Genomic DNA, 44,039 nt, shown 5'->3' with positions numbered 1-44,039 from the left:
ATCGGGCTTTTACAGGCAGTAATACTCCCAACTAACTTCTTTGCACCCGTCGAATTTTGAGGTGGGAGTATTACTGCCCGTTAATGCGGGATAAACTGTCCATATACTCAAGCATATTTTCATATGTCATTGGTCCTACGTGTTTAAAATGAATGACGCCTTTTTCATCAAGAATGAAGGAGGTAGGAATGCTCATGATTTGATATGTTGCGTTTGCTTGTCCTTGTATATCTAATAGAACGGGAAAAGTATAGTTATTTTCTTGAAGAAAGTGTTTTACATGATCTGGATTTTGTTCGCTGGCAGTTGCATTTATAGCAACAACCTCAATTCCTTTTTCTTTCATATCTTTGCGGAATCTTTCCATATCTGGCATTTCTATTTTGCATGGTCCGCACCAGCTAGCCCAAAAATTTAATAATACTTTTTTTCCTTTATAATCTGTGAGATGTACTTCTTTTCCATCGACTGTTTGTAAGAGGAAGTTAGGAGCAACATTACCAACTTCTGTTCCAATTGCGATAGATTCTGTTTGGGATTTGTGTACTCCTGTATCTTTTAATAGGAAGTTTTGGATAACTGTATAACAAAGTGCAATACTAATGACTCCTATTATTAACCACTTTTTAATGTTAATTCCCCCTTTACCAAAATTTAACTCTTTCCATCGTAACAAAGGGGGTTTTATAGGTCAAATAATTAAAGAAGGTTACAGCTAGATATCATGTAAGAACAATGTTTTACAATATGATTACGAGAGGATTATAAGAGGAGAAAATATAACAAAAAGGCTGAGAAAACAGTATTTAGAAGCAAAGTATTCCTATTTGTATGTTTTGCTTTTTCGTTAAGTCGTGTAGTATAATATTCAAAATCAGCAGGGGTTTTCCCTTAAGGGTATGTTGATAAAAGGGGGAAAAATTTTAAATTTTAGGTTGATAAAGTTGTGTCGTAACAGGAAATATAAAAACAAACATATAAAGATAAATAAAGAGAAAATAAAAATAAAAATGAGGGGAACTTTATGAACCAAAATCAATTTAATTGTCGTATTTCAGAAGAGGATGTACAAATGCTACGAGCGTTAGCTCACCCGCTTCGCCTTCGTTTAGTAATGGAGCTAATGGAGCGTGGAACTTGTAACGTAACACAATTGCAGGAAGTATTGGAAATTCCGCAATCAACTGTTTCGCAGCATTTAACAAAATTAAAGCAAAATAAAGTTGTTCGTTTTGAAAGACGTGGCTTAGAAGTATATTATCAAGTGCATAATGAGAAAGTAAGTGAAGTTGTAAAGACATTATTTTCATAAAATTTGGATATTATGGAAAAAGACATGCGGAGATGCATGTCTTTTTTATATAAAGATAGATGGGAGACTCCACCTCAATACCTGCAGGAGGGAAGTGGCGGAAGTTTTCATGGAATATATTTCAAAGAGAAATGACAAGATAAATAAGAGTTGTAATAAGTAAAAGGAGGAATGAAGGATGGATGTAAAGCGTGTAAAACAAATTTTGTCATCTTCTAGTAGAATTGATGTAACGTATCAAGGTGTACCAGTATGGATTGAAAGCTGTGATGAGGGAAGTGGAGTAGCGAATGTACATGATGTGAAAACACCACATGAAACCGTACAAGTAGATGTTACAGCGTTAGAAGAGCAATAAAAAGAGTCTCTCGCGTGCGAGAGACTCTTTTTATTTTGTTTATTCCATCATACGTGCAATTTTTTTAGAGAACATAAGAAGTACTAAACCAAGAACGATTACGATAATACCGATGCTTGCGAATACTTCTAAGTATCCTAGTGATTGAGTGAAAGCAGCTAATGCACCAGCTAGGTAGTTTGCCATACCAGAGCCTGCTAACCATACACCCATTAATAAAGATGCTAATTTTACAGGTGCAATTGCACTTACCATTGATAGACCAATTGGTGATAAGAATAATTCACCGATTGTATGGAACATGTATGTGAAGACGATGAATAGTAAGTTTGCTTTCGTAGCGATGTTTGCTTCGTCGCTACCAGTTTTTAAAACAGCTAATGTTAAAACAAGGTAACCAATACCTAGTAAAATCATACCAAACGCCATTTTTGTTGGAACTTTTAAATCGCCACGTTTTGATTTTGCTAATTTCAACCATAACATAGAGACAAATGGTGCGAATAGTACGATAAATGCTGGGTTAACAGATTGGAACCAAGATGTTGGAACTTCCCATCCGAAAATTGTACGATCCACGAATGTGTTTGTGTAAAGTGTTAAAGAACTACCAGCTTGTTCGAATCCTGCCCAGAAGAAGACAACAAAGCAAGTTAAAATAACAATTGCCCAAGTACGATTTTTTTCTTGTTTTGTTAAAGGTTTCTTTTCAACTACTGCAGCATTTTTATCTTTTGATTTTTTACCTACAATTGTTGTTCCTGCTTTACCAAGGTAACGAGGAGCTAGTAGGTTAAAGAAAATCTGACCGATAATCATACCGATACAAGCAGCTAAGAATCCATATTTATAACCCATAACCATAACGCCGTCAGTGCTTGTTTTAAAGAAATCTTCTGCTAGGAAACCACAAACAAGTGGTGCGAAGAAAGCACCTACGTTAATACCCATGTAGAAAATTGTAAAAGCACTATCGCGACGTGAATCATTTTTTTCGTATAGTTCACCTAATAATGTAGAGATATTTGGTTTAAAGAATCCATTACCAATAACTAATAATCCTAATCCTAAAAATAGTCCTGTTTTTGTATTCATTGCAAATAATACAAAGTTACCAAGTGCCATAATAAGACCGCCAATTGTAATAGCGTGACGTCTTGTAATAAAGTGGTCAGTTAACCAACCACCAGCGATTGGCATGAAATATACTAAAGCTGTGAAAATTCCGTATAATTGCACTGCAAAAGCCTTATCGAATCCAAGACCTCCACTTACAACAGTTGTTGTTAGGTAAAGAACTAAAAGACCGCGCATTCCATAATAACTAAATCTTTCCCACATTTCTGTTAAGAACAACAAGTATAATCCTGGTGGATGTTTTTTTGGTGATTGTTGCCCTCCAGCTTTGTTTGCTTTTAAAGCTGCATCCATATTGTTTCCCCCTAATCCTGTATAACGGATATTTATGTAATCATTTTAATTTACAAAATATTTAGAAGTCAATAGAATTATATGGAAATAGCAAGAAAATTTCTTAAATAATCCATCGAACTTTCATCCGTCACTGTATTTTCCCCTGAAAAATCAATAATAAGCGTTTTCAAATGTAGTATTTGAATTGCGAAAGAAACTAAAATAATGATTAATCAGAAAATTTAGATTTTAAAAACTTTTCTAATATATAGAAAATATATTTTATTTACTTTTATAATATAACATATTGGGAATAAAAATACAAAATGAAATAATGTGACATTTCCATGAAAGAAAATAAAAGCAGCTCCCACGAGGGGAGCTGCTTGAATAAAGTATTATTTTGTAAATCGTTTTTCAATATCATCTAGCATTAAGTTTGCAGCCATTACACCGCCAGCTGTATTCCAAATGATATCATCAACTTGGTATACTTTTCCGTTTTTAGAAGCATTTAAGTTTTTGAATAGTGGATCATTGATATATTCTTTTTCTAAGTCAGATCCTTTTTTCTCATTACCTTGATTGTAAGTGAAGTAGAAGATGATATCGCCATCCATTGCAGGGATGCGCTCTTTAGATACGTTACGTTCTGCAAAATCATTTTTGTTTTGATCACCAGGACGTTTGAAACCAAGTTCTTTCAAAATAACACCAGAGAATGTATCTCCGTGATAAATACGAACATCACCAGGCATAAAGCGTACCATAGAAATTTCTTGATTTACTTGATCCCCAAGTTTACCTTTTAAGTCTTTTATACGTTTGTCGTAATCAGCTAATACTTTTTGACCTTCTTTTTCTTTATTTAATGCTTTTGCATAAAATTTAAAGTTATCTTTCCATTCACCACGTAATGTTTCTGCAAATACAGTAGGAGCGATGCCATTTAGCTGCTCGTACACTTTTTCTTGACGCATTTTGTTACCGATAATTAAATCAGGTTTTAAAGCAGCAATTGCTTCTAAATTGACTTGGCTTTCGTTACCAACAGATTTTACATTTTTCATTTTGTCTTTCATATGTGGATACCAATCATTATTCGTTGGTGGTTGTACGGCACCAACAGGTGTTACGCCAAGGCTAAGTAAAGCTTCTGCCCCTTCATTTGTTAAAATAACAACTCGTTTTGGATTTGCAGGAACTTCCGTTTTACCCATCGCGTGTTCTACAGTAATCATTTCTTTCTTTTCTTCTTTTTTTGGTTCAGCTTTGTTATCAGATTTACCACATGCCCCTAAAAGAAGTGAGAATGATAACATGAATACAAATAATACAAATGATTTTTTCTTAATAAAATTCATTATGTATCCCCCTAAATATTGAGAATAATTTTCAATGTCGAAATTGATATTACGGTGTTAAAAATAGAATGTCAATAGAAATAATTGATATTAATAATTATTATCATTGACAACGTAAATTAAGTTGCAATACACTAACAACGTATCATTATACATTGAAGGAGAAACGCTGCATGTTATTAAAAACAAATCGAGCAAAATGGGTTGGATTATTTGTTGGAATCATTGCAGTTATGACTTGTATTTGGGGAAGTATTATTTTGGGATATACAAATACAAGTGGGAAATTAGCACTTGATGCTTTTTTTCATTTTAATGGTTCGAATGAACATATTATTATTCAAAACGTACGTCTTCCTCGTGCGTTAATTGCGGCTTGTGTTGGTGCTAGTTTAGCCATCGCTGGTTGTTTGATGCAAACTTTAACAAAGAATCCACTTGCTGCCCCAGATTTTATTGGATTAAACTCAGGTGCTGCCTTTTTTATTGTAGTAGCGATTGTTGTTTTTTCGGTTTCATCTTTGTCAGCGTTTACGTGGATTGCTTTTTTAGGTGCAGCAGTTGCTGCGGCACTTGTATTTGCTTCTAGCTCTTTAGGGAAAGAAGGGACAACTCCTCTCAAATTAACCTTGGCAGGGGTAGCAATTAGTGCGTTATTCTCATCTTTAACACAAGGTTTGCTCGTATTAAACGAGCAAGCATTAGAAGAAGTACTATTTTGGTTAGCAGGTTCTGTTCAAGGAAGAAAGTTAGAAATACTGGAATCTGTATTCCCCTATCTATTAATAGGATGGATTGCTGCTCTTTTAATGGCAGGAAAAGTAAATACATTAATGATGGGAGAAGACGTGGCAAAAGGATTAGGGCAAAGAACCGTTTTGATGAAATCACTAGTGTTACTCATTGTTGTATTACTGTCAGGCGGCTCGGTTGCGGTTGCTGGTCCAATTGGATTTGTGGGGATTATTATACCTCATTTTGCAAGAGCACTTGTCGGTATAGATCATCGCTGGAGGGTACCATATAGCGGGTTGTTAGGTGCTATACTATTACTTCTTGCAGATATTGGAGCGAGATATGTGATTATGCCACAAGAAGTACCAGTAGGGGTTATGACAGCGTTTATTGGTGCACCATTCTTTATTTATATTGCACGTAAGAGAGGGCTTAGCAAATGAAGAAGTATATTCCGTTTCGTGTAGGAAAAGACGGCCTCTCGTTTTTAATGTATAAACGAGCTTTTTTCGTCTTGTTAGGTTTATTCGTTGTTTTAATAGGATTATTCTTTGCAAGTGCGGGTATGGGGGAGATGAAGATCGCCCCATATGATGTGTGGCAAGCAATTACCGGAAACGGTGATGCTATGTCTAATATGGTTGTAAATAAGTTCCGTATGCCGCGTATTTTAATTGCAATTCTTGTCGGAATAGCACTTGCTGTTGCTGGCTGTATTTTGCAAGGCCTTGTTCGAAATCCACTGGCTTCTCCTGATATTATCGGGATTACAGGTGGTGCAAGTGTAGCGGTTGTGTTATTTCTAGCTATTTTTAGTGATAAAAACAATGCATTAACAGTAAGCATTCATTATATGCCGCTAGCGGCCTTTGTTGGGGCAACCATTGTTGCATTTTTTGTATATTTATTCGCATGGAGAAATGATGGATTATCGGCAACTAGTCTTATTTTGATTGGTGTTGGGTTTTGGGCACTAACGAAGGCTGCCACAACATTATTCATGCTGCTCGCGCCAATCTATCAAGCGAGTCAAGCGAATGTGTGGATTACGGGTACTGTTTACGGATCCTCTTGGCAAAACGTAGGGGTGTTGGCACCGTGGGTTCTTATTTTAACAGTGATTGCATTTATAGCAGCGAGACATTTAAATGCACAAGAACTTGGTGATGATATTGCTACCGGACTTGGTATTCGCTTAACGAAATCACGATTTTTCTTGTTGCTCCTTAGTACAGCGTTAATTGGAGGAGCGGTTGCTTTTGCTGGTGGAATCGGATTCGTTGGCTTAATGGCACCACATATCTCAAGAAGATTAGTTGGTTCTTTATATGGGGCGTTACTTCCAGTAGCTGCTATTGTCGGTGCGATTTTAGTACTTGCTGCCGATTTAATTGGGCGCACAGTCTTTGCGCCACTTGAAGTTCCAGCAGGTGTGTTTACATCAGCAATTGGTGCTCCGTATTTTATTTATTTACTTTATAAAAGTCGAAATTCATAAAAGTACATAGATACTTAGCTGTCTATTTAAAAATGGAGTAAAGGGAGATGAATATGCAAAAAGCATTGGAGACTAAATCGTTAACATTGTCTTATGGTGAAACAATTATTATTAATGAGTTAAACTTAGAGATTCCAAAAGGGAAAATTACGATCTTTATCGGCTCTAACGGTTGTGGAAAATCAACTTTATTACGTTCTCTTGCTCGTTTATTAAAACCGACAGCAGGTGATATTTTATTAGATGATAAAGCAATTCAAAATATGCAAACGAAGCAAATTGCCCGCCAAATGGCAATTTTACCGCAAGGACCTCAAGCTCCAGAAGGTTTAACTGTATTGCAACTTGTGAAACAAGGACGTTATCCATATCAAACATGGTTAAAGCAATGGTCAGAAAAAGATGAAGAAATGGTCCAAAAAGCACTTGCAGCAACAGGCATGACTGAATTTGCTGAGCGTGATGTTCATGCTCTTTCCGGTGGACAACGTCAACGTGCTTGGATTGCGATGACGCTTGCGCAAGATACGGATATCATTTTGTTAGATGAGCCAACTACATACTTAGATATGACTCATCAAATCGAAGTGCTTGATTTATTATTTGAATTAAATGAAACGGAACAAAGAACAATCGTTATGGTACTACATGATTTAAACTTAGCATGCCGTTATGCGGATAATATTGTAGCGATTCAAGATAAACAAATTTATGCACAAGGTAAGCCAGAAGAAATTATAGACTGTAAGTTAGTTCGTGATGTATTCCGTATGGAGTGCCAAATTACAACAGATCCTTTATTTGGAACACCACTTTGTATTCCGCAGGGAAGAGGAAGATGTTTACTTCCGCAGGCAGCGCAGGCAGTGAAATAAAAAAGCGATGAGTCTTCATCGCTTTTTTATTTTTTGCACGAAAATAAAAGAAAGAGGGGGATACGCAATCTTCGCGTATATTCTTCTTCGCTTTGAAAATGTTTTTGCTGTGGTGTTGCTTCTCGTAAGTCTGTAATTATAAATCCAGCTTGTTGTAAGAGGGTGAAGTATTGTTCGATAGTACGATGGTATTTGATTACCTCTTGGTCAATCCACGGCTCTATACGTTTCCCGCTTTTAAAATAATCATCAACAAGCCAACTTTTTCGTTTTCCACTATTTTGTAAGCTCTCAAAAGAAGAAGTAATAACGGGATGTTGTACACTAAAAGTGAAGACACCATCTGTTTTTAAGGTTTGATAGATGTTGTGAAAAATAATATCGAGATGTTCAATGTAGTGTAGGGCAAGTCTAGATGTAACGAGATCAAAAGTAGAAGGAGGGTACGCATAGTCTTTGAGGTTCATGAAATGGACAGTTCCATTTACGTTTTCTAGTTGTTTTTTCGCTTCTGTATACATAAGTTGAGAACCTTCAATACCGGTGTAAGAAAGACATCCTTTTTGCGATAATTCCACACCAAATTTAGCATCCCCGCATCCTAAGTCAAGAATGTTCTTCCCTTCCATATCTCCGATGAGCTGCAATAAGGCAGGTTTTTCAATTGCTTCATTTGGATTATCATTTCGATATCTGCGCTTCATGTACTGCTCAAAAAAAGAGTCATTATTGTATACTTCAGATTCTGTAAATGCCATTTTCTCAGCTCCAAAAAATATTTTCCTTATTCTATCAAACTTTAAAAGCAAAGGATAGATTTCTGTCGTTTTATCATATATAATTTAAAGTTGTAAGCGGTTTCTTTAAACTATTTTTCTATAATAAATTTCAGAAACGTGTTAAGCTAGTAGAGGGATTATTAGCATTATTAAGACAATAATCCGCTTACATGAACGATAGGGAGGCTTCACGATGTCTAGTAAAACACTTGCAAACTTTTTAGAAGAAAATTTAGAGGATTTAAAAGCAAAGGGGCTTTATAACGTAATCGATCCGCTAGAAAGTCCAAATGGACCAATCATTACAATTGGCGGAAAAGAATATATTAACTTATCTTCAAATAACTATCTTGGTTTAGCAACAGACAATCGTCTGCAAGAAGCTGCAATTGGTGCGATTCATAAGTATGGCGTTGGTGCAGGAGCGGTTCGTACAATTAATGGTACTCTTGACTTGCATATCAAACTAGAAGAGACGATTGCAAAGTTTAAACATACAGAAGCAGCGATTGCATATCAATCAGGATTTAACTGTAATATGGCAGCGATTTCAGCTGTTATGGACAAAAATGATGCAATTCTTTCCGATGAATTAAACCATGCGTCTATTATTGATGGTAGTCGCTTATCAAAAGCAAAAATTATCGTTTATAAACATTCTGATATGGAAGACCTACGAAAAAAAGCAATTGAGGCAAAAGAATCAGGTCTTTACAATAAATTGATGGTTATTACAGATGGCGTCTTCTCAATGGATGGTGATGTTGCGAAATTACCAGAAATTGTTGAGATTGCAGAAGAGCTAGATTTAATGACATATGTAGATGATGCACATGGTTCAGGGGTGCTTGGAAAAGGTGCAGGTACTGTAAAACATTTCGGTCTTTCTGATAAAGTAGATTTCCAAATTGGTACATTATCAAAAGCGATTGGTGTAATTGGTGGATATGTAGCAGGAAAGCAAAACTTAATTGACTGGCTAAAAGTTCGTTCACGTCCGTTCCTATTCTCAACAGCTTTAACACCAGCAGATGCTGCAGCTTGTATGAGATCGATTGAAATTTTAATGGAAAGCACAGAGTTGCATGATCGTTTATGGGAAAATGGTCGCTATTTAAAACAAGGTTTAAAAGAACTTGGATTTAACATTGGAGAAAGTGAAACACCAATTACACCTTGTATTATTGGCGATGAAGTATTAACACAAGAATTTAGTAAACGTCTAAATGAAGAGGGCGTATACGCAAAATCAATTGTGTTCCCAACTGTAGCAAAAGGAACAGGTCGTGTTCGTAATATGCCAACAGCGGCTCATACGAAAGAAATGCTCGATGAAGCGATTCGTACGTATGAAAAAGTGGGTAAAGAAATGGGAATTATTTAATTTACATCTTTTGAAAGCTTGCAAATGAGGAGTGGGGAAAATGAAAAAAATTCTAGTAACCGGTTCGTTAGGGCAAATTGGTTCTGAACTTGTAATGAAACTTCGTGATGTATATGGGGCATCAAACGTTATCGCAACAGACATTCGCGAAACAGATAGTGATGTTGTAAAATCGGGTCCATTTGAGACATTAGATGTAACAGATGGACAGAAACTACACGATATTGCGAAGCGTAATGAAGTAGATACAATCATTCATTTAGCAGCTTTACTTTCAGCGACTGCAGAAAAAAATCCGCTATTTGCTTGGAATTTAAATATGGGTGGACTGGTAAATGCATTAGAAGCAGCACGTGAACTTGACTGTAAATTTTTCACACCAAGTTCTATTGGTGCATTCGGTCCAACAACACCAAAAGATAATACACCACAAGATACAATCCAGCGTCCTACTACAATGTATGGGGTAAACAAAGTAGCAGGAGAATTATTATGTGATTATTATCATCAAAAATTTGGCGTTGATACGCGCGGCGTACGTTTCCCAGGCTTAATTTCTTACGTAGCTCCTCCAGGAGGCGGCACAACTGATTACGCAGTTGAAATTTATTATGAAGCAATTAAAAAAGGTACTTACACCTCTTACATTGCAGAAGGCACATACATGGATATGATGTATATGCCAGATGCACTGCAAGCAATTGTTTCTTTAATGGAAGCAGATCCAAGTAAGTTAATACATCGTAACGCTTTTAATATTACAGCGATGAGTTTCGAACCAGAACAAATTGCAGCAGCAATTCGCAAGCATATTCCTACGTTTACGATGGATTACGCAGTAGACTCAGCTCGTCAAACAATTGCTGATAGCTGGCCAAACTCAATCGATGCAACAGCAGCGAAAGAAGAATGGGGCTTTAAAGCAGAATATGATTTAGATAAAATGACAGCTGATATGCTAGCAAAGTTAAAAAAAAAGTTAACAGCTGAGTTAGTACTTAGTTAATGAAGAGAGCCGATTCGAGTGGATCGGCTCTTTTTGTCGGCATAGCTAGAATTATTCTAGGGAAGAAATGAATTTTCTCGTTATATAGATTTTACATGGTTTGCATTCGTACTTTCTGATTTGGCGCTAGCTTCAGGATATTGTTGCTCCGTTTCTTCATATTGTTTTTCATATTCGTAACTAAATGCTTTATGTGTTTTTTGATCGCTCTCCCAAGGAGTCGACTTTCCTAACTCTCTGTTAGTGGAAGAACCGTAAGGACCTTCAGGAAACTCCTCGGGAATGATATATTTATGTCTAGCTTCAGCGGCTGTAACATCCGTATATTGTTCATCTTTTTTTGAAGACAAATGAAACATCCTTTCAAATATATTTGATAGTGGAATTCTTCCTTAATATACCCAAAAAGATTTCTATGAATTTTTCATTATTTAGAGAGAAAAAAGGAAGATGTGTGAGGGACAGGCGGATAATTAGTGTGGGATGAAGAAAACCCCCACTGATTAAAGTTTCACTTTATCGAAAATTGAACCAGGATTAGATATGTACAAAATACGATAGGAGGAAATACATATGAAAAGAGTCGACGTTGTATATGCATTAATTTATAACAAAGAACGAGATCAAATATTAATGGTACATAATGTAGAACAAAATGTTTGGTCATTGCCAGGTGGCGCAGTGGAAAAAGGAGAAACATTAGAAGCTGCAGCTGTAAGAGAGGTGAAAGAGGAAACAGGATTAATAGTAGAGATACAGGGGATTGCTGCAATAAATGAAAAGTTTTTTACCGAGGTAGGTAACCATGCATTGTTGATTACTTTTCACGCAGATGTGATAGATGGGAATATTGCTGTGCAAGATGCAGATGAGATTTCGGTAATAGAATGGGTGGATATGAAAATGGCAAACATACGCTTTCCATATTATAATGGAGGGCTTGAATCGTTATTACAAGCATCCATTCCATATAAATTTCAAAAAGAAACAAAATAATAAATGGAATTTTCTCGACATAAATTCAAAGATATCGACTGTTTGAGAAATAACGACTAAAAAAACAGGGGCCAAACAAGCCCCTGTTTACTATTCAATCGTCTTCAATAATAACTTCTTCAATAACGGCTTAATCTTTAAGCGTAAATCTTCAGCATGGTTTGCAACTAAGAAATGATGATTATAAATATTTTTCATCAATTGATAGGTTGCTTCTTTTGCTTCGCCTTCTTCGATAAAGATACCGATTACTTCCATACCACTTTTACGAGCGAGCTTAACAGCTTCGTGTGTATCTAAAATACCATCTTGTTGATAGTCTAATGCAGATGGTTCACCGTCTGTAAAGACAAGTAAAAATTTGTGCTTCTCTGGTCGTTTTGCAAGCTTTTCAGAAACGATACGAATAATGTAACCGTCGCGATTATCTTCTTCTTCGCGAAGTTGCATAATTTCTGGTCCGATATTTGGAAGTGTTGAGTTTTTGTATGTGACCACTTCATGAATGACGTTTGGTTTATCTTCTGGTTTCGCACTAGAAGCATCTTCCCAGAATCCACTAATTGCATGTGGAATTTTTAATGATTTTAATGCTTCATGGAACAGAACAACACTCTTTTTTGTTTCTTCCATTTTGTTATACATAGAACCAGAGCAGTCCACTAATAACTGAAAGGCAACATCAAGCTCTTGTGATTCTTGTCCTTTTTTATAAAACATGCGTGGCTGTTTTTCTGTATAAATACGAAGGAATTTCTTGCGAAGTCTTCCGTAATATTTATCACTATTTGCGTTTGTTTTATTTTCAATCGTCTTCTCAATGATTTTCTTTAATTCTTTTACGTCTTTATTAATGACGGACTTGATGGCTTGATAATCTTTTTTATCATCAGGATTGGGCTTGCGTGCTTCTTTAAATGTATGAGAGGCACCAACGTTATATTTACCGTATATGCCTTCATTTTGACTAGAAGCATGGGAAGCTCTTGCTTCTTCTGCATCAGCCCCGTCAAAGTTAGATTGCGTGCTTTTTTGCGAAGTCCCTTGAACGGAACCAAGTGCTTGATCACCATCTTCTGATTCACGAGCGGTATCACCCATCATATTTGTTTTTGTTCCGCTTTCTAATTCAAAGCGTAAGAAGTTTTCATTTTCATTATTTTTATTTTCACGATGCCATGTCGAGAAGCTTTCGTTAATTTTATTTTTATTTTCATCATCTACAATTTGAGTATCATCATTTGCTAATTCTTCGACGCGACAGTTTTTCTCATCTGCAATGACAGATAAGTAGAGTGGGGCGTGTCCGAAATAGTTGTTAATCATATCATTTTCAAGAAGTCCTTCTAAGCGATAACGAATTTTTTCAACAATATACATTGTATCTTCTGTATTACGAGCTTGGAATGTCTCATGTAAAATGGACTCAATTTGCTCGAAATATTCGTTATTAAACATTTCGTATTTATCGCTTGTTAAGGACAGGTAACATAGACAAAATAGACGATCACCGTGATAATTACGAACGCGGTTTATTTCATTTTGTGAGCCGAAGTAATTACGATACATTTCTTTACGTCTTTTAAAAATGTGCTTCGTACCAGGGCGTAAATTTTTTACAATTTCCTCTACGCGTAAATCTTCTAACAGAACAAATAATTGCGTTAAAAACTTTTTAAGAGGAGATTCTTGTAATTCAATTGCATAAGAGCGAATTAAAGTCATGTCCGAGTAATGTTTATTACCAAGTGCTTTTAAAAACACTTCGCTTTTTAATCCGGTTACAGTATCGTCTTCTTTTCGATCATCCCAAAAGTGACTAATGACAACCTTTTTTTCAATTTCGTCGTAGTATGCTTTATAGCCATACTCAAGGTAGGCATCGTCTTCTTTTAGAAGGGCATACATTAAATTTTCCATTTGAAGAAACAGCGACGCATCAATTTTTTTGTCACTAAAAATTTGTCTCATGAATTATCCCTCAAAAAAGTAGCTTTCTGCTAATTCACGGACAGTCATTTGTTCTGTTTCATCATTTAATTTTGCAATAATGCTGCGCTCAATTGCACGCATAACAGGGATATATACACCTAAATCACAAGCATCAATAATACCACGAATACTTGCCGCTTCTTCACTTACACGTCCATCACGGGCAAGTGGCATAAGGTCACTTGCAAATGCTACAAACTTTTCAATTGTTGCAACGTCTTTTAATTTTGATTCAGATAGTAATAACTCTTTTAATGTATCACCTTGAATATAAGGAACTTCAATGATAACGAATCGGTTTTTTAATGCTTCGTTTAGTTCGCTCGTTCCAACGTAACCTTCGTTAATTGCTGCAATAACACGGTATTCTTCATCACCATATACAACTTGTTGTGTAAAAGGGTTTGTGATCATTTTACGATAATCTAACGCACCGTGAAGAAGAGGAAGTGTTTCAGGTTTTGCCATATTGATTTCATCTATATAGAGGAAATGTCCATTTTTCATTGCTTTCATAAGAGGACCGTCAACGAAGGAAACTTCAGATGCTCCATCTTTTGTTTTTAAAGTATTGTATCCTAAAATACCTTCGACATCTAAATCAACAGAACAGTTAATACTGTGCATTGGTTTTTGGAATAAAGAAGATAGTGTTTCTGCAAGAACTGTCTTTCCGCTTCCTGTTGGTCCTTTTAGTAAGATGTTCTTTCCGAGCAGTAGAGCTGTAATCGCATCTTCAATGATGCTACGATCTGATGCCTTGTACATTTTTGTTCCAATTAAATGTGCATTTTCACCAGCTGCTTGCTTATTTTTGTCGTGAATTGTTGCTAATTGCTGTTTTAAATCAGCATGTATATGAAATTGATCTAACATGTATTTCCCACCTAACATTATTTTCATAAAGTAAACAATACATCTTATGATAACGTGTTTTTATATGGTATGCAAAGAAAAGGAGAGGAAGGGGAATGCATCATTATAAAGGAAAAAAGTAATCAAATGTATTTTGATTACTTTTTAAAGCAAGGGTGAAATCAATCGCATAAGCGATTCGAGTATGCGCTTTCGAATACTACGCTTTTGAAATGACTTCCATTTAATTTCTATAGAATTGTTAAAGTCCTCTTCAAAATCTTGTTTAATATCGAGAACTGTTTTGGATTCGTATAACATTGCAATGATCTCATAGTTAAGTTCAAAACTACGAATATCCATATTTGCAGTACCAATCGATGCAATCTCATCATCAATAAGTACAATTTTTGCATGCATAAACGCATCTTTATAGCGATAAATAGAGACTCCGGCTTTTAAGAGTGGTGTAAAGTAGGATTGGGACGCTTGATCACTAATGATACTATCGTTTTTGCCTGGATATAGAATGCGGACGTCAATTCCAGCAGTGGCACTTAAACGCAATAATGTTAATGTTTCTTGATCTGGAATAAAGTAGGGCGTTGCAATCCAAATGGATTTTTTCGCCGAACCCATAGCTGCTAACAAAGCATTGCGAATGCTCTTATCATCGGAACTCGGACCACTTGCGATAATTTGAACGGCACCTTCTGCTTGAGGAATACCTTGTCCAGGAAAATATTCTCTATTCATAAATGACTCCCAAGAGTAGGTATTTAAATCGCTAGAAGCGTATAGCCAATCCTCTAGAAAAACAGCTTGTAGTTTATACAATGCTTTTCCCTCTATTTTTAGATGGCTATCGCGCCAAATTGGAAACTTTTTCGAACGGCCAAGGTATTCATCACCAACGTTAAGCCCGCCAGTAAAACCAATGACTCCATCTACAATAACAATTTTACGATGGTTCCGATAATTGACTGTTTCCAGTAGCCATGGTGAAAGAATGGGATCAAATTCAACAATTTCAATTCCAGCTTCTTTCATCGGTCGTAAGAAGCGATTTCGCAGTGTATTACTTCCGAGTCCATCATAAAGAAAACGTACGATGACACCCGATTTTGCTTTTTCTATTAATGCATCTCGAATTTTTGTACCAATTTCATCCGAACGATAAATATAGTATTGAATATGAATGTGATGCTGTGCATTTTCGATAGCCTGTATGATTTCAGTAAATGTTTCTTCTCCATTTGTTAATAGCTTTGTTGTTGTTTCATCTGCGACAGGACCACCACCAAATTTTTGGACAACTGTGGTTAAATGGTTAGACCGTTTATTTAATGAGGAAGGAAGTGCTACACCTAAACGCTTGCCTTCTAAAATCTGACGGAATACATTTCGCTGTTCTTCGGCACGATGCAAATGTTTTGTTCTTCTCCAGCGACTTCGCCCAAAAAGTGCATACAATAGTACACCAACAACTGGAAGAAGCGCTAATACTAAAAACCATGCAAGTGTACTTTGTGGAGAGCGATTTTCGATAAAAATAATGAAGGAAATTCCTATAATCGTAATCGACCATAGTACACCAATAAATTTATATAAAGATATGACCTCTTTATTTAGGAGCATAAGTACAATTGCTACAAGTGTAAATACAAATAGTAATTGAACGACACGATTTTTCATATGTATATATTTCACCCATTCTTTCTTACGTATTACTTTATCGAAATTTAGTATAACACGCTTATTATAAAACGTTTTGTTTTATCTGTACAAATCTAGATAAATTGCCCACGCTTTCCGCATTTGTCCTGCATATGGTAATAAAAAATAGGGATAAAGGAGAGGGGAAAATGTACGATATGCGAAATCAAGGCGGACATCACCAAGGCGGACATCACCAAGGCGGACATCACCAAGGCGGGCATCACCAAGGTGGGCATCATCATGGTGGACATCACAATCATCATGGCGGAGGTAGCTGGGGATGGGGAGGAGGAGGTTCATTTTTTCCAGGCAGTTTTGCCGGCGGAGTATTAGGAGGGATGACAGTAGGAGCATTAACAGGGGGCGGAGGCTATTATCCAGCACCGTATCCAGTTGCATATCCTATGACGTATCCTGCGCCATACCCAACAACATATCCAATGCCATATCCAACGCAATACCCATATGGGACTTATTAATAAAGGAATATAAAAAAACAGGCTACTGTAGTCTGTTTTTTTTTATGTAATGAGTTGCATACGATGCGGGAAAAAATAACAATGAGATTTTATTTGGAATCGCAAACAATAGAAAAGAATCATTTTAATAAGAAATGGAGTTAGAGTCGTATATATGCAAAAATGTGTGCCATTGTATAAACTATTTTTTGTTGTCACAGTACTATTGGGAAGTTGTTCTCCAGCGAGTAAGAAACCTTTTCACCTAGTAAAAGTGGATCAGAAAGCAAGTCAATATAAGATTCAACAAGTGAAACAAGAAACAGTAAACCCCTTGCCAGAGAAAATTGTTTTATCACACGTTCCGTTTATTAGACAGCTTCCTGAATTAAAAAGGGGTTGTGAAGTAACGAGTTTGACGATGTTACTTCAGTCAGCGAATATCCAAGTAGATAAGATGAGGCTAGCAAAGGAAATACATAAAGTCCCATTTTGGATTGGAAATAAACATGGGCATCCAAACGAGGGGTTTGTTGGGAATATTTACACGTATTCTTATCCTGGATATGGGGCATATCATAAGCCGATTTATAAATTGGCCCAGCAATATTTAGGGGAACGAGCAATTGATTTAACGGGAAAAGATATAGAGAGCATTTATACACAAATTCGTTCGGGGATACCAGTTTTAGTCATTACAAATTCTACTTTTCGGCGTCTTTCCGATGGTCATTTTCGTAATTGGGAAACGCCGCAAGGAATGGTTCGTATTACGTACTATGAGCATAGTGTGCTCGTAACCGGATATGATAAAGAAAAAGTATATTTTCATAATCCTCTTGGAACGGAACCACATACTGCCGTTTCAAAAAATGAATTTCAAACAGCTTGGGAGCAAATGGGAAAACAAGCGATTAGCTATCAAAAGGAGCTTAAGTAATTGCATTTACTATATAGATTCAAGTTTCGCTCTATTAGCATAGAAAGAGTTTCATGTGAAACAATATAAAGGGAAACTTGAGTCAGTAAGGGGTTCTGCAGCCTCCACCTAGCCTCCTTATTTGCCTCTAGATCCTGAGGTGGAGGGCTTACTACCAGTTAACGAGGGATAAAAACATTAGTTGAAAGTTTCTTAAGAATACAAAAAGCTGTGGGAAACACTCCAGTATATTTGGAATGTAGCTCACAGCTTTTTATTGTATTAACTAGCTTTATTATTAGGTTGTTCGGAAGTAGATGTAGATGAATTTTTCATCAGAATCGGATAGAGGACGAGTCCTAATACAAATAGTCCAATCCCTAAGAAAAATGTTTTTAAGTCTGTTGTACCAGTTTTTATTACCCAAATGGAGTATAGAAGTGCAAGTACGGTAATAATTCCATCTTTTACTCGAGAGCCTGGTGTTATATCATATGTTTCCCCTGTTACAACAAGCTTTAATTGGTATAGGGTAGAAACAAGATATGGGATTAAATACGCTAACGTCGCAACAACAATGGCAAAGTTATATGCTTCTGAAACAGTCCCAGATATTGTTGAGAACAAGAAAATTTGTGTCATAATATTTGTAATGAGCAGTGACTTTGAAGGGCTTCCTTTTTTATTTGTTTTTCCAAAGAATTTCGGGAAAAGCCCATTCTTTGCTGCTTGATAAGGTACCTCTGAACTTACAACAATCCAGCCAACAGTAGATCCGAATAGTGATACAAGTGCAAGTAGTGCCATAATGTAAGCACCTTTATTACCGATAGCTAGGTTTAAAGCGTCTACTAAAGGTTTTTGTGACTCTTTTAAAGCGTCTTGTGGAAGAGCACCCATTGTTAGTAGTGTAATTGCCATATAAATAAGAAGAGCAATAATTAATCCGAAAATTGTTGCCTTTTTTACATCGCGCTGTGATTTTGCTCGATTAGACAGCATAACTGCTGATTCAATTCCTATAAATGCCCAAAGCGTTGCGATGGCAGCAGAATTAATTTGTCCACTTAATGGAATCGATTTCCCGGCTTCATTCATAAATGTTTGCCCATCACCAAAATTAGAAGCGTTAAAAATAAATAATGTGATGACAATGAACATTGTAAATCCGATAATCTTTGCGATTGTTGCAAGTAGGTTCATATTACCTGCACGATCAATATTTTGAGAAAGAATATATTGAATGCCCCATAACATGATGCTACATACAGCAAATGTTAATGCTTTTCCAAGTTCTAATGAGAATCCGTTTAGTGAAAAAAGAACTTGCTTACTTTGTAAAACTGGGAAGAACGTAGATAGGTATCCTGCAAATGAAATAATAACAGAAGCAGTTGCTGCCCAGTTCGCCGCCCAATATCCCCATGCCATACTATATCCAGCAACTTTACCTGCTTTTGGCGAGGTGAACATTGCTTGTGCATAACTTTGTGGCCCGGCTTTTAAATTTGGCTTACGTACGGCAAGGTTTCCGAATACAAGTGCAATCATAAATACGCCAAGACCTGTAATACTCCATGCAAGTGTAGACCCCATCGGTCCTGATACTTGTGCTAAATTTGCTGGAAGCATAAATACGCCGCCGCCAACCATATTTCCAACAACAAATGCTGTTAAAATCCATAAACCCCATTTTTTCGTTTCCATGTTTGTATATCTCCTTTGTAGTAGTTTTGCTTATTCATCATCTTTTTACTAGCTTTTTTGAGAACAAAAAAGAGCCATGTAGATAAAAAATACCTACATGGCTCTTTGCCTAACGTAGGTACAACGGGAATAACCCTTGTACCTACGCGTAATTTTTTCCGCTAGGTTTCAAGGGTTAAGTATGATGATGATGTTTTTGTGCAAATGTAACTACAGTTGTATTATTCGTAAGCATAGTTCTTTGCTCCCTTTCTCCTCTGATTTTGAAGTTAGTATACTACATGTTTTTTAGAATGAAAAGAGAAATATGAAAAAATTTATAAAAATGCGTATTGGTGACTAAATATTTACATAGATATTTCTTGTGATGGAAAATATATGAACGCAAATTAAAAATAATATAGACTCTTTCTTTTTAGGCGAACGAGAGTAGCTGACTATGCATAGAAATGCTTCTGCTTTCTACTAAGTAAAAAAGGAAAGAGAAAGTTATCTTTTTTACTCATATGTTGAAAAAATAAAATAGATTTATCCCGTTATTTATGGGATAAATCTATTTGGGGTTGTTCGCCATGTACAGATTTTTGAAAAGGCAAATCATTGGCATGCTCTAAGTAGTTTTGAATACTCGGTTTATATTTTCTAAAGAACACATATGTGACAACATAAAGAAGTAGTATACCGCCAATCCACAAAGGAGATTTTGATAAAAATGCTAAAAAGATAAGTCCTGTTACAGGTGATGTAAGAATTCCGAAACTTGTAATGAGAAGGACACCTGCTGGAATGGTTACTCCAACTTGCTGTGCAACTTCTGTAAAGATAGGTGCGGTGTATGTTGCCATATAAAGACCTAAGCTAAACCAAATTGCACCAATTAGAATTGATTTAAAAATATTTCCATTTGTGATTGCTACTATTCCTTGAACCATGTAAGGGAGCGCAATTAAATCCACAATAGGAAGCACTTCATTTCCAGGTAAAATTAATGCTAATACAACCATAATTGGAATGAGTAAAATACCAGTTGTTAACGTTGCAGTTTCACCATATCCCATTGCATCATTTACACCTAAATACCAATCTCGTGAATTATTTTTATCTTTGTTAATATTTTTTTTCGCTGATTCTGTAAGGGGTAAAAAGGCTTGAGCAAAAATCCCTGAAACCTTTGGGAAAATAGTCATAATAGCAGCAGTTGAGATCCCTACAGTAGTAATTTGCCCCCATGCTTTCAACGTATGAAGAGAATGGAAATTTCCTAATATACTAATGCTAGCACCGAGAAAAAGTCCTAGGAAAATGGGTTCTCCAAATAATCCTAATTTTTTCTTTAACACTTCTGGATTAGCATTTACTTTTCCAACACCGAGCTTTGTTAGCAGACTATTTAGTCCAATTGCAAAAGGAATGCTCCCAACATGGTGTAGTTGTACAATAGCACAACGTGGGTATTGAAAATATGTAGACCATCTTTTTGATAATAGTTCTGCGAAAAGAAGACTGTAAAGATTAAGTGTAATCATGCAAGCTAAAGCTAGCCATAAATTACTTGTAACTAAATAAATCATGGAACCCCACACCATATAGGAATAATTGTTCCATAAATCTCCTGGCTGGAAAATGTTCGTCCATTTAAGCAGGAATAATCCTACTTGAAGCAATAGTGCGAGACCTACGAAAATCATACCGACTTCTGTAGAATAGGCCACAATAGAGCTAGCTTGCCATCCAATATCAAAAACAGGAAGACTAACTCCTGTACTTTTCACCATATTTTGAACAACAGGCATAATAATAGGGATGTAAGCATTGAGTAAAAGCGTGAACCCTTGTAAGCCGATACCTGCATATAAGGCAGAATAAAAAGCTTTTTTACGATTTACCTTTAAAGCAATCGCGATTATAAAAATAACAATTGGTACAAAAACGGATGCGCCAAATGTATCAAAAATCTTCTTAAGAAATTCTAGCTCCATTTGTGTTAACCTACCTGTCTTATGAATTTATATTATTTTCTTGGTTTACAATGTTATGAATAACTTGTTTTACTTCTTCTAAAAAACTTTCCTCGTCAAAACCAGTTAAAAATCCAACAGCATTAATTGCTGGAATTGAGAGACCTTGAGGGATAGGTGTAGTATAAGCAATAAAATCATATTGTCTTTCTTCTAAAAATTGTTCGACTTGTGTAGGTTTTACCTCAGTTGTTGTAATAGTAATATGATCCTCACTTAAAGCCTCTTTTAGCTTTTCTGAAACCATAGTTGAGCTCACTGTACCTGAACCGCAAACTGTTAAAATATGAAATGTTCTCATGTTTTTTCCTCCTTAAATAGTAAGAGTAGAAATGGATTCTATAATCTCTGATTTTGTAGACGCAGTAGCTAGTTGTTGTAGCCGCTGTGGATGCTGAATAAGCTTCATAATTTCTTTAAGTATTTGAATGTGTTGTCTACCATCTTGTAGCGCAAGTAAGAAAAGAACTTGCACATTTGTTATCTCGTTTTCAAAACTTCCCATAATAGTAAAAGGAATCGGTGTTTCTAATGTAATTACACTGATCACAGATTGTGTAACATGTGAAGAATCTGTATGAGGAATTGCTACTCCAATTTTTTCAGTAGGAAGACCTGTTGGATGATGCATTTCTCGTTCTAGCACAGCTTGTGAGAAGCTTTCTTTTACAAATCCCTGTATAAGTAAGTCAGTGGAAACTTTATCCAAAATTTCTTTCAATGTTGTACCTGAAAGTTTTGGATAAATAAACTGTTCATGGAAAATATCCAAATTAACTCGTCTCCTTTCTAGTTGTAATTTAGTATGTAGTAATAAAAAAATCACCCCTTTCTATGCGAAGAAAGGGATGATTACTTTGATTAGAAAATCATCACCTTATCTGTCGCCTTTAAACGCAGGAATTAGCACCTTCCTAATAAAATAGGGGTTGCCGAGGTTTCGTAGGGCCGGTCCCTCTACCTCTCTTGATAAGGATTAAAATTATGAAAATAATAAAAAAGCCTACTTTATAAGAAGAAGGCTTTTGAAATATACAATATCGCTTCTTCTTATCTTTTAGAATTTAAATTCTAAAGGAATTGGCACCTTCCTAAATAAAATAGGGGTTGCCGAGGTTTCATAGGGCCGATCCCTCCACCTCTCTTGATAAGAGTTTATTAATTTTGATTTTTGTGAAATATGTAAACATTATAGGATTAATGTGAAAAATAATCAAGAGGAAAAACTAATTTTCTGTCATGCTATAATACAAGTAGAATTAGAAGGTGACAAGGGGATATTCAAAATGATGAGTAAGTATGAACAGATTTATACGGAGATAAGTAATTCAATTGATAGTCGTACATTACAAGAAGGGTGTAAAATTCCTTCTGAAACAGAGTTAATGAAGCAATATGAAGCGAGTCGTGGAACCGTAAGAAAAGCGGTGGACTTATTACAGGAACGTGGGTATGTACAGAAAATACATGGTAAAGGTGTTTTTGTTTTAAAACGAAAAAATATTGAATTCAACTTTGGTGGGATTGTGAGTTTTCAAGAAGAAAACAAAAGGCTGGGCCGCCATTGTATAACAAATGTTGTAGAGATGAAAGAGATTGAAGCAGCAAAAGATATAGCAAAATTATTAAACGTAAAGGAAAAAGCGAAGATAAATCATATAAAACGTGTTCGAAATATTGATGGAGAGAATGTGATTTTAGATGTGAACTATTTTGTTTCTGATCATATTCCGGGATTAACAAAAGCAATTGCTGAGAAATCGATTTATAAATATATTGAAAAAGAATTAGGGTTACATATTAGCTATTCGCAACGTGTTATCGAAGTGCAACCTTGTACAGAAGATGATCGTAAGTATTTAGATTTGAATGGAACAGATTATGTAGTCGTAGTAAAGAACTTTACGCACCTTTATGATGGAAGTCAGTTTGAATATACGGAGTCACGTCACCGACTTGATATTTTTCATTTTTCGGATGTGGCGCGGAGAAAATAAAGAGATGAAACGATAAATGTTTCATCTCTTTTTTTGTATTTTAATAAAAAACAATACAAACTCGTGTATACGAGTGTTGACTAACTTATATATACGAGTTAATATGTAATTGTAAACGGTATCAGAAAAAGGAAAGAGGGACGGAATATGGGGAAAAATTATCGTCAAACAGCCGAAGAAGTGCTGCAATATATTGGTGGTAAAGAAAATATTGAACAAGCGGCTCATTGTGTAACAAGGCTTCGTATTGCATTAAAGGATGAAAGTAAAATAGATAATGATAAGCTACAAGCGGTCTCATTAGTGAAAGGGGCATTTCATAACGCGGGTGTATTTCAAATTGTAATTGGACCAGGAGATGTAGATCGCGTATATGCTGAATTGATAACGCTTGCAGGTATGCAAGAATCGACGGTAGCTGATGTGAAAGATTCGGGAAATCAAAAATTAAATCCGATGCAAAAATTTGTAAAGATATTTTCTGATGTATTTATGCCGATTTTACCAGCAATTGTTACAGCTGGTTTACTTATGGGGATCAATAATTTATTAGGAGCGAAAGATTTATTTTTTGAAGGAAAAAATTTATTAGAAGTATATCCAAACCTAGGCGGTCTATGGGATTTAATTAATATGATGGCCAATACTGCATTTATATTTTTACCAGCACTTGTTGGATGGTCTGCAACGAAGCGTTTTGGCGGCAGCCCGATACTCGGAATTGTAATGGGGTTAATGCTTGTGCATCCTGATTTATTAAATGCATGGAATTACGGAAAAGCAGCGGCAGGGCTAGATGGTCAAAAAATTGAGTACTTTAATATTTTAGGATTATTCCAAATTGAAAAAGTAGGGTATCAAGGACAAATTTTACCGGTTTTAGTAGCGGCATTTGTATTAAGTAAAATTGAGATTTTTCTAAAAAAACATGTACCGAATGCAATTCAATTATTAGTCGTACCGATTACAACAATTGTTGTGACTGGCGTATTAGCGTTAGGTATTATCGGGCCAGTTACACGTCACATTGGTGATTTATTAACAGCTGGTTTAGTCGGAGTATACGAAACAGTTCCAGCAATCGGTGCGATTCTATTTGGAGCACTATATGCACCATTAGTTATTACAGGTATGCATCATATGTTTATCGCAATTGATTTACAGCTAATTTCGCAAAATGGCGGTACATTTATTTGGCCAATGATTGCCCTTTCTAATATTGCGCAAGGTAGTGCGGCACTTGCAATGTTTTGGATTTCAAAAAATCAAAATGATAAAAGTATGGCATCAACATCAGCGATTTCAGCGTACTTCGGTATTACGGAGCCAGCGATGTTTGGTGTGAATTTACGAAATAAATTTCCGTTTTATGCAGCGATTACAGGATCGGCGATTGCCGCAGTATTTATTACGCTAAATGGAGTATTAGCACCAGCTATTGGAATTGGTGGGTTACCAGCATTTATTTCTATCATTCCGAAATCGATTCCAATGTTTGTTGTAGGTATGGGAATTGCGGTAGTCGTTCCATTTGTTTTAACATGGTTATTCGCAAAACGAGTAAAACAGAAGTAGGAGGAAGGTTGGCATGAAAGATTGGCATAAAAGTGTTGTTTATCAAATTTATCCGAAAAGCTTTAATAGTTATTACAATAGAGAGACTGGTGACATTAAAGGTGTTACAGAGAAACTAGATTATTTACAAGAACTTGGAGTGGATTATATTTGGTTAACACCAGTATATCAATCACCGCAAAACGATAATGGTTATGATGTGAGTGATTATTATGCGATAGATTCATCGTATGGAACGATGGAAGAATTTGAAGAACTTTTAGCAGAGGCAAAAAAACGTGAGATTGAAATTATGCTTGATATCGTTGTAAATCATAGTTCAACGGAGCATAAATGGTTTAAAGAGGCATGCGAAAATAAAAATAGCCCGTACCGTGATTTTTATATATGGCGCGATGAAAAAAATAATTGGCAGTCTAAATTTGGTGGTTCTGCATGGGAATATGAGGAAAAGACAAAACAATATTATTTACACTTATTTGATAAAACACAAGCGGATCTAAATTGGGAAAACGAGCAACTTCGAGAAGAAGTATACGAAATGATGCGTTTTTGGCTTGAGAAGGGTGTAAGAGGATTCAGACTAGATGTCATTAATTTAATTTCAAAAGATCAGCGTTTTTTAGATGATGAAGGAACAACTGCTACTAGCGATGGACGGAAATACTATACAGATGGACCACGTGTTCATGAATATTTACAAGAAATGAATCATGAAGTATTTGCAGGAAAAGACGTAATTACAGTAGGAGAAATGTCATCTACAACAATTGATAATTGTATTAAGTATTCAAATCCAGAGCGGAAGGAATTAAGTATGACTTTCAGCTTTCACCATTTAAAAGTAGACTATCCAAACGGTAATAAGTGGACAAAAGCAGATTTTGATTTTGTTAAATTAAAAGAGATTATGTCTAATTGGCAAATTGAGATGCAAAAAGGCGGAGGATGGAATGCTTTGTTTTGGTGCAATCATGATCAACCACGTATTGTATCTCGCTTTGGTAATGATAAACGGTACCGAAATGAATCAGCAAAAATGTTAGCAACTGCGCTGCATATGTTACAAGGAACGCCTTATATTTATCAAGGTGAAGAAATTGGAATGACAAACCCAAACTTTGCAGAGATTGACCTGTATCGTGATGTAGAATCTTTAAATATGTATAAAGCGAAACAAGAGGAAGGCATGTCTACAAAAGAAATCATCGGAATCTTAAAACAAAAATCTCGCGATAATTCACGTACACCTATGCAGTGGAATGAAGAAGAAAATGCTGGTTTTTCAACAAATACGCCTTGGATTTCAGCTGCAGAGAATTACAAAGAGATTAATGTAGAAAGGGCTTTGCGAGATAAAGAGTCTGTGTTTTATCATTATAAAAAGTTAATTGAACTCAGAAAAAAATATGATGTAATTACAGAAGGTAAATATGAAATTATAGATATGAATCATCCAAATGTTTGGGCGTATACTCGCGAGTTACAGGATGAAATGCTACTTGTGATCAATAATTTTTATGGAGAAACAATCACATATGTTGTGCCGAATGAGGTTCAGATAGGTGGAATGAAGCAGGAAGTATTGCTATCGAATTATGAGGATGCTAGTGAAGACATTAGCAACCTTGTTCTTAGACCGTATGAATCAATCGTGTATCGTTATACAAAATAAAAAGGAGCGGTTACCCCGCTCCTTTTTATACTGAATAAACTAGGGACTAGGGAATGAAATATAGGAGGTAAAGCTTTATGTGAGGCTATAAAGAAACCGCGTACTTGTATATTTTTTGATATTATTGTTCCAAATATCGAACATCATCATAGCGGTATTTCCGATGTTCATGGCGAATTAAATAAAGGGTACATAAAGGAGGGGCTAAATATGGAAATAACTGTGGAGAGAGTTTTCACCAATGAAATTTTGGAAGAAGCTGCAAACTTATTTAGTGTTACAGTGGAGAAAAATCCGCTTGGAGATTTTGAAAACTATATTTTTCATGCAAAGGATGAAAAAGGCGTATCTTATGTATTAAGATTAACGCACTCTTCTCATCGATCTGAAAAACAAGTAGAGGCAGAATTAGATTTTTTACAGTACCTTGGGGAGCAGGGAGCTAAGATTGCAGAGCCTTACTATTCAACATCTAGAAAGCTTGTAGAAGGGATACAAGCAGTAGATGGCACTTTCTTTTATGCTTCTCTTTTTTTATATGCAAAAGGAGAGAGAGTAAAAAATTCAACATCTATTCATTGGGGAGAGGAGTTATTTGAAGCGTGGGGAAAAGCGATTGGCCAACTTCATCGTCTTACAATGAGTTATCCTAAAACAGAATATCGTGATACATGGGAGATAGAAGAGAAAGCGATTATTGATGAGTTAGAGGATAAGCAAGTACAAAAGATTGCATATGCATTAATTGATAAAATAAAGATGCTTCCAATGGAAAAAAGAACTTTTGGTCTTATGCATGGTGATATTCACCAAGGGAATTTTCATTATGATGGGAAAGAATTGACGATTTTTGATTTTGATGATGCTACTTATAACTACTTTATTCACGATTTGGCGATGGTTATCTATTATTCTGTTCTTTCAAACACATGGACTGAACAAGAGAAAATATTGTTTACACGTAGACAACTACAAGTATTACGAAAAGGATACGAATCAGAACATCAATTAGAGGAAATGTGGTATGAATCACTACCATTATTTTTACGCCTACGTGATATTGGTTTATATAGTACGATTCAGAAAAATTTCAAAGGTAAAGAAATGCCAGTATATTTTCAAAAACTAGCAGATGAATTGTATGCAAGAATTATAAAACAGGAAGCCATTGTGAATATATAATACACATGTAACGTAACAAAGTATATATCTTGAATATATACTTTGTTTTTTTATACAAAAATATGTTTGTTTTATTAAAATAATATTGTCATAGACTATAGATACATTTATAATTTTTATATATTCTGAATATTCTTTATAAAAGAAGGAGGCGAAATATGTTGGAAGCTTTCGTTACTTGGCTAAATAATATTGTATGGAGTCCCGCACTTGTTTATTTATGTTTAGGCGTAGGTTTATATTTTTCAATTCGAACGAGATTTTTACAAGTTAGGCATGTAGGTGAAATGGTAAAGCTTACATTTCAAGGAGAAAAATCAGAAGCAGGTGTTTCTTCATTCCAAGCGCTAGCTCTTTCATTATCTGGACGCGTAGGAACAGGAAATATTGCTGGGGTTGCAACAGCAATCGCATTTGGTGGACCAGGAGCTGTGTTTTGGATGTGGGCGGTAGCCTTTTTAGGAGCAGGATCCGCGTATATCGAATCAACTCTAGCGCAAATATATAAAACAAAGCATCAAGGTCAGTTTCGTGGTGGACCAGCGTATTACATTGAAAAAGGTTTAGGCGTTAAATGGTACGCTCTTGTGTTTGTTGCAGCGACAATTCTTGCAACAGGGATGTTACTTCCAGGGGTTCAAGCGAATAGTATTGCAATTAGCCTGGAAACAGCTTTTGGTATTAATACATCCGTTTCAGGTGCAGTGTTAGTCGTAGTGTTAGCACTTATTATTTTCGGTGGAGTTAAGCGGATCGTTAATGTAGCGCAAGTAGTTGTACCGTTTATGGCGGTTGGCTATATTCTTGTTGCTTGTGTGATTGTAGCTATGAATATCGAAAAGTTGCCTGAAGCATTTATGTTAATTTTAAAAAGTGCGTTTGCATTGGAAGCGGCTTTTGGAGGAATTATTGGTCTAGCAATCTCTTGGGGAGTAAAACGTGGTATTTATTCAAATGAAGCAGGTCAAGGGACTGGCCCGCATGCTGCGGCTGCGGCTGAAGTATCTCATCCAGCTAAACAAGGATTAGTGCAAGCATTTTCCGTTTACATTGATACATTATTTGTGTGTTCAGCAACAGCGTTTATGATGATTATTACAGGCATGTATAACGTATTTGATGCAAGCGGAAAAAACTTTATCGTAAATAAGTTAAATGGTGCAGAACCAGGGCCTGGTTATACACAGGCAGCGGTAGAATCTGTATTCCCTGGATTTGGAAACGGTTTCGTGGCAATTTCTTTATTATTCTTCGCATTCACAACAATTATGGCATATTACTACATTGCAGAAACGAATATTGCGTATTTAAATCGTGATAAGGATCGTCCGTGGATGTCACTTGTTTTAAAAATTGTTTTCTTAGGTGTTGTATTCTACGGTTGTGTAAAAACAGCAGCAACAGCTTGGGCTCTTGGGGATATCGGTGTAGGTATCATGGCATGGGTTAATATCATTGCGATTTTACTCTTACAGAAGCCGGCACTTTTAGCATTAAAGGATTATGAAAAACAGAAAAAAGAAGGGAAAGATCCTGTATTTGATCCGACAGAGTTAGGAATTAAAAATGCTGATTTCTGGGAGCACGAATATAGAAAGGATAAGAAAGAAGAGGTATCTTAATAAGGTAGTAAAGGTAAAGAGCAAAGGGGCATTCCCTTTGCTCTTTTTATGTGCAAAAAAGTACGTTAAGTTATTTTTTCAGGGGCTTTCGAATATACAAAGAATGTACAGGCTTTTTTGGGGAAGGGGGGAGTGAAGTGATTGTTTTTAAAAATGTAAATAAATATTATGGTAATTTCCAAGTCTTGAAAAATATTAATCTTCAAGTTCAAAAGGGTGAGGTAGTTGTAATTGTCGGCCCGTCAGGATCGGGAAAAAGTACGCTACTGCGTTGTATTAATCAATTAGAAACAATAACAGATGGAGAGTTATTTGTTCAAGATATGGAAGTACATAATGCAAAAACGGATATGAATCGTTTGCGCCGGAATATTGGAATGGTATTTCAGCACTTTTATTTATATCCACACAAAACAGTACTTCAAAACATTACACTTGCACCGATAAAAGTAAGGAATACCTCAAAAGAAGAAGCGGAAAAAACAGCAAAGTACTATTTAGAGAAAGTCGGAATTCCAGAGAAAGCAGATGCGTATCCACAGCAATTATCCGGGGGGCAGCAACAACGGGTAGCCATTGCAAGAGGATTAGCGATGAAGCCAGAAATCATGCTATTTGATGAACCCACTTCAGCACTTGATCCGGAGATGATAGGAGAAGTGCTCGATGTAATGAAAACGTTAGCGAAAGAAGGCATGACGATGGTCGTCGTGACCCATGAGATGGGATTTGCACGTGAAGTAGCAGACCGTATTTTGTTTATGGACGAAGGGCGGATTATTGAAGACACTGTGCCGATAGATTTCTTTGCCAATCCGCAGCAAGAAAGAGCTCGCTTATTTTTAAGTCGTGTTCTAAATCATTAAGGGAGGAATTTCATGATTAGAATGAAAAAGTTATTCACTTTTATTGTATTTGCCTGCTTATTTACGCTCGTTGTTGCAGGGTGTGGAAATAAAAAAGAAGAGGCAAAGGAAACGAATACAAAGCAAGGTGGAGTTGTTGAGCAAATAAAAAAACGTGGTAAGTTAGTTGTTGGAGTTAAGCATGACACAAACTTATTTGGTTTGAAAAATCCTTCAACAGGGAAGGTAGAAGGATTTGATGTTGATATAGCTAAAGCACTTGCAAAAAAAATTCTAGGTGATGAGAGTAAATTAGAATTGAAAGAAGTGACTTCTAAAACGCGTATTCCAATGTTGAAAAATGGCGATATTGATACGATTATCGCAACGATGACAATTACGGAAGAGCGTAAAAAAGAGGTTGATTTTTCAGATGTATATTTTAAAGCAGGTCAATCTTTACTTGTGAAAAAGGGGAGCAATATTAAGAGTATCGATGATGTGAAAAAAGATGTAAAAGTATTGGCAGTAAAAGGCTCTACCTCTACAAATAATATTCGTCAAAAATCACCGGAAGCGACTGTACTAGAATTTGAAAACTACAGTGAAGCATTTACAGCATTAAAAGCTGGTAAAGGTGATGTTCTGACAACTGATAATGCCATTTTATACGGCATGGCAAAACAAGATGCAAATTATCAAGTTGTTGGAAAGATCTTCACGGATGAACCGTATGGAATTGCTGTTCAAAAAGGAGCGACAGATTTAACAAAAGAGATAAATGATTTATTAAAAGAGATGAAAGCAAATGGAGAATACGACAAGTTATATGAAAAATGGATTGGTGAAAAGCCGGAGAAGTAACAGATAGAAAGAGTAAGGGGATGAGAGATACTCATCCTCTTCTTGTAAAGAAAGAGGGGAAGCATTTGCCTGATGTTTCTATTCTGACAAATAACATTGATATGTATTTAGAAGGATTTAAATATACAGTGATGTCTAGTATTGTTGCACTCATTGGAAGTTTTATTTTGGGTATTATTATGGCAGTGATGCGAATTGCGCCCATTCGATTTATGAATTGGTTTGGCACGGCTTATGTAGAATTTATTCGAAATATCCCACTCGTTTTAATTGCATTTGTATTTTACTTCGCTTTTCCAGTAATCGGTGTTACATTAAATGGATTTGTTGCTGGTACGTCTGCCCTTACAGTCTATACAGCGGCATTTATAGCAGAAGCAATTCGAGCTGGAATCATGTCGGTTCCAAAAGGGCAGATGGAAGCAGCACGCTCTTCAGGTTTAACGTATGTGCAGGCTATGTATTATGTCGTTTTACCACAAGCTATTAAAATCGTAATTCCACCATTAGGAAATCAATTTCTTAATTTAGTTAAAAATTCTTCTATTCTTGGCATTATTGCTGGGACAGATTTGATGTATCAAGGGGATTTAATTTCAACAAGAACATTAGTAACATTTGATGTGTATATATTTGTCGGTTTGTTTTATTTGCTATTAACTGTACCGCTTAGTATGCTGGTGCGTTACTTTGAGAAACGCTTAGCGAAAGGGGCGGTGTAAATGGATTTTCAAGGTGCTTATACAGGCGATCACCTATTATTTTTACTAAAAGGGCTCCTTGTTACTTTAGAAATAGCTGTTATAGCGATTTTGCTTAGTTTTATTATTGGTAGTGTGGTCGGCACGTTGCGATATACAAAGATACCAGTCGTATCACAGTTACTAGCCCTTATCGTTGAAATCATTCGTAATTTACCACTGCTTTTAATTATTTTCTTTACGTACTTTGCACTTCCAGAAGCTGGATTGAAATTAGAGATTACAACAGCAGCTATAGTTGCTTTAACGATATTTGAAGCGGCAATGATATCAGAAATTGTACGAAGTGGTTTACTATCGATTGAAAAAGGACAAATTGAAGCAGCTCGTGCCTCTGGATTATCATACGCACAAACACTTTGGTACATTATTTTGCCACAAGCATTGAGACGCATGGTGCCACCACTTGTTAGTCAATTTATCTCTTTATTAAAAGATACGTCACTAGCGGTTGTTATTTCCTTGCCAGAACTTATGCATAATGCTCAAATTATTAATGGCCAAAATGTAAATTATATGATTCCTACGTTACTACTTGTTGCTTGTATGTATTTTGTTGTTAATTACAGTTTATCGCTTGTATCTAGAAAATTGGAAAGCCGTTAACTCTTACATGGAATAGGATGTAAGAGTTTTTTTGTTTATATATAAATTGAAAAATCGATATAAAACCTTTTGGAGGTGGGGGAGGGAAACCGTCCATGGCTAGAAGCGGTCAGGGCCTTTTTCTGCTCTGTGCTAAGTTAAAACAAAGAGAGAAAATGAGTGCGGGTCCTCTTTTGTTTTCATAGCAGTGATTTATCCTGTATTAACTGCTCGTAAAAGCCCGATTAGTGAGGGGTGATTTAAGTTTCAATTCATGTCTTGGAAAAACAAAATGGATTTATATGGTATGGAAAATATGATTTGGAATATATTAACTTTTTAGTAATGTAATTGTAAGATAGATTAAAAAATACGATGTTTTATCAGAAAAGTTTTAATTTTATATAGAAATTGTAATCGCTTTCGTGTATATTTTTATTATCAGAAAATTTTAAAAAGAGATAGAGGGTTTTTATAGGGGAGGATTACGATGCAGCAAACAACGAACGAGAAATTACATCGTACGATGAAGAGTAGACATTTATTTATGATCGCACTTGGAGGGGTAATCGGAACAGGGTTTTTTCTAGGCTCAGGATACACGATTAACCAAGCAGGACCAGGGGGCGCGATTCTTTCTTATTTAGTGGGCGGATTTATTATGTATTTAACAATGCTTTGCCTTGGTGAGCTAACGGTTGCGATGCCAGTTTCTGGTTCCTTCCAAAAATATGCGACGAAGTTTATCGGTCCAGGGACAGGATTTATGATTGGATGGCTGTACTGGCTTGGTTGGGCAGTTACAGTTGGTTTAGAGTTAACATCGATTGGTTTAATGATGAAAAGATGGTTTCCGCATGTAGATGTTTGGGTATGGTGTCTTGTATTTGGCGTTATTTTATATATGTCTAATGCTATTTCAGCAAAGAGTTATGCGGAATTAGAATTTTGGTTCTCAAGTATTAAAGTTATTACAATTCTTGCATTTATTGTACTTGGTGGTAGTGCGTTATTCGGTTTCTTACCATATGACGGAAAAGAAGCGGCACCTCTTTTTTCTAACTTTGTGAGTGATGGAGGATTGTTCCCAAATGGACTCGCTGCGGTACTTCTTACTATGATTACAGTTAATTTTTCATTCCAAGGTACAGAGTTAATTGGGATTGCAGCAGGGGAGAGTGAAGAACCAGAAAAAACAATTCCACGTGCAATTCGCAATACAGTATGGCGCATTATGGTGTTCTTTATTTTAACGATGACGATTTTAGTAGGTTTAATTTCATGGAAAGATGCAGGCGTTATTGAAAGTCCATTCGTTGTTGTATTCGATAAGATTGGTATTCCATATGCAGCGGATATTATGAACTTTGTTATTATTACCGCGCTATTATCTGTGGCAAATTCAGGACTATATGCATCGACCCGTATATTATGGTCACTTGCAAATGAAGGAATGGCACCAACTTCTTTCAAAAAGGTAAATAAACGTGGTATCCCAATTACGGCATTAATAGTTACGATTGCGGTAGCTGCATTATCTTTACTAACAAGCTTCTTAGCGGAAGATACAGTATATATGTACTTATTATCTATCGCTGGTTTATCAGCTGTTTCAAGTTGGATTATCATTGCCTTGTCACAACTTCGTTTTAGAAGCCAGTACATAAAGGGTGGCGGAAAATTAGAAGATTTGAAGTATAAAACACCGCTATATCCAATTGTTCCAATTTTAGCTTTAATTACAAATAGCATTGTTGTGATTAGTTTAGCGTTTATTCCAGAGCAGCGTATGGCACTTTATTGCGGCATTCCATTTATTATTTTCTGCTATGTGTATTATTATATAAATAAGAAGCGGCAGAAAATTACGAAAGTGGAGATGGAAACAACGTATGAAACTAACAATCAAGCAAGATGATATTGAAGCAGATTTATCGTATGGTCAATTAGTGATTGGCAAAGAAAACGGGTATTCACCGTTACAATTACTCATTTCTTCTATCGCAGGATGTAGTGCAATTGTCTTTAGAACAATTTTAGAAAAGAAACGTATTACATACGATGCGTTTACAATTGAAGCTGAAATTGGTAGAAGTGAAGCTTTATCAAAACCAGTTGAAAGTGTTCATTTACATTACAAAATTAAAGCGCAAAATATTACAGAAGGGCAATTAGATAAGGCACTGCAACTTGCAGTGAAGAATTGTACGATTGTTCAATCTGTAAAGGATAGTATAAAGGTTACAGAAACAGTTGAGTTAATAAAGTGAAACAAAAAGACGTGAGAATAAGGCACTCACGTTTTTTTGTTTTAGAAAGAGGAGGAAGTGTAATGGACTGCTTAGGTTGTAAATTAGCACACGAAGAAGAAAAAATATATAAAGTATATGAAGATGATTATGTAATGTGTTTTTTAGATCATGCACCTTTTCGTACAGGACATACTTTAATTGTTCCGAAGAAGCATTTCTTAGAGCTAGACGAACTTGATCAAGATACTACAAATGCAATTATGGAGGCTGCTAAACTTATTTCAAAGGCAATCAAGTTCGTGTACAAACCGGACGGGATTACCATTTGTCAAAACGGTGGTATCTTTAACGAATTAACTCATTATCATATGCATGTTGTACCGAGATATAAAGAACAGTCATTTGCAGAGTTTTATACGGTACAACCTGGAGAAAAGCAGAATCATAATTTTGAAGAAACAAAGAAATTGTTAATAGAAGCAATAGAGCCAATACTGCACATTGAAAAGGCGTAAGAGGATTCTTCTTACGTCTTTTTAATCTTTATACATATTTAAAATTTCTTTCGCACGTGTACGTAAACCATCTATCAATTCCTTCGGTTCTAAAACCTTTGCATCTTTTCCAAGTCTATGAAATAAAGGGGTAATAAAATTGATTTCACCTTTATCAACTGTTGAATTTATATATCCCGTACCATCTTCGTTTATTACAACGAATTCTTCAAGGTAAGGAACACTGTTGCATTGGCGTACACCTTCTGTCGTCAGTAAAACATGTAACTGAGTAGGAACATTTACTACGTTAGAGTTAGAGGCAAACCATTCTTCTAAATTCATGAACGTATTTTCATTTTCTTCTGTTGATAATATAGAAAGAATACGATCGACACGATACAATAATATTTTTTTTCGACTAAAGTCATAGGATGGCAAATACCATAAACCATCGTGAGCATATACACCGATAGGGTGAACATGTTTTGTTTTTATCCCCGATTTAGATTCGTATTGAAAGTGTAAATTTTTCTTTTCAATAGCCGCGGTTAACACTTCGTTTAAAAAAGGTGTATCAATTGTTCTCTTTGGGTTCCAAAAAGCGATATAAGAACGTATTTTATCAACTTTAGCTTTCGCATCATTTTGTAGAGAGCTATACAGTTTATGAGTAACAGAATTGATTTCTGTATTAAAAGGCAAATCTCGGTAGTAGCTTAAAGATTGAAGAGCAAAAAAGATGGAGACCGCTTCTTCTTCGGTAAATAAAATGGGGGGAAGCATGCTGCTTGTTAACACTTTATATCCTCCATTGCGACCCTGTTCAGCGTAAATGGGTAATCCCATATCACTTAAATCTAAAATATATCTATGAACCGTACGAACGGAAATATTAAATTCATCAGCTATTTCTTGTGCTGTAAATGTTTTTTTCGTAGAAGCACATATAAGAATATCTAGTAAACGTTTTGCTTTTGACAAATATATCACCTTTTTCTTTTTTAACATGACATAAATTGTCATGTTTTATGGTTAGTATAGTGTATACATCATAATTTTATCAAGATGAGACGTAAGGAGGAAAAGATATGTCACGTGAAATAGTTTTATTTATTGCAGCGAGCTTAGATGGATTTATTGCGAAAGAAGATGATGATTTACAATGGTTAATGGAAACGGAAGGAGAGGGAGACAACGGTTATACAGAAATGTACGAAACAATTGATACAATAATCATGGGAAAGAGAACGTACGATTATGTGGTAGAGCATACGGAAACATTCCCGTACCTAGATAAAAAATGTTATGTTTTTTCTAATTCAGAAAAAGGTTCAAAGGGACATGTAGATTTTGTAAATGAAGAGGTAGTGGAGTTTACAAAAAGATTGAAAGAGCAGGAAGGATCTAAAATATGGATGGTCGGTGGAGGGAGTCTACTGAGAGAATTTTTTAAGAGTAATCTAATTGATGAATATATTGTTACGATTACACCTCATATATTAGGTTCTGGTATTCCGTTATTTAAAGAAAAGAATCCACAAATCGATTTAACTTTAACGGATACAAAACGTTTTGGTCAATTTGTAAATCTATATTATAAAGTAAAATCTTAAATGATAAAGTGAAACTTTAATCAGTGGGGGTTTTCTTCATCCCCCACTGATTATCAGCCAGCACCAATCGGGCTTTTATGGGCAGTTTATCTCCCACCTAACTTCTTTAAAAAAGCGGAAGCGGCTCGTTCAAAATCGTAGGCCGCCCGCGCTCCCGACAGAGAGGCGTTTTTTGCCTCGTTCGAGGGAGTGAAACGGCTGGAGATTTTAGCCGCTAGAGCTGGACTTTGCTTTCGCCGGATTTTGAGGTGGGAGTATTACTGCCCTTTAATGCGGGATAAAAAAACACGACTATTGATGATAGTCGTGTTTTTTTATAGATGGCAATGAAATTGTAAAGCAAGATCCATGGTCAACCTCACTCGTTACAGTAATATTCCCGCCATGTAGTTCTACAATTTCTTTCACGATAGATAGCCCTAAACCGGTTCCGCCTGTAGCACGCGATCTTGCTTTATCAACGCGATAAAAGCGTTCGAAAATGTGAGGGATATCCTTTTCTGGAATTCCTTCTCCTGCATCTTGGATGGAAATTTCGATATGCGTTTGGTGCACTGTGACAAAAATAAAAATTTGAGAATGTTCTGCTGAATGTGCATATGCATTATTTAAAATGTTGATGATAACTTGTTCAAAACGTTGCTCATCTAGAGCTATAGAAAGTGAAGAGGGACATGTGAAAGAGACACGAATATGTTTTATTTCGTACATAATGTTCACTTTTGTAACAATGCGAGAAAGAAAGTCTTCTACATGTACCTTCGCTGTCTCAATAGAGAAGTTGTGCTGCTCCATTTGTGCCAGTAAAAATAAATCTTGCACTAAATTCGTAATAGAATCTGCTTCATCTTTTATAATTGATAAATATCTTTGACGCTGCTTAGGAGATGTATGGTCTTTCAGTGCGATGTCTGCATATCCTCGTACATAGGTTAATGGTGTTCGTAGTTCATGAGCTACACTTGCTAGAAATTCACTACGTTCTTTTTTCATATAATGTAAATCATTTGCAAGCGTTTGGATCGATTCTGCAAGTTCGCCAATTTCATCATTTCGGGCACTTGTTAAAGAGACGGATAGATCACCACGACTCATTTTTTCCGTCGCATGCTTCATACGAAGGAGTGGCTTTGTTAATAAACGTGATAATAGAAAAATCGTGATTACAGTTAATATGAACGTAATAGCACCAGCAATAATAAATTGTTTTGTTAATCCATCAATCATTTGCTCAATTGAATTGGTACCAAGAAACATATACACATAGCCTTCTGTCTTTCCTTCTATGGCAATGGGGCTAACTGTACATATATAATTAGATGTTTTCCAGTGGTTTTCTACAATTTTTCCGTTATGATCTGTGTTTGATACCATTTCGGTAATATGTTTCTGTATAGTAGAATCTATATCATTCGATTTTGCTAATATTTCTTTACGGGCATTTGTAATGACAACCTTTGTTTCAGCTTCTGATTCCATTAAAGCAACATGAGAGATTGTTTGTGAATCAAAATGTTTTTCAAGTACGTCCCGGTGACTATTTCCGCGCTTTAATAATGCTGTCATCTCATCATTTACTCTATTATTTACAAGACTATAATAGAGCAAAACAAATAGAACTGTTTCAATTAAAAGTGTAACAATTAAAAAATAAAATCCGAGTTGAACAGAAATTCGTTTCATCGTGTAGCTCCTTGATTTTCAGTGTCAATCCATCGATACCCAACTCCGTACACAGTTTTTAAATGTTCATCAATGGGAAATTTGGCTTTGCGTAATTTATCACGCAAATTACGAATATGTGAATCTACTGTGCGATCCTCGGTCGTCGCATCTAGTCCCCAAATCCGTTCAATCAGCTGATCACGGCTGAGTACATAGTTTACGTGGCGCAAAAATAATCCAAGTAAAGAGAATTCAATTGGTGTAAGCAAAATCTCTTGTCCATGAACAGAAATAAAATGCTTTGCTTCATCCCACAAAATCCCTTTATATTGTATGAGTTCATGTTGATTGCTGCGCCGCAGAACAGCTTCGATACGTGCTAATAGTTCATCTTCATGAAACGGTTTTGTTATATAATCGTCAGCTCCGATTTTTAGCCCTTGAACAACATCTATCGTTTGATCCCGAGCGGTTACCATAATGATAGGAACGTTACTAAATGAACGAATCTTTCTACATGTTTCCCATCCATCCATTTCTGGCATCATAATATCGAGAAGAATGAACTTGAAACTTTGTTTTTCTATATAGGAAATGGCTTCTTGTCCTGAAATCGCAGAAATGCAATTATATCCTCTAGGAGTAAGATAAAGTGTTAATAACTCTAGCATACGTGGTTCATCATCTACGAGTAGTATATTCATCATATAATATCCTCCGTATTTGTATTCGCTATTAAAAGTGTAATGCAAAATCGTCAAGAAATGGTGCAGATTATGATGCATCTGCATAATTTCTTCAGAATTGGTTGTTATCGTATAGTTGAAAATGACATTCCAGGTGAAAATATAGGCTCAAACATGATGGATACATGGAGGCGATAGCGTGAAAAAAGAGATTCAAGTTTTGAGTATGACAATAATTGCCGCATTTGGACTTGCAGCGTGTGGGCAAGAAAATACAGAGCACAAAAATCATGAATCTGCAAATGAAAAGAAAAATGAGCAACAAAAAGAAATGAAAATGAATCATGAAGCAATGGCACCGAAAGAAATGAATGCAAATGCATCTAATGATCTAGTAACGACAAGTTTAAAAAATATAACAAGATTAAATACAAATGATCCGGTTCAAATGGCTGTAATAACATCACAAACAATTTGGCCAGCTACACATAAGGAGAATCAACCAGGAGCAGTAATTTTAGTACCAGTGAATGAGTGGCAACTGGGAATTGCTAGTGCGGATCTCATTCATCACCCAAACAATGGCCCTATCCTATTTATGAATAAAGAAAGTATTTCAGAGGCGACGTTAAAAGAAATCAAACGATTAAATCCACTTGGGACAAAAGATGGAACACAAGTTATGGTCATGGGGGATGTAGAATCTTCTACATTAGAACAGTTAAAAGAATATAAGGTAAAACAAATAAAAGAAACGGATCCAGCGGTATTTGCAAAAGATGTAGATAAAGAATATGCAGATATAACAGGAAAGTATCCAGGAAGTGTCATTGTCGGTTCGTCAGAAGAAGAAGGACGTTTATATACAACACCTGCAGTAAACTGGATCTCTCATATGCCTGAACCTCTGCTATATGTAGGAAAAGATAAAGTACCTGAAGCTACAATTGAGGCATTAAAAGCAAGAAAAGGGAAAGCGAATATATATGTATTAGGTCCAGAGACCATTATTTCAAAAGAAGTTGAAAAACAGTTAGGTAAACACGGAAAAGTAACGCGAATTAGCGGAGAAACTCCGACAGAAAATTCTATTGCTTTCGCAAAATTTAAAGATGAAAAAACAAAATTTGGTTGGGGATTCACAAAGCCAGGGCACGGTGTATCATTTGCTTCAACAGAAACACCAGATTTAACAATTGCTGGTGCCCCGTTTTCGCATATGGGGAAACACGCACCTATTCTATTATTAGATAAAGGGAAGGTTTCACAACCGGTGTATGATTTATTGGCAATAATTCAGCCGAAATTTAAGGATGATCCAACATTAGGACCATATAATCACGGTTTCTTGTTAGGGGATACGAAGAGCATTTCGTTTGAAACGCAAGGCATATTAGATGAAAGATTAGAGATTGTACAGGAAAGTGGTAAAGGACATGATGGGCATTAAATGAAAAGGCGCTGCGCAAAGCAGCGTCTTTCTTGATTTGGGAAAGTTTTTCATAGCAAATAATCTGATATTCATTATATAATAGCTCTCGTGCAGTCGGATCGATTTTCTTATGGAGGAAATCAAGAAAGATAGAGTAGAGGAGTGTTTCTTTGTTACAAACATTAAAAAATGAATGGTTTTCTAATGTAAAAGGCGATGTATTATCAGGTATTGTTGTTGCATTAGCGCTGATTCCTGAAGCGATTGCCTTTTCTGTTATTGCAGGGGTAGATCCGATGGTTGGATTATACGCTGCTTTTTGTATTGCGGTGACAATTTCATTTGTGGGCGGGAGACCAGGAATGATTTCTGCTGCAACCGGTGCAATGGCATTGTTGATGGTGACAATTGTAAAAGATTATGGATTGCAGTATTTGTTTGCTACAACAATTTTAACCGGTGTTGTTCAAATTATTTTTGGAGTGTTAAAACTAAGTTCATTCATGAAATTCGTTCCGCGTTCTGTTATGAGTGGATTTGTAAATTCATTAGGGATTTTAGTTTTTACAGCACAATTGCCACATTTTAAAGGTGCAAACTGGCAAATGTATGCGTTAGTAGCATTAGGACTTGCAATTATTTATCTATTTCCACGTATTACAACGGCAGTGCCTTCTACGCTTATTGCTATTATTGTTGTGACAAGTATTGCGCTATTAGGAGGATTTCAATTACGTACAGTTGGTGATATGGGGAGTTTACCAACTGAATTACCGTTTTTCAGTATTCCAGATGTACCATTTACGTTAGAGACATTAGCTATTATTTTACCGTATTCGATTATGTTAGCTATTATAGGTTTACTAGAATCGTTATTAACAGCATCTCTTTTAGATGATATGACAGATACACCTAGTGATAAGCATAGAGAGGCACGTGGACAAGGAATTTCAAATATTGTTGCTGGTTTCTTCGGTGGAATGGCAGGTTGTGCGATGATTGGACAATCTATTATTAATATAAAATCAGGTGGTCGAGGTCGCTTATCCACATTCGTAGCCGGTGGATTTTTAATTGTATTGCTCTTTGTTCTTGGTGACTATGTTGTTCATATTCCAATGGCGGCGTTAGTTGCGATTATGATTATGGTTTCTATTGGAACATTCGATTGGAACTCTGTATTTACCCTTCATAAAGTTCCGAAAGGTGATGCGTTTGTTATGATTGTAACAGTTGCGATTGTTCTTGTTACGCATAATCTAGCTCTTGGTGTTATGACTGGTACGGTGTTAAGTGCAGTTTTATTTGCGTTCAACATGGCAAAGATTCACGTGAAACATTTTTATATTGGTGAGAAAAAAATATACGCTGTTCACGGACAACTTTTCTTTGCATCTACCGCAGCATTTATAAATGTGTTTCAGTTTAAAGAGGGTGTAAAAGAAGTAGAAATTGATTTTACACACGCCCATATATGGGATGATTCAGCAGTAGCAGCAGTGGATAAAGTTGTGATGAAGTATGAGAAAAATGATGTGAAAGTAAATATAACGGGATTAAATGAGCGTAGTTCGCAGCTTATTACAAAATTGGCGATTTATAATAAAGTGAAACTTTAATCAGTGGAGGTGAGGGGAAACCCACTGATCTTTCTCCTTTCTCTCAAGCTCTTGAGATGAGTGGTAATGCGGGAGAAAAAGAGAGAACAAGCTGTTAGTTAAATAAGAAGAACCTTTTCGGGAGACCGAAAAGGTTCTGTTTGTATTATAATACGAGTATGACTACGAAAGGGGTTTCAGAACATGTACAAGCAAATTCTATTAGCATGTGATGGATCAGAACATGCGATACGCGCAGCGAAGCATGCAACGCACATTGCTACATTAAGTAAGGAAGTAAACATTGAAATTGTATACGTAGTAGATAATAAAACAGCAAAATCAGATATTATACAGGGACAAACAAATATAGAAACAATCGCATCTAGTCGAAAAGATAGATTAAAAGAAATTGAGGCTTTATTGCAGCAAGAGGGGATCTCCTATAAAATCACAATTTTACATGGTGATCCAGGAAATACGCTTGTACAGTATGTAAATACAGGAGATATTGATCTTGTAATAGTAGGAAGCAGAGGGTTAAATACATTGCAAGAAATGGTACTTGGTAGTGTCAGCCATAAAATAGCAAAACGAGTGAAATGTCCGGTAATGATTGTGAAGTAACAGGCAGTGGTGATACTGTCTGTTTTTTAATCGGAAAGAAATCTTACAATTTTGTAAGACAGTTGTTAGCGAAATCGATGTTATAAATTTCCTTTCATGGGTAAAATAAAAATATCAAATACATACATGGAAGGATGAAAAAAATGAAAGCATTTCAAAATTTATCATATAGCCAAGGTGTAAGTTTGATTTGTTTAGGCGGATTTGTTAGTTCGGTGTTGTTAGCTGTTGTTGTGAAAATGATTCAACAGCTGTTTTTATAAAAGTAGTGTTGTAAATAGAAGGGGGAATGATTGTTATAGTTAGCAAGACAATATCGTTAGACATAAATAAAAAATAGCCCCTAGCATGTTTCTTAATGCTAGGAGCTATTTTATTTTTTACTGCAGTGGTTGTTCCTACTGAGTAAAGTTTCACTTTAAGCTTGCTGAGATTTTGATGGTCCTGTTTTTAAAGTAAGAGCAAGAAAGACAATCGCAAGTACGCAAGATGCGAGTAATAGAATAAAACCGCCGTCCCATCCGAAAGCATCTACAATAAAGCCCATTGCAGCACTAGCAAATGCAGCACCGCCAAGGTAACCGAAGAAACCTGTTAAACCAGCAGCTGTTCCAGCAGCTTTTTTTGGTACTAAGTCAAGAGCATGTAACCCAATTAGCATAACTGGTCCATAAATTAAAAATCCAATTGAAACAAGTGCGATACTATCGATGATTGGGTGACCAGCTGGGTTTAACCAATAAACAAGAACAGCAATGAATACACCAACCATGAATAAAATACCAGCAGGTGCACGGCGTCCTTTAAAGAGCTTATCACTCATCCATCCACAAAGAAGTGTTCCCGGAATCCCAGCCCATTCATATAGAGCGTAAGCTGTACGAGAGCTATTGTGAGTAAAGCTTTTTTCCTCTACTAAATAAGTAGGTGCCCAGTCTACAACGCCGTAACGCACGAAATATACGAATACGTTCGCGATCGCGATGTACCATAAAAATTTGTTGTTTAATACATACGTAAATAAAATTTCCTTTGCCGAAAGCTCACGCTCACGATTTTCTACTTTTTCACTAGTTGGATATTCTCCTGTATGCTCCTCAATTGATGGTAATCCGCAAGATTGAGGTGTATCACGCATTGTAATTAATACATAAATCCCAACTAAAATTGAAAAA

General features: G+C 35.9%; 43 protein-coding genes and 2 riboswitches (1 of these 45 only partly in view). Of the genes, 27 read left to right on the top strand and 16 right to left on the bottom strand.

Features of this window, described 5'->3' with window-relative positions:
* Positions 1–70: 70 nt before the first annotated feature.
* On the bottom strand, positions 71–676 hold the full coding sequence (locus tag CN373_RS15715) for a redoxin domain-containing protein (RefSeq protein ID WP_240519113.1): 606 nt from the start codon (positions 674–676) through the stop codon (positions 71–73).
* Between the two features lie 348 nt (positions 677–1,024).
* Here CN373_RS15715 and CN373_RS15710 point away from each other — a divergent pair, with 348 nt between their 5' ends.
* Positions 1,025–1,312: an ArsR/SmtB family transcription factor gene (locus tag CN373_RS15710; RefSeq protein WP_001075234.1), complete on the top strand. Its 288-nt coding sequence runs from the start codon at positions 1,025–1,027 to the stop codon at positions 1,310–1,312.
* A gap of 178 nt (positions 1,313–1,490) precedes the next feature.
* Positions 1,491–1,670: an acid-soluble spore protein H gene (locus CN373_RS15705; RefSeq protein WP_000382686.1), complete on the top strand. Its 180-nt coding sequence runs from the start codon at positions 1,491–1,493 to the stop codon at positions 1,668–1,670.
* A gap of 39 nt (positions 1,671–1,709) precedes the next feature.
* Here the strand turns inward: CN373_RS15705 and CN373_RS15700 are convergent, their stop codons facing one another.
* A complete protein-coding gene (locus CN373_RS15700) occupies positions 1,710–3,101 on the bottom strand; it encodes a peptide MFS transporter (protein WP_000338299.1) in 1,392 nt (463 codons plus the stop codon).
* 380 nt (positions 3,102–3,481) lie between these two features.
* Complete coding sequence (locus CN373_RS15695) at positions 3,482–4,447, bottom strand: ABC transporter substrate-binding protein (protein ID WP_098359675.1); 966 nt, start codon at positions 4,445–4,447, stop codon at positions 3,482–3,484.
* 173 nt (positions 4,448–4,620) lie between these two features.
* Between CN373_RS15695 and CN373_RS15690 the strand changes: the two genes are divergently transcribed.
* Genes CN373_RS15690 through CN373_RS15680 form a run of 3 tightly spaced genes read left to right on the top strand, consistent with a single transcriptional unit; the run spans position 4,621 to position 7,555 of the window.
* Positions 4,621–5,625 (top strand): FecCD family ABC transporter permease, encoded by a 1,005-nt coding sequence (locus CN373_RS15690; RefSeq protein ID WP_000925238.1) that lies wholly within the window; start codon positions 4,621–4,623, stop codon positions 5,623–5,625.
* Entirely contained in the window at positions 5,622–6,680 is a 1,059-nt protein-coding gene (locus CN373_RS15685; RefSeq protein WP_000760073.1) for a FecCD family ABC transporter permease, read from the top strand. Before CN373_RS15690 ends, CN373_RS15685 begins: the two co-directional genes overlap by 4 nt.
* Before the next feature lie 47 nt (positions 6,681–6,727).
* Positions 6,728–7,555 (top strand): ABC transporter ATP-binding protein, encoded by an 828-nt coding sequence (locus CN373_RS15680; protein WP_002055739.1) that lies wholly within the window; start codon positions 6,728–6,730, stop codon positions 7,553–7,555.
* 26 nt (positions 7,556–7,581) lie between these two features.
* Here CN373_RS15680 and CN373_RS15675 read toward each other — a convergent pair whose 3' ends face one another.
* On the bottom strand, positions 7,582–8,313 hold the full coding sequence (locus CN373_RS15675) for a class I SAM-dependent methyltransferase (protein WP_000885980.1): 732 nt from the start codon (positions 8,311–8,313) through the stop codon (positions 7,582–7,584).
* A gap of 214 nt (positions 8,314–8,527) precedes the next feature.
* Here CN373_RS15675 and CN373_RS15670 point away from each other — a divergent pair, with 214 nt between their 5' ends.
* Together CN373_RS15670 and CN373_RS15665 are read left to right on the top strand one after the other, a co-directional pair.
* Positions 8,528–9,718 (top strand): glycine C-acetyltransferase, encoded by a 1,191-nt coding sequence (locus CN373_RS15670; RefSeq protein ID WP_098359674.1) that lies wholly within the window; start codon positions 8,528–8,530, stop codon positions 9,716–9,718.
* A gap of 40 nt (positions 9,719–9,758) precedes the next feature.
* Complete coding sequence (locus CN373_RS15665) at positions 9,759–10,724, top strand: L-threonine 3-dehydrogenase (protein WP_000723119.1); 966 nt, start codon at positions 9,759–9,761, stop codon at positions 10,722–10,724.
* A gap of 80 nt (positions 10,725–10,804) precedes the next feature.
* Here CN373_RS15665 and CN373_RS15660 read toward each other — a convergent pair whose 3' ends face one another.
* Positions 10,805–11,083, bottom strand: a complete 279-nt coding sequence (locus CN373_RS15660; RefSeq protein WP_098359673.1) for a hypothetical protein — start codon at positions 11,081–11,083, stop codon at positions 10,805–10,807.
* A 214-nt stretch (positions 11,084–11,297) separates the two neighbouring features.
* Here CN373_RS15660 and CN373_RS15655 point away from each other — a divergent pair, with 214 nt between their 5' ends.
* Positions 11,298–11,720: an NUDIX hydrolase gene (locus tag CN373_RS15655; RefSeq protein ID WP_098359672.1), complete on the top strand. Its 423-nt coding sequence runs from the start codon at positions 11,298–11,300 to the stop codon at positions 11,718–11,720.
* Between the two features lie 90 nt (positions 11,721–11,810).
* On the opposite strand, the gene CN373_RS15650 is transcribed toward CN373_RS15655, so the two are convergent.
* The 3 genes from CN373_RS15650 to CN373_RS15640 all read right to left on the bottom strand — a co-directional run bounded on the left by CN373_RS15650 (position 11,811) and on the right by CN373_RS15640 (position 16,262).
* Positions 11,811–13,691, bottom strand: coding sequence for a vWA domain-containing protein (locus tag CN373_RS15650; RefSeq protein ID WP_098359671.1), 1,881 nt, complete (start codon positions 13,689–13,691; stop codon positions 11,811–11,813).
* 3 nt (positions 13,692–13,694) lie between these two features.
* Positions 13,695–14,588 (bottom strand): ATP-binding protein, encoded by an 894-nt coding sequence (locus tag CN373_RS15645; protein ID WP_000886719.1) that lies wholly within the window; start codon positions 14,586–14,588, stop codon positions 13,695–13,697.
* Between the two features lie 144 nt (positions 14,589–14,732).
* Positions 14,733–16,262 (bottom strand): cardiolipin synthase, encoded by a 1,530-nt coding sequence (locus CN373_RS15640; protein WP_098359670.1) that lies wholly within the window; start codon positions 16,260–16,262, stop codon positions 14,733–14,735.
* A gap of 170 nt (positions 16,263–16,432) precedes the next feature.
* Between CN373_RS15640 and CN373_RS15635 the strand changes: the two genes are divergently transcribed.
* Together CN373_RS15635 and CN373_RS15630 are read left to right on the top strand one after the other, a co-directional pair.
* Positions 16,433–16,765 carry a hypothetical protein gene (locus CN373_RS15635; protein WP_098359669.1) on the top strand — a complete coding sequence of 111 codons (333 nt, stop codon included), beginning with the start codon at positions 16,433–16,435 and terminating at the stop codon, positions 16,763–16,765.
* Between the two features lie 154 nt (positions 16,766–16,919).
* A complete protein-coding gene (locus tag CN373_RS15630) occupies positions 16,920–17,684 on the top strand; it encodes a C39 family peptidase (protein ID WP_165770734.1) in 765 nt (254 codons plus the stop codon).
* 261 nt (positions 17,685–17,945) lie between these two features.
* On the opposite strand, the gene CN373_RS15625 is transcribed toward CN373_RS15630, so the two are convergent.
* From CN373_RS15625 to CN373_RS15610, 4 genes are all read right to left on the bottom strand, one after another.
* Complete coding sequence (locus CN373_RS15625; protein ID WP_098359668.1) at positions 17,946–19,370, bottom strand: amino acid permease; 1,425 nt, start codon at positions 19,368–19,370, stop codon at positions 17,946–17,948.
* A 536-nt stretch (positions 19,371–19,906) separates the two neighbouring features.
* Positions 19,907–21,349 carry a PTS galactitol transporter subunit IIC gene (locus CN373_RS15620; RefSeq protein WP_098359667.1) on the bottom strand — a complete coding sequence of 481 codons (1,443 nt, stop codon included), beginning with the start codon at positions 21,347–21,349 and terminating at the stop codon, positions 19,907–19,909.
* A 19-nt stretch (positions 21,350–21,368) separates the two neighbouring features.
* Positions 21,369–21,689, bottom strand: coding sequence for a PTS sugar transporter subunit IIB (locus CN373_RS15615; RefSeq protein WP_001258711.1), 321 nt, complete (start codon positions 21,687–21,689; stop codon positions 21,369–21,371).
* 12 nt (positions 21,690–21,701) lie between these two features.
* Positions 21,702–22,160 (bottom strand): PTS sugar transporter subunit IIA, encoded by a 459-nt coding sequence (locus CN373_RS15610; RefSeq protein WP_165770735.1) that lies wholly within the window; start codon positions 22,158–22,160, stop codon positions 21,702–21,704.
* A 102-nt stretch (positions 22,161–22,262) separates the two neighbouring features.
* Positions 22,263–22,364, bottom strand: a riboswitch (SAM riboswitch).
* Between the two features lie 71 nt (positions 22,365–22,435).
* Positions 22,436–22,542, bottom strand: a riboswitch (SAM riboswitch).
* Positions 22,543–22,674: 132 nt separating this feature from the next.
* Here CN373_RS15610 and treR point away from each other — a divergent pair.
* From treR to CN373_RS15550, 12 genes are all read left to right on the top strand, one after another.
* Positions 22,675–23,385, top strand: a complete 711-nt coding sequence (gene treR, locus CN373_RS15605; protein WP_098359665.1) for a trehalose operon repressor — start codon at positions 22,675–22,677, stop codon at positions 23,383–23,385.
* A gap of 147 nt (positions 23,386–23,532) precedes the next feature.
* Positions 23,533–24,960: a PTS system trehalose-specific EIIBC component gene (gene treP, locus CN373_RS15600; protein WP_098359664.1), complete on the top strand. Its 1,428-nt coding sequence runs from the start codon at positions 23,533–23,535 to the stop codon at positions 24,958–24,960.
* A gap of 13 nt (positions 24,961–24,973) precedes the next feature.
* The gene (treC, locus tag CN373_RS15595; protein WP_098359663.1) at positions 24,974–26,635 is read left to right on the top strand and encodes an alpha,alpha-phosphotrehalase; all 1,662 of its coding nucleotides are present in this window, start codon (positions 24,974–24,976) and stop codon (positions 26,633–26,635) included.
* A gap of 210 nt (positions 26,636–26,845) precedes the next feature.
* A complete protein-coding gene (locus CN373_RS15590) occupies positions 26,846–27,817 on the top strand; it encodes a phosphotransferase enzyme family protein (RefSeq protein ID WP_098359662.1) in 972 nt (323 codons plus the stop codon).
* 161 nt (positions 27,818–27,978) lie between these two features.
* The gene (locus CN373_RS15585; protein WP_033664624.1) at positions 27,979–29,439 is read left to right on the top strand and encodes an alanine/glycine:cation symporter family protein; all 1,461 of its coding nucleotides are present in this window, start codon (positions 27,979–27,981) and stop codon (positions 29,437–29,439) included.
* 137 nt (positions 29,440–29,576) lie between these two features.
* Positions 29,577–30,305, top strand: coding sequence for an amino acid ABC transporter ATP-binding protein (locus CN373_RS15580; RefSeq protein ID WP_033663973.1), 729 nt, complete (start codon positions 29,577–29,579; stop codon positions 30,303–30,305).
* A gap of 12 nt (positions 30,306–30,317) precedes the next feature.
* On the top strand, positions 30,318–31,148 hold the full coding sequence (locus CN373_RS15575) for a glutamate ABC transporter substrate-binding protein (protein WP_000620648.1): 831 nt from the start codon (positions 30,318–30,320) through the stop codon (positions 31,146–31,148).
* A 65-nt stretch (positions 31,149–31,213) separates the two neighbouring features.
* Positions 31,214–31,870: an amino acid ABC transporter permease gene (locus CN373_RS15570; RefSeq protein WP_033664625.1), complete on the top strand. Its 657-nt coding sequence runs from the start codon at positions 31,214–31,216 to the stop codon at positions 31,868–31,870.
* Positions 31,871–32,515 (top strand): amino acid ABC transporter permease, encoded by a 645-nt coding sequence (locus tag CN373_RS15565; RefSeq protein WP_000347300.1) that lies wholly within the window; start codon positions 31,871–31,873, stop codon positions 32,513–32,515.
* A 469-nt stretch (positions 32,516–32,984) separates the two neighbouring features.
* The gene (locus CN373_RS15560) at positions 32,985–34,412 is read left to right on the top strand and encodes an amino acid permease (protein ID WP_001188000.1); all 1,428 of its coding nucleotides are present in this window, start codon (positions 32,985–32,987) and stop codon (positions 34,410–34,412) included.
* Entirely contained in the window at positions 34,387–34,764 is a 378-nt protein-coding gene (locus CN373_RS15555) for an OsmC family protein (RefSeq protein WP_098359661.1), read from the top strand. Before CN373_RS15560 ends, CN373_RS15555 begins: the two co-directional genes overlap by 26 nt.
* 11 nt (positions 34,765–34,775) lie before the next feature.
* Positions 34,776–35,261 (top strand): HIT family protein, encoded by a 486-nt coding sequence (locus CN373_RS15550; RefSeq protein ID WP_111901859.1) that lies wholly within the window; start codon positions 34,776–34,778, stop codon positions 35,259–35,261.
* A gap of 21 nt (positions 35,262–35,282) precedes the next feature.
* Here the strand turns inward: CN373_RS15550 and CN373_RS15545 are convergent, their stop codons facing one another.
* Positions 35,283–36,266: a helix-turn-helix transcriptional regulator gene (locus CN373_RS15545; RefSeq protein WP_205753379.1), complete on the bottom strand. Its 984-nt coding sequence runs from the start codon at positions 36,264–36,266 to the stop codon at positions 35,283–35,285.
* Positions 36,267–36,331: 65 nt separating this feature from the next.
* On the opposite strand from CN373_RS15545, the gene CN373_RS15540 reads away from it, so the two are divergent.
* Complete coding sequence (locus CN373_RS15540) at positions 36,332–36,856, top strand: dihydrofolate reductase family protein (protein WP_098359658.1); 525 nt, start codon at positions 36,332–36,334, stop codon at positions 36,854–36,856.
* Positions 36,857–37,147: 291 nt separating this feature from the next.
* On the opposite strand, the gene CN373_RS15535 is transcribed toward CN373_RS15540, so the two are convergent.
* The gene (locus CN373_RS15535; protein ID WP_098359657.1) at positions 37,148–38,539 is read right to left on the bottom strand and encodes a sensor histidine kinase; all 1,392 of its coding nucleotides are present in this window, start codon (positions 38,537–38,539) and stop codon (positions 37,148–37,150) included.
* On the bottom strand, positions 38,536–39,228 hold the full coding sequence (locus CN373_RS15530; protein WP_098359656.1) for a response regulator transcription factor: 693 nt from the start codon (positions 39,226–39,228) through the stop codon (positions 38,536–38,538). Before CN373_RS15530 ends, CN373_RS15535 begins: the two co-directional genes overlap by 4 nt.
* Before the next feature lie 205 nt (positions 39,229–39,433).
* Here CN373_RS15530 and CN373_RS15525 point away from each other — a divergent pair, with 205 nt between their 5' ends.
* From CN373_RS15525 to CN373_RS15510, 4 genes are all read left to right on the top strand, one after another.
* Positions 39,434–40,657: a cell wall-binding repeat-containing protein gene (locus CN373_RS15525; RefSeq protein ID WP_425290474.1), complete on the top strand. Its 1,224-nt coding sequence runs from the start codon at positions 39,434–39,436 to the stop codon at positions 40,655–40,657.
* A 152-nt stretch (positions 40,658–40,809) separates the two neighbouring features.
* Positions 40,810–42,258, top strand: coding sequence for a SulP family inorganic anion transporter (locus tag CN373_RS15520; protein WP_000942193.1), 1,449 nt, complete (start codon positions 40,810–40,812; stop codon positions 42,256–42,258).
* Positions 42,259–42,441: 183 nt separating this feature from the next.
* Positions 42,442–42,864 (top strand): universal stress protein, encoded by a 423-nt coding sequence (locus tag CN373_RS15515; protein WP_000278007.1) that lies wholly within the window; start codon positions 42,442–42,444, stop codon positions 42,862–42,864.
* 143 nt (positions 42,865–43,007) lie between these two features.
* Positions 43,008–43,127, top strand: coding sequence for a DUF4027 family protein (locus CN373_RS15510; protein WP_000643269.1), 120 nt, complete (start codon positions 43,008–43,010; stop codon positions 43,125–43,127).
* Between the two features lie 155 nt (positions 43,128–43,282).
* Here the strand turns inward: CN373_RS15510 and glpT are convergent, their stop codons facing one another.
* Positions 43,283–44,039: the 3' portion of a glycerol-3-phosphate transporter gene (glpT, locus tag CN373_RS15505; protein ID WP_000480197.1), read on the bottom strand. Its footprint extends 593 nt past the window's final position; the window shows 757 of its 1,350 coding nt (coding positions 594–1,350); the start codon falls outside the window, past its right edge; its stop codon occupies positions 43,283–43,285.

The organism is Bacillus cereus, from assembly GCF_002561295.1.
Lineage (GTDB): Bacteria > Bacillota > Bacilli > Bacillales > Bacillaceae_G > Bacillus_A > Bacillus_A cereus_S.
This window is presented reverse-complemented; position numbering and strand designations above follow the sequence as displayed.

Excerpts from the sequence above, each read along its gene's own strand:
- CN373_RS15710 (WP_001075234.1), top strand. The coding sequence starts at position 1,025 with ATGAACCAAAATCAATTTAATTGTCGTATTTCAGAAGAGGATGTACAA.
- CN373_RS15705 (WP_000382686.1), top strand. The coding sequence starts at position 1,491 with ATGGATGTAAAGCGTGTAAAACAAATTTTGTCATCTTCTAGTAGAATT.
- CN373_RS15700 (WP_000338299.1), bottom strand. The coding sequence starts at position 3,101 with ATGGATGCAGCTTTAAAAGCAAACAAAGCTGGAGGGCAACAATCACCA.
- CN373_RS15695 (WP_098359675.1), bottom strand. The coding sequence starts at position 4,447 with ATGAATTTTATTAAGAAAAAATCATTTGTATTATTTGTATTCATGTTA.
- CN373_RS15690 (WP_000925238.1), top strand. The coding sequence starts at position 4,621 with ATGTTATTAAAAACAAATCGAGCAAAATGGGTTGGATTATTTGTTGGA.
- CN373_RS15685 (WP_000760073.1), top strand. The coding sequence starts at position 5,622 with ATGAAGAAGTATATTCCGTTTCGTGTAGGAAAAGACGGCCTCTCGTTT.
- CN373_RS15680 (WP_002055739.1), top strand. The coding sequence starts at position 6,728 with ATGAATATGCAAAAAGCATTGGAGACTAAATCGTTAACATTGTCTTAT.
- CN373_RS15675 (WP_000885980.1), bottom strand. The coding sequence starts at position 8,313 with ATGGCATTTACAGAATCTGAAGTATACAATAATGACTCTTTTTTTGAG.
- CN373_RS15670 (WP_098359674.1), top strand. The coding sequence starts at position 8,528 with ATGTCTAGTAAAACACTTGCAAACTTTTTAGAAGAAAATTTAGAGGAT.
- CN373_RS15665 (WP_000723119.1), top strand. The coding sequence starts at position 9,759 with ATGAAAAAAATTCTAGTAACCGGTTCGTTAGGGCAAATTGGTTCTGAA.
- CN373_RS15660 (WP_098359673.1), bottom strand. The coding sequence starts at position 11,083 with ATGTTTCATTTGTCTTCAAAAAAAGATGAACAATATACGGATGTTACA.
- CN373_RS15655 (WP_098359672.1), top strand. The coding sequence starts at position 11,298 with ATGAAAAGAGTCGACGTTGTATATGCATTAATTTATAACAAAGAACGA.
- CN373_RS15650 (WP_098359671.1), bottom strand. The coding sequence starts at position 13,691 with ATGAGACAAATTTTTAGTGACAAAAAAATTGATGCGTCGCTGTTTCTT.
- CN373_RS15645 (WP_000886719.1), bottom strand. The coding sequence starts at position 14,588 with ATGTTAGATCAATTTCATATACATGCTGATTTAAAACAGCAATTAGCA.
- CN373_RS15640 (WP_098359670.1), bottom strand. The coding sequence starts at position 16,262 with ATGAAAAATCGTGTCGTTCAATTACTATTTGTATTTACACTTGTAGCA.
- CN373_RS15635 (WP_098359669.1), top strand. The coding sequence starts at position 16,433 with ATGTACGATATGCGAAATCAAGGCGGACATCACCAAGGCGGACATCAC.
- CN373_RS15630 (WP_165770734.1), top strand. The coding sequence starts at position 16,920 with ATGCAAAAATGTGTGCCATTGTATAAACTATTTTTTGTTGTCACAGTA.
- CN373_RS15625 (WP_098359668.1), bottom strand. The coding sequence starts at position 19,370 with ATGGAAACGAAAAAATGGGGTTTATGGATTTTAACAGCATTTGTTGTT.
- CN373_RS15620 (WP_098359667.1), bottom strand. The coding sequence starts at position 21,349 with ATGGAGCTAGAATTTCTTAAGAAGATTTTTGATACATTTGGCGCATCC.
- CN373_RS15615 (WP_001258711.1), bottom strand. The coding sequence starts at position 21,689 with ATGAGAACATTTCATATTTTAACAGTTTGCGGTTCAGGTACAGTGAGC.
- treR (WP_098359665.1), top strand. The coding sequence starts at position 22,675 with ATGATGAGTAAGTATGAACAGATTTATACGGAGATAAGTAATTCAATT.
- treP (WP_098359664.1), top strand. The coding sequence starts at position 23,533 with ATGGGGAAAAATTATCGTCAAACAGCCGAAGAAGTGCTGCAATATATT.
- treC (WP_098359663.1), top strand. The coding sequence starts at position 24,974 with ATGAAAGATTGGCATAAAAGTGTTGTTTATCAAATTTATCCGAAAAGC.
- CN373_RS15590 (WP_098359662.1), top strand. The coding sequence starts at position 26,846 with ATGGAAATAACTGTGGAGAGAGTTTTCACCAATGAAATTTTGGAAGAA.
- CN373_RS15575 (WP_000620648.1), top strand. The coding sequence starts at position 30,318 with ATGATTAGAATGAAAAAGTTATTCACTTTTATTGTATTTGCCTGCTTA.
- CN373_RS15565 (WP_000347300.1), top strand. The coding sequence starts at position 31,871 with ATGGATTTTCAAGGTGCTTATACAGGCGATCACCTATTATTTTTACTA.
- CN373_RS15560 (WP_001188000.1), top strand. The coding sequence starts at position 32,985 with ATGCAGCAAACAACGAACGAGAAATTACATCGTACGATGAAGAGTAGA.
- CN373_RS15555 (WP_098359661.1), top strand. The coding sequence starts at position 34,387 with ATGAAACTAACAATCAAGCAAGATGATATTGAAGCAGATTTATCGTAT.
- CN373_RS15545 (WP_205753379.1), bottom strand. The coding sequence starts at position 36,266 with ATGACAATTTATGTCATGTTAAAAAAGAAAAAGGTGATATATTTGTCA.
- CN373_RS15540 (WP_098359658.1), top strand. The coding sequence starts at position 36,332 with ATGTCACGTGAAATAGTTTTATTTATTGCAGCGAGCTTAGATGGATTT.
- CN373_RS15535 (WP_098359657.1), bottom strand. The coding sequence starts at position 38,539 with ATGAAACGAATTTCTGTTCAACTCGGATTTTATTTTTTAATTGTTACA.
- CN373_RS15530 (WP_098359656.1), bottom strand. The coding sequence starts at position 39,228 with ATGATGAATATACTACTCGTAGATGATGAACCACGTATGCTAGAGTTA.
- CN373_RS15525 (WP_425290474.1), top strand. The coding sequence starts at position 39,434 with ATGACAATAATTGCCGCATTTGGACTTGCAGCGTGTGGGCAAGAAAAT.
- CN373_RS15515 (WP_000278007.1), top strand. The coding sequence starts at position 42,442 with ATGTACAAGCAAATTCTATTAGCATGTGATGGATCAGAACATGCGATA.
- CN373_RS15510 (WP_000643269.1), top strand. The coding sequence starts at position 43,008 with ATGAAAGCATTTCAAAATTTATCATATAGCCAAGGTGTAAGTTTGATT.